This window comes from Sporotomaculum syntrophicum, from assembly GCF_009932395.1.
In the GTDB taxonomy this organism is placed as follows: domain Bacteria; phylum Bacillota; class Desulfotomaculia; order Desulfotomaculales; family Desulfallaceae; genus Sporotomaculum; species Sporotomaculum syntrophicum.
The window spans coordinates 138,185-195,855 of record NZ_LSRS01000005.1 but is presented as its reverse complement, the minus strand read 5'-3'; the positions used below and the strand labels follow the sequence as shown (position 1 = coordinate 195,855).

Here is a 57,671-nt window from a genome sequence, read left to right as displayed (position 1 = left end):
TTCAATATCTTACCCGAGCTGTTTTTGGGGAGCTCCGCTATAAATTCATATGCTCGGGGTATCTTATAAACAGACAGGTGTTCTTTCAGATACCTGGTCATTTCCTTTGCCGTACATGTTTCGCCGTCTTTGAGAACAATAAAGGCTTTTACATACTCACCTCTTAACTTATCGCCGATTCCGACCACTGCAGCCTCTTTCACCTTCGGATATCGATAAATAACTTCCTCTACTTCCCGCGGATAAACATTCAAGCCTCCAGTTATGATCAGATCCTTTTTCCTGTCTACAATATAAATATAACCGTCTTCGTCTTTCTTCGCTAAATCTCCAGTATGCAGCCAACCATGTTTTAAAGCCTCTCTTGTTGCCTCCTCCTGCTTATAGTACCCCAGCATGATATTTTCGCCCTGCGCAACCAGTTCACCGACCTCACCGACACCCAATTCCCGATCGTATTCATCAACAATCTTGCAGGCCTCAAAAGGAATCGGTAGACCTATTGATCCCTCTTTCTTAACGCCATCCAATGGATTAAAGCATACTACAGGTGAAGCTTCAGTCAAACCATAGCCTTCAACAACAGGAAGCTTCAATATATCTTTAGCCTGTCTAAGTACTTCAACCGGCAGTGCCGCTCCCCCGGAAACCGCTAATCGCAACCCAGGAAAGGTAATGTTTTTCTTGCATGCCTCCAACAATAATACATACATCGAGGGAACGCCCATAAAAACCGTGACGCCATCCTTTAATAACGACTCGATGACCTCTTTGGGCTGAAATTTTTCGATGATGGTCACGGTAGCACCGCTCAACAACGGGTTCAGCACACAGGTGGTAAAGCCAAACACATGGAACATGGGCAGCACGCACATATAATTATCCCTGGCTGTGCCCTGAAAGGCAAGCCTACACTGTTCAGCATTGGTGAGCAGGTTTTTATGAGTAAGCATGGCAGCCTTTGGTTTCCCTGTAGTTCCGGAAGTATATAAAAATGTGGATACCGCTTGCTCATCAACAAATTTCTCAACCACTTCCGGCGAGCTTGCCGCAACAGCCATATGAAACTCGTCATCCAATATAATTACCTTAACGCCCAATAGTTTTTGGAGAGAATCTTGATCATGCTTTAATTTTTGCAGAACGTCAGGATGAATCAGCATAAAACGTGCCTCAGCATCCCGTATAAAATAAGAAATTTCCTCCAGGGTTAGCTGTTGATTAACCGGTACGATAATACCTGCATTTTTTACCACACCTAAATAGGAATAAATAAATTCAGGTGCATTGGGGCAACTCAGTAACACCCGTTCTCCGGCTGTCACGCCCAGCTGATGTAATAAATTTGAGTATTGTTTAATGGTTTTGTCCAACTGTTCATAAGTGATTGTGTTTCTCTTGTATTTTATTGCGATTGCATTGGCCTGATATTCTTTTTCATAAATATTACCTAACATAATACCCCCATATTTACTAAATTGATTGATTTAATTGTTAATAATTATACTCAACAAGCAAATTATACTATACATGGTTTAGCAAAAAAACAATTAAGTGATACAAAAAAATGCGCTGGTTTGAGTATTTCTAACTTATCAACCAACGCTTTTACCTTTTGTTAGCAGATCTTATATTATTCCTTAAATATTACCATTAGTAAAAAATTTATATAAAAGATAGATTCCAAAAGCAATGGCAACCACTCCAATCAACTTATTCTTTTTCATAATTCATTCTCCTTTTATAATCATTGTTTTTCATCTTAATAACCCGAGATGTTGGGCAGCTTGCCTTTTACATATCTCGATTAACCAAACGCCGTTGAAAATATACAAATACCGGTAAGGGTATAATAATCCAACCAAAACTTTTAACCAGGTTATTCTTAGCCCTGCTAATCTGCATTTCCCTTTCCCTTAACACCAGTTCATCATATTGCTTTTTTAGTTCAGCTTCCGAGGTTTTGTCCTTATCAGTATTATTCATAAGTTTTTCATTATCAATACGTTTGAATTCCTCAAAGGTTTGATAATAAGGAACGGGCGAGATAATATCTGCCACGGCCATAAAAGCCGCAACACTCCCACCAATAGTCATCATCAGTGTAGCAAAAAGCACCAGGTAGATATAAACATTTTTAATCACGTCTTTTCCCCCTTTGTCCGCTTCTACCTTAACCCCGGCAACGATTATCACAATAAAAATAATCGCCAATATTACTCCAATTACCAGTAGTACAAAACTCATTTTTCAACCCCATCTTAGCCAAATTTTGCTTATTGCCGCCTTCTTTTCCATCATACACTATTTTTACAGTCAAGCGTTAGTTATTTTTGACGTTTCTTTCTTACCGTCCATGTAGAATCGAAGAAGGTAGAGGAACATTCCGGTTTTTGAGACGTCAATGTAAAATAGCAACCTAATCATCCCTTTCTCGATAGTGTTAAAATAATTAATCGAGGTGAAAAGCAATGAAAAAACTCCTGCTGGCGCTAATGATTACCTTGCTACTTATTTGCGGCTGTACCAAAAACATTCAGAGTAATAAAAGTGGTTCTCCTGAGGCTGAAACTCCTACTGCTAACAAAGTATATACTGCCAAGCTAACAACAATAAATACGCTGAAATACTTCTTACCCGCTGCTGTGCTGCCAGATGGTTCCTTATTTGGTATGACCGGCAATAATATAACCTTCTGGAATCCCCAAACCGGTGCATTTAAAACAAAAGGCAGCGCCTGGTCCGGAATGCTCTCTCCGGACGCAACCAAGCTGGCCTTAATAGATGAACAAGGCCTATATATGTATGACCTTAACACCGGCAAGAGCACTGCAGTAGCGCCGAACTCCTCCCTCCATGGCTCATCTTTAGCTCTCGGGTTGTGGTCCCCGGATTCTGTTGAATTTATGTATATGTATGTTGGGGAGTGGTCAGCGGATTACTTTATTTATAACAACAATACCGGGGAAAAAAATTCATATCAATTTCAGAATATCCCTAATTTCTTATCAAACCCGGTTGACTGGCTAAATAATGACTTGCTCTTTATTGTACACGCCAATAAATCAAAAACAGGGCAACAAGAATACAGGGAAAGCGGGTACCGCTCGGATTTAATGCTGGCCGACCAAACCGGAAATTTTACACCGCTAACCAGTCTCCGTGACGGCCAGTTTGTTTCTTATGGTGGTACAACCAGTGACAACCGGACTATTTTGGTACTGGTACGGGAAGGAGACGCTAGGTCTTCTGCCGGTTTACTGTCTGTTGGCAACCCCAATATTGAATTTTTGCCTGTGCATGAATATACTGTTGCAGGCAGCATCTGCCCCGATGGCAAATTCGCCCTGCTTATCACGACTGCAGAGGGCGGCCGGCTAAACGCACAGGTATTCGATCTAATAAGCAGGACCGTAATGGCTAAAGAGGAACTGGCCGGTAATGAACCTCCCCTCAAGTTCATGTGGACAAAAGACGGGCGTTCCGTTTCCTTTGGACAACTGGATGGTGATAGTAATGGCATACTCTACACTGTGCAGATAGATGAGCAATAACTGCCCCGCCCCTGCGCTAACATAAGGACAGATGGCAGGCAATAGTTATAACTAAAATTCTCGCTCAAATAAACAACCCCCTAACGTATTCACGGTAAGTAAAACACCATAAATGCGTTAGGGGATTAAATTTTAATTCCGGCAACAGCATACAGTTAAGGAGACGAACCCAATTGCCACCTTATTGAAGCACTTGACTTCCTTGGTTCGGAATGGATTAGGGTGTATCCCGGCTAGTATGGTTACCGGAAAACTTTGATTATATTATCAATTTACCACTTGGCTAACTCACAGACAACTGGTAATTAAGAACAACGACTTACTTGGTATGCCCTGTCTAGCACTAGTTGCAGCACACTGATACATGACCATCTTTTATTTTGACCAAACTCTTGCCAATATAAAATACTATTTGCTTTCCTGGAACACTAATCCTTGCGCCAAAGCAATTAGTTTCCCCTGATCATCCTCAATAGCAATGCGATAATTTGCTGTGCGCCGGCCACAATGGATTTCTTCAGCAGTGGCTAACAGTACAGTACCAGGCTTACTGGATTTAATAAAGTTTATGGTAACACTCATGGCAACTGACGCTTGGCCCCGGGCATTACTGGCAATACCAAGAGCAACATCTGCCAGTGTAAAAACTATCCCACCGTGGGTAATACCGAGTATGTTGGTCATGTAATCCTGCACCTGCAAAGATACCTTTGCGTAACCAGGTGATAATTTGATAGTTTTGATACCCAGATGCCGGGGAAAAGGATCATCTTTGATCTTTTCCGCGAGTTCATCATTAACATTAATCTCCTCCATTTGTATATCCTCCTTGAGCTTGTAATATTTATCGTTATATTTTACACTATTATATAGTGAATTTGCTATTAATAGCCGCCGCAGATACGTTATCATGGCCAATGCTAGCTATACTTTATCCGCTTCTAATTTAAATAATAATAAAAATTGTTAATTTATCTCTTTAAAAACATTATAATATAATTTAATATTATAATTACATTCATACCTTTTTGCTTAGCGGGAAAACTTGCTTTATGTAAAATATTTTTTAATATACTTGTTTTATAGAAAGGGGTTCCTAAGATATGACCATTAAAATAGGTATTAACGGTTTTGGTCGCATCGGGCGCAATGTTTTCCGAGCGGCACTCGACAACCAGGAAGTGGATATAGTAGCAGTTAATGATTTAACAGATGCCAAAACACTGGCCCACCTGCTAAAATATGATTCAGTACACGGCATCCTGAACGCTGATATAAGAGTTACGGAAGATGGTTTTACTGTTAACGGCAAAAAGGTTAAAGTACTGGCTGAAAAGGATCCCAGTGCCCTTCCTTGGGGTGCCTTAAACGTTGGTATAGTCATTGAGTCCACCGGGCGTTTCACCACGGGCGAGGCTGCAGCCAGTCACCTGCGGGCAGGGGCTCGGAAAGTAATTATTAGTGCGCCCGGTAAAAATGTTGATGCTACCATTGTGATGGGTGTAAACCACAATGATTACGACCCTGAAAAACATAATATTGTCTCCAATGCCTCCTGCACCACCAACTGCTTAGCCCCCGTGGTGAAAGTACTACACCAACAATTTCATATTAAAAACGGCATGATGACTACCGTGCATTCTTATACCAATGATCAGCAGATACTGGATCTGCCCCACAAGGATTTACGAAGGGCCAGGGCTGCCGCGGTATCCATTATACCCACGACTACAGGTGCTGCCAATGCAGTTGGGCTGGTTATCCCCGACCTCAAGGGCAAGCTGAACGGTCTGGCCATGCGAGTACCGACACCCAACGTTTCTATAGTTGACTTTGTCGCCGTTCTTGAAAAAGCCGCAACAGTTGATGAAATTAACGACGCGTTTCGCCAGGCTGCCGATGGCGAGCTTAAAGGTATTATGGCCTATAGTGATGCTCCGCTGGTTTCCAAAGATTTTTATGGGGACGCTCATTCTTCCATTGTTGACGCCCTATCCACCATGGTAATGGATGGCGGGCTTGTTAAGGTAATCGCGTGGTATGACAATGAATGGGGTTATTCCTGCCGGGTACTGGACTTAGCGCTATATATGTCCCGGCGGGAGTCGGGCAGTGTATCCACGATAAACTGGACCGGCATCAGCCGTGATAACATTTATCGCAGTGTTTCCGCTGCTTATTCAGATTAAACTAATCCCAATGATAACCATATGCTGGCCAAAAAAGTCATGAGAATAATCTCGTGACTTTTTTTATTCTATAGAATTATGCTTGCGAATGGGCGCGTTTTTCTAGTAAATCAATTACAGCGGCTTAAATTCTTTTGGTTTGTCTCAAAATGTGATAAAATTTTGGTAAATACCAAGACATCAAGACAAGGTGAAGACTATGCAAACCAGCAGCAGATATAATATCTATTCCCGCCACCTGCTCAATAAATTCAAGCAAAAAGTCTACAAAATCCCGGTCAATTTACCCGGCACCTGTCCTAACCGGGACGGCACCCTGGGCTACGGTGGTTGTATTTTCTGTGACGAATCAGGCTCCGGTTTTGACGCCTTGCCCAATAGCCTGTCAGTAACAGAACAGCTCAGGTCGGATAAAAAGTACTACCGCCAGCGGTTTAACGCTAATAAATATATCGCTTACTTTCAGTCGTTTTCCAATACCTACCTGCCGCCGGAACAATTTGCTGCCAACATCAACAGCGCGGCGGCTGAAGAGAACATCGTGGGTATTTCGGTATCCACCAGGCCGGACTGTATCAACGAAGAATACCTGGACATATTGTCCAGGGCCCAGGCCGAAAAAAACATCGATATTAACATCGAGCTCGGTCTGCAAACAGTTAACTACCATACGCTCCGCAAAATAAATCGAGGTCATACCCTGGCGGAATATATAGATGCAGTACAGCGCATACACCGCCGGCAATTTGAAATATGCACCCACATAATCTTAAATTTGCCCTGGGACAATACAGATGATGTAATTGAAAACTCCAAGCTTGTCTCTGCCCTGGGTATTAATTATGTTAAATTACACTCGCTATATATAGTCCGCGGTACTGAGCTGGGTAACATGTATGAACGCGGTGAGATTTCCTTAATATCGCTGGAACAATATATTAGACGGGTGATTACCTTTTTGGAATACCTGGACCCGGCTATTGTCATTCAGCGATTAGTAGGCAAAGGGCCCCAAGAAGAAGTGCTCTTTTGCAATTGGGATATAAGCTGGTGGAGAATAAAGCATGAAATTGAGCGGCTGCTGGAAGTAGAGGATACCTGGCAGGGTAAAAAGTTTAATTATTTAAACGGCAAGGCTTTAAGCCGGGTCTGGTCTAATAATGCCAATTAAGCATGCCATCCGGCTGCAATAATGTTAGAAATATTAAACAATTTGTATAACAATAATTACCTAACTAGCCCTATTTAAAAACTATTTCCTCATCATCTAAAAGAACTTTAACGATATCCTTAACTTTTTCATTGGCCACTTTGTAAAAAACCTCAGTACCATGACGTACCCCATCGACAATACCCTGATTGCGCAAGATGGCCAATTGCTGGGATACCGTGGACTGCGGCAGGTTTAAACATTCTTTCATTTTGTTGACATTACAGCTATCATTCAATAACCCGGCGACAATACAAAGTCTGGTGGGATGCGCAAGTGCCTTTAATAACCTGGCGGGTTCTTCATATTTTGATGCATCGTTCAATGTATATAGCCCCCAAGTAGTATTTTTTAAAAATACTATATTATAATATTATGTTTAGCACAATACTATTTTATATATTTTATTAGTCTTTTCCTGAGAGCAGCAGTTTCTTCAATATTTAACCAAATCAAAACCAGCAGGTATGCCAGGCCTGCCGAACCAATCGTCAGCGTCATGCCCAGTAGTTGTCCCCAGAGGGGTAAACCTGCCTTGCTTAGACCAACCAATCCGCCCACCCACCATAATAGGCCGGCGAAAACTAATGTGGCAAAGATTATTTTTAAGTGGTCGACACCCTGCCGGCGCCAATCAAAACCAGGTAAACGGCGGTATAAAAAAACCAGGAAAAGCACGGCAGTAACCCAAAAGCCGATAGTATTTCCCAAGGCCAGTCCGATATGGCCCATATTACCGACAAATAGGTAATCTAACAGTATATTCACAAGCAGCCCGGCTAGCCCCACCCAAAGGGGCAGCATGGCCTCCCGCAGGCTCAGATAAGTATATGTCAGAACCGAGCTTGCCGACATTGCGGCGACAGAAACAGCGTAATAACTTAATGCCGTGGCCGTGGCAGTGGTAGCAGTCACATCAAAGGCGCCCCGCTCAAAGAGCAGCCGCACCACCGGTACAGCCAGCACCAGCATTAATGCCGCGCAGGGATAGGTCAACAGTGCCACCAGGCGCAGGCCTGTGGCTGTTCTATCATGAAGCAGCTGTAAATCCTGGCGTTTGGCAGCTGCTGCCAGAGCCGGGAACAACACCGAGGAAATTACAGCGACAAATAAACCATAGGGTAGTTCCCGGATCCGGTTGGCAAAGCTGAGGGCGGCAATGCTACCTTCCACCAAATGAGAGCCAAACCAACGGTCTAAAAACATGAAGCCCCGGCTGGACAGAGCAGTTAGCATCACCGGTACAGACATTAACAATACTCTGCGCACATCAGGATCCCCAATGTCCAGCAGCGGGCGCCAGGGTATACCGAACCGCCGCATCGCAGGTAGGTTATACAGGTAAAAAACCAGTGCCCCGGCCAGGGTACACCAGGCCAGGCCGGGACCAAGATAACTACCCAGCGGGAAAATAAGGGCAATGAAAATAATATTTTGTAATACCGGTGCCATAGCCGGTACAGTAAATTCCCGGTGAGCATTAAGTACTGCTTTGGCTAAAAAGCCCATGGTGAGAAAAAACGTGGAAGGCAGCATAACCCGGGTGCAGAACAGCGCAGTTTGTCTGGCCTCACCGGTAAAACCGGGAGCAAGTAAATCCAGCACCTGGGGGGTAAAGAGCATCCCCAGTACCGTCAATACGGCCACCAGGCCGCCAACCGCATATACTACTGTAGAAGCCAAGTAAACCCGGTTGGCGTCCTGCAACCGACCTGTATACAGAGGCAGCAGGGCATTACCTGCTGAAACGCCAATAATCGTGGATAAGGTAAACGGAATGGTGGCTGCCACCACAAATGCATCAGACTGCAGAGTAGCACCTAGATACGCAGCAATCACCTGCTCCCGTACAAAGCCAAGCACCTTGCTGCCCACAAACAGAACGAGCAATATTGAGGAAGCGTGAAAAATATTTTGCTTTGACATGCTAACGCGCCTCCATAAATATACTAAACATAGGTCGCAGGTTAGTTTATACAACAATTACTATATTAGCACATTTTAGCTTAAGGGGGGAGATTACCATTTTCCCACAAACTCATGTCTTTTTTGCCGAAATGGTTCTGGGGCATACTACTGATGCTATTATCATGGGCAGCCTATTCCCCGACTTAATCATCAGTGACCAGGTTGAACACCTGACCGCACACAGTCTGGGGACGAAATTGCTGCATGTGATACAAGAAAACCACGCCCTGGCTGATTTCGCCCGCGCTATTATCACCCACGGTATAACCCCGCATGGTTTAGATTACTTTGGCGATGAAAAATACCAGGACTGCGAGCGCGGTTACTGCTTCCTTAAAGGTCGCGCGCTGGTAGAGCAAACCATTGAAGCCTGCCAGATTCCCCCCGAGATGGGTTGGTGGAAATCCCACAACATTGTTGAGATGGGCATCGAATTGCTCATCAGCAACCGCGGTAATTATGGCGCTTTAATTCGGCGGGCTTTTAATAATGAGGAATTAATTAATCAAATTACCGACCTGCTGCCCGAACAAACCAAATGCCTTAATCAGGGGCTGAAAAAAAGAATCGCTGGTTTTGGCGGTATTATTGAGATCGATAAAGCTACCCCCGAATCCCTGGCCGACAAGTACCGTTTACAAATGCACTACCGTCACCATTGTAATATTAACACCACCAAGGTAGCCCGTTTGATTGAACTGGCTGCCGAACAAGTTGAAGAAGACCTGGTTGAATTTTTCAACTTTTCCCATGCTAATGTGTTCCAAGAACTAAACAAACTGGCTAGCTTTTAAGCCCAAATAGCAAACCCGGCCTTTATATGCCGGGTTTTTTATGTGTCATAATTGCATCCCTCAAGTAATATATTCCATCAAGGGAAAATAGACATTTTACACTACAGCCAGATTTCCGGATATATTATCAAGGGTGGTAATTATGCAAAATCAAAGCCTTGATTGCTTTTTCTCGCAAGTCGATGAATTAACCCAAACCCACCTTAACCAAGATGAAGTGCCAACCGTGGTTGTGATGGGCCCCTATAATACCGGTAAATCTACCCTGATTAATTGCCTTTTAGGGCAGTACCTTTCACCAGTAGATATCATACCGACCACACCGGCCCCGGTCCGATTCAGTTACGGCGAACATTTCCTGGCACTGCTCCATTATCCCGACCGGCAGATGCATGTTTTAACTCCGGGTGAACTGACCCGCCTTTTAACCCGCAAGGAGCGACTCGGTCATGAGATAACCCATGTTGAAGTACGGTACAAGCACGAGCTGCTTAAAAAAATGCATATAGTTGATACCCCCGGACTGGATGCCTTACACGAACCGTCCTCACTGCTCAGCCGCATCCCCGTCGCCGACCATATTGTTTATTTATTGCAACAACGGGGTCTTAACGAGGCAGACCGGCAGCACATCCAAAAGCTGCTCAGCAGCTACAACCCGGGCAATATCTCCTTTTGGCTGAACTGCAACCTGGGTGACCATGACGGCACAGCCCTGGAGGAATCCCGCCAGTATTTGCGGCAAATCTGTGCCGGCGAAGTGACCGTTCACATGACCAACACCATACATCCAGATGATGTAAACAAATTTATAACATATATAGAAAACCGTGCGGCGCTGTGCAAGCTGCAAAAGATAAGCGGTAAGCTGAACAAACTGGATCTGCAAATCAACGATCAGATTACCACAGCTATGCGTGAAAATGATGATGCGGAATTCTTAGTTAAACTCTGGCCTGCCGTTGAACAAGCCCGATTAATCCTCGACGGGGAATATAAGCTGAACACCCTGCCCCCGGTGACGCAGGAAATAGCTGCCTTACTAACCAAACCGACCGGCCGGTCAGCTGACCGAAGTAACGTAACAGTGGTCTATAAAACAGCCGGTCCCCAGCGAGACCCGGCAGTAATCAAGGGAAAATTTATTTCTTTAATTAAGCAAGCCCTGGCTGACCCTTCCCTGCTGTCCGATGCTGAATGCATCAAACAACTAAAACAACTGCACAGCCAGCTGCACCAGGAGAATTTTCTGGTCACCACTGCCGGTGGGTTTTCTAGCGGTAAGTCTACATTTCTTAATGCTTTAATGGGTGAGGCCATCCTGCCCGCCCAAAATCGCCCGACCACTGCTGCGATTACCTTACTCAAACACGGCAGCCAGAAAAAAGCTACGATAAACTATGCCCGGCAAATAACTATCCCCACTCATTATTTAGAAGACAAGCAAGCAGTCCTTTGCCGGCATGAGCTTGAAGCCCTGGAACAGTGGATTTCTGACCCGATCCTGCCGGGGCAGATCAGTGCCATTGATAAGAGTAAGAACGGTAATTTAACTAAAATTACTGCGAAGGAACTACTGCAGCAGTTAGAGCTCTTAAAAAAATTCTTCGCCCGGGTGAAACGGGATTTCCCCAATAAAAAAAGACGCCCCTGGAAATCCTTATTCAAAAAAATTGCAGCGACCAAATTTCTAGCCAGTGACTTAGCCGATTACTTCGTTGTTCATTTTAAAAATGCGGCTCAACAGGAACTTGAGCTGGAAAGCGCGGCCGGCAGGGCTGAGCTGAACAAGCTGACTGCCTCGCACCTGGCTTTGCGGGTAGCGGATATCGTGATCGAGCACCCGGCGGAACCACTTCGCCTGGCTACATTTGTGGATACACCGGGACTAGATTCAGTTTACCACCACCATCGGGAAATAACCAACCGCTACCTGCCGGCATCAGATTGCTTCCTCTTTTTTTTAAATGGAAAACATATTCTCACTCAACCCGACATGAGTATCTGGACCATGCTGCGGGCAGCGATGCAAGACAAAAAACAGCCGGGTAGCAAGTTATTTGTTATCGTTAACTTCGCCGACACTCTGACCGGTAAAGAACGCAATAAGGTATACCATTACTTACAAGATAATTTAATTAAACCTTCCCAGGGAGCGGTAAACCAGGGCAGTTTATTCTTTATTTCCGCTCTGCAAGCCTTAAACGGAGCTGATCAAACTAATTTCTCCCGCTTGCTGGGAAGTTTGAAAGAACGCATCTGGGAATTACGCTGTGCCGAGCACTACCCTGAATATATTCAAGCCTTTAAACAAGCTTTACCCAGCGCCGTGCAGCCAACAGTCAAGCCGGAGGATACACGAGCCGAGCAGCAGCTGGCTTTATTAAAAATTGAAACCGGGACGTTGCTGAAGGCCATCAAAGAAAGACTGAATTACTGGCAGGCCCATATAGCAGCCTTTAGCAGCCTGGACGACTTTTATGGACTCCGTGAAGGTCAGAAATCAATGAAAGGTTGGCTCGGTTTATCCCGTAAAACTGTAACAGTGCCCTCGTGCCGGGACTTAGCCGAGAGTGTCAATGCCTTGTTGAAGGACTATCAGCGTAAATGGATAAGTCAGGCAGATAATCTGACGGTTAGTCATTTAAACTTAGCGGAGCTGCAAAAAACCATTGATCAATTAATGGCGGATTTTAATTTATCCCGTGCTCATAGTGTATTAAATAAATACCTTAAGGTCCAAGAAGCACACATCAGCTCATCCATTAAAACTCTGGCCGGCCAAATTGAGCAGCATTTAACGCTTAACATATCTATAAAGAAAAGTTATCATCTATCCCCCGCTGCATTAACAGCTGCCCAGCGCTATCTTCAACATATCAACAAGTTGGAAGCAAGTATCTACGGCACCAGTCAGCAAGGATAAGCAACAACGCTGGCCTTTATGGTTTCAACTCTTAACCCGGGAGGGAGCTAACATGCAAAACGCCAGAGCACTAGACGAAAGGCTGCGCAAAATAATTAGAGAAATCAGTGACAGTACCGGCCAGGAAATTAAACGCGATTTAATTAAAGAACTGGCCAGCGTATTAACTGAAAACCGGACCAAGGAATTAAACAGTTTCCTGGAATCATTTAACCGGGCTCTGAAAAAAATTTAAAAGGAGGAACAGGATATGTTCAGAGGTCAAGATAATGAAATGCAAGGGGTCATCACGGATATTTTAGTTGGGCTAAAGGGAAAATTTGTTCAGCCTGTTTTAGACGAAAACGGAAGGCTGTTAAACATGCTGGAGGAATTAAAAAGGCAGGACCAGGAGGGCATGGCTGAACTAAAGGAACGGGTGGCACTGCTGGAACAAAAAATTGAAGAGATTCCCCTGCTGGTGCTGTCAGCTATCCGGGATGCTATTAACGAGGCCAGCGAGGATGAGTAAAATGGCCAGGCTTTATGAAATTACCCCGGAGTCTGCCTCAGGGGAAATAACCAGTTCCTTAGCTCAATCTCTAAAGAACGGGCTCTTCGCGCCCACGGAAAAGAAATTTAGCACGCTAGAAACGGAAATTATGGCCCTCACGCAGCTTATTGAGCTGGAAACGGGCAAACTTACTTTAGAAGCCAATGAAAAGTTTTATCATTTGGAAAAAGAATTAGTCCAGGTAAGAAAATGGAATCGCTTCACCGTAATACTGTCTTTGGCCAGCCTCATGGGTATTATTGTTACTTTGATTATTCTGTTTAATTGGTACAGCTAATCTCAGCAGCGGCGCAGTCACCGAATTATTATTACCGGGCAATAACTGCGCCGCCAAAGTAGCTGCCAACAGTCAACCCCATGCCTGAAGTTAACCCTGTTCTTCGGCTCCTACACCAGAACATACTGCGGCTAAGCTTTAAGGTAACCCGCCAACTGCTTATTCCTGAGCAAGCCTTAGCCGGTTATATCAATATCAATGACATTCAAGCTCTCCTACGCCCTTCCCTCCGGCGCAGTTAACACACCAAGTAGCATCGTTATTAACTGCCCACACCCTTTTTCTAACTGGTTTAAACAGCCTGCCATTGATTAAGTTTAGATCTTGACAGGTGTATTTATAATATAATTAAAATAATGTGAAATAGACTGAACCAAAAAAGGTATAATTTGCTTAATTTTCAGCGTTAAGTGAAGAGAGGGTTAACTATGTCAAATTACCTTACATCTGTTAAAGCTCTACCCAGCCTGACCATTTACCGTAATATTATGGAAGACCCGATCGTTAAAGCGGTCACCCGACACTTAGATGCAGTTTCCGCACCCACCGGCGGGATTAACCCCATACAAAGTTACAGCGAAGTCTGCCATCTGCTGTCTAAGACCAGCAACCCTTTTACCACGGGCATTGATGCCTGGCAAAACCACCTGCTGGACCTCATTTTAAAGGACGTCAATCCGTTCAGCCAGGCGGCCTATACACCGGGAGCGGATTACTCTGTTTTCAATGAAGCCGTATGCTGGGATTTGACCATTTTACGCAGTCTATTTAACCTCAGCGTAACGGATATATACGAGTCCACGATGTCGGTGCTGCAATGCTTCTTCCACTTTACTGGGGACCCGGCGCTCCCGCCCTGGGTAGCAGCCCAGCCGGCGGCTAAGGAGCACTCTGCGATCGATGAAGGGTTCCGCCAAACCAAAGAAGAATTTGCCGCTGAACCACAATGGTACAAGCTAGTGGAAGAGCTGGCTCAGCATTATGCCTTCTTTGGCTGCGGGATCTTCGGCGGCCATATCGCCTTTAAATGGGAAAACAGCGCCTTGCATGGCATCAGCCAGCCAGACACCATCAAGCTCAGCGAGTTAATCGACTATGCGGATTTACGGGAACAAATTATCGATAATACACTACAATTCTTACACGGTTACCCGGCCAACAATCTGCTGCTTTACGGTGACAGGGGCACCGGTAAATCATCAACGATCAAGGCACTACTCAACGAATATTGGCCGCGAGGCTTGCGACTGGTGGAAGTGCCTAAAAACCAGCTGGCAGATTACCAGCTAATTATTCAGGAATTACGCCACCGCAAGCATTGCTTTATCTTGTTTGTAGACGACTTATCCTTTGAGGAAAATGAAACGGATTTTAAAGACTTGAAAGCACTATTGGAAGGAGGTATTGAAGAAAAACCTGACAATGTGCTAATCTATGCCACTTCTAATCGACGGCACCTGATCAAGGAAACCTTCTCCGACCGTAAGACAAACGATGACAACCGTGAAATCAGGAGCATGGACTCAGTGCAGGAAAAGCTTTCTCTGGCCGATCGCTTCGGAATGACCATTATCTTCCCCACACCGGACCAGGAGACTTTTATTGAAATCGTCCTTGGTCTAGCTGACCAGCGACAGCTGCAGGTTGCGCCAGAGGAACTGCGCCAGCGAGCGTTAAAGTGGTCCGTCTGGTACAACGGCCGTTCACCCCGGTCGGCCCGCCAGTTTATCGATCACCTGGAGGGACAGCTCGCCCTGGGCAAGCTATCTTAACTCCGTCACAGCTTCAACAACCACGTCGGCACCGGCAGCATCCAGCTGTTCCCGCAGGCATACTCCGGACAGTACACCGATACCGCCGGCGCCCGCATTCTTAGCCATCAGGATGTCCCGGGGCGAGTCACCGATCACCACCGCCCGGCCCGGTTCTACATTTAGTAAACGACAGACGAGTAGCGCCATATCCGGTGCTGGTTTACTATTGGCTACTAAGTCTCCGCCGATAATAACATCAAAATAATTAACCAGCTCCAGGGAAAACAATGAAAGCTTAACCCTCTCCGTATCATCAGCGCTCACCACCGCCAATTTAAAATTATTAGCCCGTAGCCTGGCCAGCAACCCCTGTAGACCTGGCAGCGGTTTGGTCAACGCCTCCCAATTTACAGCTGTTTCGGAGGCTTTATATACTTCGGTGATTAGACTATGCGCCTGTGTTTCACCCATACCGTATTCGCGCAAAACATGAACCAGGGATTTACGCAGACCACTCAGTGTCCCTCCGGCCAGTGCACCGTGAGGATCCACATGCCAGGACGTTAAATCTATTCCCATAGCCTGTTCCAGTATCACCTGCTCAATAGCATAAGGTATCGCGGTCATAATCCCACCAATCACGTACCTGCACCATTCCAACCACATTGTTTTAAAATCGAGCAAAGTACCGTCCTTGTCCAATAATATGGCATCACAATCAAACTTCCTATCACCGGCCATCAGTAAAGGCATTTAACTCTCCCCCTCTTGGCAAACTTCAACATCTTAATTTTCTACAAGACCCCGGTAATTCCTTTTGCTTCCAATAATTTTGACTGTACTGACCAGCTATAAATATACCCTGCCGCGCAAACAATAAACTTAAAAACGGAGGGTAATAATGAGCTATCAAATTGAAACAAAGGTTAATAAAGATCTTTCCATAGATCCCAGCTATATTGTACACTACCGGGTGACCAGGAATGGTACCTTCGTTGGTGACGGCATTGTCGAGTATAACCGGCAGGCCGTCAGTAACGACCTATATGTAAGCGACAATATACCACCCGAAGTCGGTAAACAGCTGCAGCAGCAAATTACCGCAGCTGTACAACACTATATTAACCAGCTTAATCAATAACTTGTGTAATAGCATAAAAAAGCCTCCCCAGCAAGGGAGGCTTAATATATAAACAAGTTTATCATCGAAAGTAAGTCTTAGCTTTATGCTATTTTAACTGCTTCGGCTGCCCGGCAGCACGTTACGGTTGTCCGCAATAACTCGTCAAAACAAAAATATGCTATTTAGCCAGGCGATAAGTATCGCGAGCGATAACAAGTTCTTCATTAGTGGGGATAACGAATATGCGTACCCTGGAATCCTCTGTTGCAACATCAACTTCTTTACCGCGCACTTTGTTCTTCTCAACGTCCATCTTGATACCTAATGCATCCAGATCTTCGCAGATGTGACGGCGGATGTCGATGCCGTTTTCACCGACACCGGCAGTGAATACAATACAATCGCAGCCATTCAACTTGGCGAAGTAGTTGCCGATGTAGCCTTTTACGTGATTGTAATATACTTCAAGGGCGATCTGTGCTCTAGCATTTCCATTGTTGGCTGCTTCTTCAATGTCGCGCATGTCATTGGATACTCCGGAAAGACCCAGCAGACCGGACTTCTTATTGAAATAGTTGTTAGCTTCAGCCGGGTTCATACCCAGTTTGTCCATTAAATAGAAAACGATACCGGGGTCAATATCACCGGAGCGGGTCCCCATTACCAGGCCTTCTAATGGCGTGAAGCCCATGCTGGTGTCGACTACTTTACCATCTTTGATGGCAGCCATGCTGGCGCCATTGCCCAGATGCAGAGTGATGATCTTGCAGTCCTCAAATTTCTTACCCAGCATATCAGCAGCCCGGTGGGAAACGTAATAATGAGATGTGCCATGGAAGCCATATCTTCTGACACGATACTCCTCATATACTTCATAAGGCAGTGCATACATGTAATTGGCAGGTTCCATAGTCTGATGGAATGCAGTGTCAAATACTCCAACGTGTTTAACATTGGGCATCAGTTTTTGGCAGGCTTCAATGCCCATCAAGTTGGGGGGATTGTGCAGCGGAGCAATGTCAATGCAGTCTCTTATGACTTTTTTAACCTCATCATCGATAACTACAGATTGAGCGAAAGCTTCACCGCCGTGAACGGTACGGTGGCCAACCGCCCCGATCTCATCCATGCTCTTCACTACGCCGTATTCGGGATTGACCAGAACTTCCAGAACCAACTCCATACCTGCAGTATGATCGGGTAGATCTTGCTTGATCACAACAGCTTCTTTGCCTGCCGGCTCATGTTTCAAGGTGCTCCCCGGGATGCCGACTCTGTCTACCAGGCCCACCGCCAGAACTGATTCGTCAGTCATATCAATTACTTGATATTTAATAGACGAGCTGCCGGCATTAACGACCAAAATCTTCATTCAAATCCTACCTCCTTGAACTCAATCATTATTCATTCGACCCCTGTGGAATTTAAAACTAAATTTCCTATGCCTTAAGGGCTGTCATGGCTACAACGTTTATAACGTCATCAATGCTGCATCCTCTGGAAAGGTCGTTAACAGGTTTATCCATGCCTTGCAGGATCGGCCCGACAGCTTCTGCTCCGGCCAGTCTTTGCACTAATTTGTAGCCGATGTTTCCTGCCTGAAGGTCAGGGAATACCAAAACGTTGCAGCTGCCGGCAATTTCACTGCCGGGAGCCTTAGAAGCGCCTACACTGGGAACAATCGCTGCATCCAACTGGAACTCGCCATCCACTTTAATTTCGGGAAATCTTTCTTTGGCAATCTGAACTGCCGATACAACTTTATCTACCAACTCGTGGCTGGCACTACCTTTAGTAGAGAAGGACAGCATGCCGACTTTGGGATCTTTAAAACCGCATACATCGACTGCGGTCTGTACGGTTGCTTTGGCAAATTCAGCCATCTGCTGAGCAGACGGATCAATAGTAACGGCACAGTCGGCAAATACAAAGATACCATCGTCACCGTAGGTCTTATCCGGGCAAATCATAATAAAAGCCCCCGACACGGCAGACATGCCCGGAGCAGTCTTGATAATCTGCAGAGCTGGGCGCAATACATTACCAGTGGTGTTTTGAGCTCCGGCAACCTCGCCGTCAGCCTTGCCCAACTTAACCATCATGGAAGCAAAGAACAACGGATCCAACATGGTAGCTTTAGCTTTATCTAAAGTTACTCCCTTTTCTTTACGTAATTCATAAAATGCCTGTACAAAATCATCCAGCAATGGTGTGGTAGCCGGATTAATAATTTCGGCGCCGGATATGTCGGCACCAAAGCTGCTTGCTGCCCCCCTGACGGCACTCTCGTCACCCAATAAAACTACTTGGGCAATTTTTTGATCCACAATTGTCTTGACAGCTTTTAAGGTTCTTTCTTCGGTACCTTCGGGAAGTACTATAGTTTTACCCTTTGCAGCTGCCTTCTCTCTAATTTGCGCTGTTAAACTCATCATGCTTTACCTCCCAATTTTTTTAATTGTTTTAGATTGTTTCAAAGTTCACATTCTGGGTAAATTTTTAAAATACAAGACAGTGTGTTAATTATTGGTATTATTGACCACAGTTCAAAGAATCAGGAAACATGTGTGTTGTCGGTATTGTTAGTAAATTCGGTTTATCCGTGAAACGTGGCAAGAGCGAGTCTCAACAGCCTTGCTGTCCACAAGTCAAACTATTCTTGAAGAAGAAATGGGGCGTAAAAGTTCCATCCCGGCAAATGGTCTGGAAATGCCTATTCTGTAAATTGAAGGCCTGGAAAACGCTTCATATCTTCTGCAAAACAGTTTGGCATACTGTCAGCAGTTCGCATGCAATAAAAAGCAAGCGCTATAAACCATATCAGTATTAACCACCTGCTCCTGTACTCTCTATTCGCTGTATCAATGAACCAAAAATGATTTCGCTAAGGTTGATCCCCGGTATTTTCGTCTCTTAGGTTTTTCGTCATTAGGTCGTGAAATCCTGCTTTGCATTACATTTTTTCCTTAAAGGTAATTTAATAGAAATAATCTTTACAAAAGGAACACAAGGCAAGGATTAAAAATCTCTGGGGATAACCAGCCAGGCGATTAAATATATGAGAATACCGGGGAAGGCTGCGGAAACTACGGAAAGTAAAACGTATCCTATACGCACCAGCGTAGCATCAACACCCAAATATTCCGCCAACCCGCCGCAAACACCACCCAGCATGCTATTCCGGCTAGAGCGATATATGCGTTTAATTTGTCTAGCCATAAACTCATCTCCTTTGCCTGCCAAACTTCAATCATACTTCTTAAAGATGGCTGGAATTTTAGGTTGCTAAGGAAGATAGTAGCCCCTGTTTACTCGCGGGGTTACTATTTTGATTAATAATACTCCCATAATAAAACCGCCCACATGGGCCCAGTAAGCCACAGTTTGAGCATCACCACCCAAAGAAGCCACACCGTTAAACAACTGTAACACAAACCAGAGAGCAATGAAAACCACCGCCGGTATTTCCATAAAGGTAAAGATAATGAATATAGGCACCAGGGCAAGGACACGTGAACGCGGGAAAAGGATAATATATGCGCCCAGTACTCCGGCTACCGCCCCGCTGGCTCCCACCACCGGCACAGTGGAAAAGGGGTTACTCAAAATATGGGCCAGGCTCGCTGCAATCCCGACGACCAGGTAAAACAATAGGTATTTAAAATGCCCGAGTCGGCCTTCCACATTATCGCCAAACACCCACAAAAAAAGCATATTACCGATCACATGAAACCAGCCACCATGAATAAATATAGCGGTGATAAAATTGACCAGTAATGGGGTAAAGGGTGCACCTGTGTAAATAGCATTGAGCACTTCAGCTGGGACCACACCAAACGCATAATAAACCTGATTTAGGAGGTATGGTTCAATGCTGATCTCCCAAAAATAAATTAAAATGTTTAAAACTATGAGCGTCACATTAACAATGGGAAAAATTGGCGACTTAGTACTATCCCTAAGTGGTATCAATAACTTCTCTCCTCTCTGATGGGGAGTGCAACGTTATAAGAATAATATACTATTTAAACATATTTTGTGCACTATTTGGTTAGACTTTTGTAGCCGCTGCTAAAATTGCTATAATTTAGACCGGCAATACCTTCTTATTGTTTGCAACCAGTGGCTATTTTAGTATATTTAAATTAAACAAAAAAAGAGGAAGGCAATCTGCAAGTATCGCCTTCCTCTGGCATTTAACTAATCTAGCCCGGTTAACCTGTGTGGCTTAGGGAATAACCTTGTTCAGTGGGTACTCAATTATATCCTGAGCTCCCCCCTGGAGCAGCGCCGGAATTAGATCCCGCACCTGTTTTTCGTCCAGTACAGCCTCAAGTGCCAACCAATCACTGTTAATCAGCTGCGAGACCGTGGGGTGTTTCATGGCCGGCAAGATAGCCAGTATATTATCCAGTTTATCCTTGGGCAAGTTCATTTTAAGACCTACCTTGGAGTCAGCACGCAGCGCGCCCTGTAGTAAAACTGCCAGGTTTTGTAATTTTTCTTTTTTAAATGGATCTTCCCAGGCTTTTGGATTGGCATGCAATCGGGTGGTAGATACCAAAATAGTGTCAATTACAGTCAGTTTGTTCGCCCGCAGCGAGCTGCCCGTTTCAGTGATATCCACAATAGCGTCTACCAGGTTTGGTACCTTTACCTCTGTGGCTCCGTAACTAAACTCAACAGAGGCGTTAACACCGTTTTTCTCCAAATATTTACGGGTCAAGAGCACCAGCTCGGTAGCGATACGTTTGCCCTCCAGATCTTTAACTGTCTTTATGCCGCTGTCTTCCGCAACGGCCAGCACCACCCGGATAGGATTGGTGGTTTGTTTGGAATAAGCCAGGTCGGCCACTTCCACCACATCGGCCTCGTTTTCCGTAATCCAGTCCAGCCCGCTTAAGCCGGCATCCAAAACCCCTTCGTTTACATACCGAGGTATTTCCTGAGCCCGCATCAGCACAACTTCAATTTCCGGGTCATCTATCGATGGAAAGTAAGAGCGGCTGCTTACGGAAATATTAAAGCCCGCTTTTTTAAACAACGCAAAAGTGGACTCCTGCAAGCTGCCCTTCGGTAATCCCAATCTCAAAATATTGCCCATTAAAATATAACCCCCTTGCTTTATCTCGTTATCTATTTAGCACATTAAAGTATCTTTGCCTAGTATATACTGGGGTATAATAACTGTCAAGATATTTATATCAAATTTCTGCTTAATCAAAAGAATTTCATATAGCTACCGTATAAAGGATTAATGAGTTGTATGAAACGCAGACAGGGGCAGGTATGTTATTATCGCTAAGCAGACCCGCCCCTTTATCATTAGCCTGTTCAACCAACCAGGTCAGCTATTACTTTACCACGATGTTCACCAATTTTCCGGGCACCGGTATAACTTTAACCACCTTTTTATCACCAATCAGTGCCTGCACTTTTTCTTGCTTTAGCACCATTTCCCGCATGGCGTCCGCACTAATGCCGGCGGGGACAAGAATCCGGTCGCGCACCTTACCGTTAAGCTGCACCACAATAGTGATTTCATCTTCAACTAAAGCCTCGGGAGAATACTGGGGCCACGGCTGAGCATGGATACTGCCCTTGTGTCCGGTTAATGCCCATAACTCCTCTGTGATATGCGGGGCAAAAGGAGCCAAAAGCAGCAGCAAAGACTCTACCGCCTCGCGCATAACACCGGCATCCCGGTCGAACTCGGGCACTTCCCGGTACTGATATATAGTATTGACCAGTTCCATAATGGCGCTCACCGCGGTATTAAAGTTAAACCGGTTGCCCACATCCTCCGTAACCTTTTTAATAGCCAGGTGGGTTATCCGGCGCATATCTTTGTTGATCCCCACCAAGCTACCAGTCCGGCCCGTATATTCACCGGCAGCCAGTAGATCCCCCAGCGGCGCCACCAGACGCCATACCCGGTTCAGGAACCGATAACTGCCCTCCACTCCCTGGTCGCTCCATTCTAAATCCCGCTCGGGAGGCGAAGCGAACAGAATAAACAGCCGGGCAGTATCAGCTCCATACTTGGCCACGATATCCTCAGGGCTGACCACATTACCCTTGGATTTGCTCATCTTAGCCCCGTCCTTGAGTACCATGCCCTGGGTAAGAAGGTTGGTGAATGGTTCATCGTTACCCACCAATTGCATATCAAAAAGCACCTTGGTAATAAAACGGCTGTACAACAGGTGCAGAATAGCATGTTCCACACCACCGATATACTGGTCCACCGGCAGCCACTGCCTTACTTTGTCCCCGTCCCAGGCACTGGTTTCGTCCCGGGGGCTGGTATAACGATAGTAATAAAAGGACGAACACATAAAGGTATCCATAGTATCGGTTTCCCTGCATGCCGGGCCACCACAGCTGGGGCAGGTAGTATGCACAAAGTCCTCATGTTCAGCCAGCGGGGAACGACCGGTAGGTTTAAAGGCCACATCCATGGGCAGCATCACAGGTAATTCTGCATCAGGTACCGGTACCGCTCCGCACTGATCACAATATATGATGGGAATGGGTGCTCCCCAGTAACGCTGCCGGGAAATAAGCCAGTCCCGCAAGCGATAATTGACCCTTCCTTCGCCTAACCCCTGTTCCTGCAAATATTTGATTACGGCACTAATACCCTGCCGGCTCGGTGTGCCATTAAACTGCCCTGAATTAACCATCAATCCTTCATCTTCGAAGGCCTCGATCATAGCGCCAGGATCTAGGGTTACTCCCTCTGGCTGAATGACCACCCGAATAGGCAGGTTATACTTGCGGGCAAACTCAAAGTCACGCTGGTCATGGGCCGGTACCGCCATGACAGCGCCGGTACCGTATTCCAACAGCACATAATTGGCCACCATAATCGGCACTTTATCGCCGTTCACCGGGTTAATGCAGTAAGCGCCGGTAAATAAACCGATTTTTTCGGCTTCAGTGGAAGTACGGGCCAGTTCGCTTAAATTACGCACCTGCTTCACAAATTCCCTGATCTGACCGGCCTGTGGCTTACCCTCAATTAATTTTTCCACCAAGGGATGTTCGGGTGCCAGCACCATATAGGTTACACCATAAATAGTATCCGGTCGAGTAGTGTAGATAGCTACGGATTCATCCATTCCTTCGATTGGAAAATTAACCTCGGCGCCTTCACTGCGCCCAATCCAGTTCTTCTGCATAATCTTAACCTTATCCGGCCAGCCGCTAAGCTTTTCCAGGTCGGCCAGCAACCGGTCGGCATAGTTGGTGATCTTTAAAAACCACTGTTCCAACTCTCTTTTTTCCACTACACTGTCGCAGCGTTCGCAGGAGCCTTCCTTGACCTGCTCGTTAGCCAGTACGGTAGCACAGGAAGGGCACCAGTTTACCGCTGATTTTTTTTTGTAAGCTAACCCATGCTGATAAAGCTGTAAAAACAGCCACTGAGTCCATTTATAATATCCGGGGTGACACGTTGCCACCTCCCGGTTCCAATCATAGCTGAGCCCCAATTGTTTGAGCTGGGCCCGCATAGTATCGATATTTTCAACAGTCCAATGGGCAGGGTGTATGGCTCCATGCTTGATGGCGGCATTCTCTGCCGGCAAGCCAAAGGCGTCCCAACCCATCGGGTGGAGCACATTATAACCCTGCATCGTCTTAAACCGGGCTACTACATCTCCGATGGAGTAGTTACGCACGTGACCCATATGTAACTTACCCGAAGGATAGGGAAACATCTCCAGACAGTAATATTTGGGCCGATCACTGAAATCGGGTACCGTATAGCTATCCTGCTCAGCCCATATTCGCTGCCATTTGGCCTCTATTTCCTTAAATTCATAGCGTTCCTGCATGTCTTCCTCCCGTTTCTTTCAAAATTAACATTTTACACCTAACTACCATGTTATCACATTTTATCGAATGAAAACAAATGAAAACCCCTCATCCCATAAGGGACGAGAGGTTAATCTCGCGATACCACCCTAATTGATAAAGTCGTTTTGGTGGAGATGAGGGGGCTCGAACCCCTGACCTCCTGAATGCCATTCAGGCGCTCTCCCAGCTGAGCTACACCCCCATGACTTTATCCACTCGGTGTGTTAACGGCACAGGCCGTCCCGGTTTACTGGTTTCAACCGGGCAACTCCGGGGCGAGTTCATTCGCTTTACCCACCGCCTCGCACCAACCGACGGCTCTCTTGAGGGTAAAAATACAATATTACTATTCCCCTTCACAGTTATTAACTATTAAACTGAAGCCTATTATAAAATAAATAATATTTTATGTCAACGATAAAAATACTTACATACTTGCCGTGTATTTGACAACCTGGGCGTCTCCCCACAAATGCTCTAAATTATAAAAATGGCGTTGTTCTTCCTGGAAGATATGGACGACAACAGAACCGTAGTCCAATAACAACCATTGTGCCGTCTTGAACCCTTCCCTGCGTGGTTGACTAGAGCCGTACTCCTGCAACTTTTCCTCAATGGCATCGGCAATAGCTCGGGCATGTACTGTCGACCTGCTGCTACAAATGATAAAGTAATCAGCCACCACAGAAACCTCACTGATATTGAGCACGGTGATATCAAAGGCCTTTTTCCCTTCCGCCGCTTCAACAGCCAACTGCACCAGAACCTCAGGTTCAATTATCAACAAGCAATCCCCCTATTAGTTAGATTTTTAATACTTCAAGTTATTCGGCTAAGGTTTAAAATCTCCTGCCTGCGGTTGAAAATATTTATTCCATTTCGCGCCTGCACAATTCTGGGATGGATTAATTCGCCCCTTCGCACAGCTAGCAGGATAGCATTGTCAAAACAATATAACAAAGCTTGGTCCAGATTCTGAGTTGCTAGTTGTCGCAACTTATCCACCCCCGGGTAATTACGCCCCGGCTCTGTCTTGTCCGCTAAAAATACAATCTTATCCAGTAAGGTCATGGCCGCATCCCCCAGGGTATGCAAGTTAATAGACTGCAGAACCGCCTGATCCAACACGCCAAACTGCCTCCTGGCCAGCAACGCGCCTACAGGTGCGTGAAGCAGCACCGGTTTGAGCTCCTCGACCTCGACAACAGGCACATGATTTTCCCTGGCCATAGCCAGTAGTTCCACGTCCGACAATTCCCTGGCGCAATCGTGCAATAGACCTGCCATTTCAGCCTGCCGACGGTCGGCACCGTATAACTCGGCCAGCCCGACTGCAGTTGCGCTGACTGCCAGTGAATGCTCAAGCCTTTTGTTACCAAGCATACCTTGCAAGCGCTCTATGTAATACTTATGCTGCATTTTTCTCCTCCATGAAAAATTATATCATAGATGCAAAATAATCCAAATTGACAACCTAAAGTATTTTAAAAATGTACTTGTAAACCCATGAGTATATACCCGTGAACATTTTCCACTAATTGATTAAGCAAAAAACAACCAAAAGACTAACCTAATTCATTGAAATATGATGTTACTTTAGCTTCCTTAAATACGGACGGAACTCTGTACCTGGATTTGAAGAAAGATCAAACGGAATATGTGCAGAAGGTTGAGGATTAGCATGAGGAAAACATTGCCACCGGTGTTTAATGAGGTGCTTGTATATTTGTAACAAACACGAAAGAAAATAGACATTGGGATTCTCAAAAGGCCGCCCGGACTAAAATCTGAATTTTTACCTGGGGGTATAGGGAGGATTTGCGGAAGGTGTACAAATAACTTTAAGGAGGAGATACTATGCGCATGCAACACGATTTTGGCGCTCATGAAATTATGGAAGCTCATGAGGTTTTAACCAGCACTATTGATAGCATCAATACTTTCTCACTGCTGCGCCGGCATGTTTCCGATCAGCAGCTGGGCGAAATAATGGACAGGCAACTAAGCTTTGCGGAAAAGGAATATAACGATATGGTTTCCTTCATGTCCAACCGCCACGGCATTAGTGCCGACACCTACCACGCCCGGAGAGTCCCTTCGATTAATTACGGCCTGCGTAGCCCACAACCCGTTTCGCCCCATGAAACAGCCGGCAGGCTAAGCGACCGGGATGTAGCCTCCATAATGCTTAATATGCATAAATGTAGTGCTTCCCGTAAAATGATGGCTTCACTGGAGTGCGCTGATTCGCAGCTCCGGCATATTATGATGCAGGGTGCTATGTCCTGCGCCGAAAAGGCTTACGAAATCTTCACCTATATGAATCAAAAGGGCATGTACCAGGTGCCAACTATGCAGGACAGAACTCAGATGAACTTTATTAATACCTTCCAGCCAGTAGGTAATACCGGGACAATGGGTATGATGAGATCAGCGGGCACTTTGGAAAACCAGGGATTTATTAGCTAAGACTGAAAACCGGGGGCGGTTTAGCTTTCCAACCAGCCCCCGGCTATTTATCCCCGACCAACACGTTATACCCTCCCTAACTTTATTTACTGATCACTTCAGTCTCGGACAGGGCCTCCCGCCTAATTTCCTCGGGGTCTGTATCAATTTTTTCCAATCCAATCTCCCTCAAGATTTGATCAATTAACTCCTTTGACACATATACCAGCCTCCTTATATTTAGCGTCATTTAATAAACATATGCGTTTAAAACATATTATATGACTAATTATATATTATAAGAGAAAAAATTCAAACAATTTTTTATTAAAACTCAATTATCTATTTTTATTATATTTCGGCAATAAGATTCCTAGATCCATATTGCAGAAGCATTTTCAGACCAGGTGGTATTTGAGTGCTGCCAGTATATTATTCACTGTCTCTCGACAAACATACCTCCAACCAAGCAACCAACTATAGTTTTATATATTTATGCAGAGGTAACAATTGTTGTGCCTGGACCACTAGATCCAATATTTCACTCCCCCCTTTATTTACCCAAATGGTTTATCATAACATTTATATTAAATAATATAAAGTTAAAATTATTATAAACAACAGATTGCCAAATAAAATTAATATACGAAAATGCCATATGATGAATTTTAGGCAAACGAACTATAATATAAGCCTTACTTCTTAAGGCTTAACTATCCACACATTAATATTTATTACGAATAATTTTCTTAATTACCCAACCAGCCAACAGTATAGACAGCAAATACCCGATCCAAGCCAACACAGGAACACCATACCAATGGGGAGGCATACCTGAAGCAAAAATGATACTGGCACCAACGATACAGGCAACACTGAGCAGGCAAACCAGCAGCTTGTTGAGCATCAGGTCAAGTCGACGCGCCGGTTCATCAGCAGTTAAATCGATATTTATTCTGGTTTGCCCTCTGATGGCCATTTGCATGACATTGGAGAATTGTTCCGGTAATGCCAGGGTATGTTTGCCAAAGCTATGGAGCAATAGCATCGTCGTTAGGAATTCCTTCTTAAAATCAATTTCCTTAAATATATTTTCTGAAGCATGATTGGCAATAATTTTCACAAAATTAACCTGCGGGCTGCAGGCCGCCAAAACACCTTCAATAGTAACAATGCCCCGGGCTAACATAGAGAGGCCCGAGGGCAAAGATATCTGGTGAAAGTTTAAGATATCTTTAACCTCTTGTATGATGGGACCCAGCTGCATATCAGCTAATTCCATATCACCATATCGGGTTAGCATACTTTCAATATCTTCATAAAGCTTGGTAAAGTTAACCTTACCTTTTATCGTATCCGCAGCTAAGAATACTTCAACCAAACCCTGAATGTCCTGCTGCACAATGGATAAGATAGTCTTTTTTAATAGCCTGCGGTCCCGGCTGTTAATACGCCCCATCATACCTAAATCCAGCCAGACAATTTGGCCATCCCGGATAAAGATATTCCCCGGGTGAGGATCAGCATGAAATAAACCATCATCGACAATTTGTTTAACATAGTTCTCGGCCAACTTAATGCCGATTTCATTAATGTCATAGCCCAGTGAGGCTAGTTTTTCCAGATCGTCTATCTGTACGCCATCGATATACTCCATAACAAGTACCCTTGGTGTCGTTAAATTACGCTCCACACGGGGGAAAGCTACGTACTTAATATCTGCGTTTAAATTGGTAATTTCCTGGATATAGTTAGATTCTATAATAAAATCCATTTCCTGTTGAGCAGCCGCCCACATTTCATCCACGATTAATTTAAAGTCAATGTTTCCTACATTAATTTTAAATACTTTAATGAAGGAAATCGCTTTTTTAAGTAATTGAATATCCCGCTCCATCATTTGATATATGCCGGGACGCTGAACTTTAATCACTACGGTTTGCCCATTATGCAAGACCGCTTTATGCACCTGGGCAATCGAAGCTGAGCCAAGGGATTCCCGGGAAATTTCCTTAAAAACCTCGTCTGTCCGCAGGCCGTACTCAGCTTCAATTACTCCGATAACCTCCTCATACGAAAGCGGTTTTACATCGGTGCGCAGTTGAACCAACACATCACAGTACTCTCTTGGGAGTATATCACTGCGCATAGACATCACCTGGCCAAACTTGACATAAGTTGGACCCAGGTCCTCCAAAATTAATTTCAATTTTTCAGGAGAAACGCCGTGGATTACTCCATGGCGTTTAAGAACACTGACCATTTCCCTTAGTCTGGCAGCCGATAATTTATTATCAATCGATAACCCTAGATGCTTCATCTTTTTTCTCCATCTCCGTGAGCTTCTCTTTTAAGACAGCCAAATCTTCTTTGCTAAGAGTGGCAAGTTTATTCAAAAGATCCTCCATGCTATCGGTAACAGTTTCTTTTTTCTTACTCTCGGCACGACTGCGTTTCAATTCTTCGTTAATGATTTTGCCCTGTTCTACAGTCAGCTCGCCTTTTTCAATTAGCGTATCAATAAACTCCCTGGTTTTTTCCGCTGTGGTAGCCATCGCCCCTATCCCGGCTAAAATTATTTTTTTCATGTCATCTCCTAAATTCATCGTTAAAACCCCCTTTATATTTATAGTATACCTAAGAATACCAAATAAAGTATATACTATTCTTACCCAAAACGCTCAATCCCATTATCTATAAAATAAATTGTGTTCTTTTATTATAATACACTTCGTCCACAACCCTGACAATTAATAAGAACAGGCTTTATATTCCTAATCGGAATGCGCCTACCCTTATCCCGAAGTAACCTCTTTTATAATTTACCAAATACACCCGCCAAAATCCGGTGCACATTGTGCGGAAAGCCGGCGCCAGGCTGGTGCAAGAAGACACATGATTTGGTATACGTTATGCCAAGCTCGTCAGCAACTTTGAGCACTGCCTTGTCGGCTGAACCTTGCTGAAACCAAACATAAACAATCCCTTTCTCCTTGCACAAAGGCAATAATGCCATACTTACCCCCGGCGGGGTAAAAAAGACAGCTGCCTCCACCTCGGGTAAAGCTTCTACCGAATCATAGCAGGCTTGGCCGGCAATCGCCTTGGCATGAGGATTAACCGGGTACAGTTCATATCCCTGGGACTGCAGAAAATCATAAGCCTGCCGGCTAAAGGACTTCGGTTTTCGTGATAAACCTAGTACTGCCAGGCTTTTGAACCTGGCAAAGAAGTCGTTCATCCAAAATCCCCCTCAATAAGTATAAGTATTACACTAGAGCATGGCACTGGGCCTTGCTTGGAGCTAACATTGGTGTGTGAGTCTCGGGTTCTGTGTTCAAGCTCACTTCCATGCCATACAAATTTGTTCCACATAAAATTGAGTATATAAATAACTTGTCTTCACATATTCACGCGCTTGTTGAGCAGTAATAACTTATTCCGACATTAGGTTGTATCTCTTTTATTAATTCTTTTATTAAACAAGGAAAAACCCACTCAATTTAACTTTCCTGCCTTTTATGCTGAAAATAATTTACCCTAATTCCACCCCGGTCTACTCAAGAAAAATAAAATCAGGAAATCCTGATTTTCTCCACAAATTTGACCACCTGCAAATTAAGTCCTTTTAAACAGCACTCAATGGTATTCCCGCAGAGGTTTTTTATAGATTTGGTAGAGCTCCAATACCTGCTCTTGATAGGCCACAGGGATTTCCAGATACCCCCACCCCATAGTCATTTGAAACAAACCGTCATAGGCATGGCTGCCGTGCTCCACGATAGCGTATGGAATTGCCTCTGCATCAAGCATATCCGTGAAAAAAATCGCATCTAATACATTATCCAGCTCTAGCCGAAAAGTCTTCACGGCTTACCACTCTCCCGTCACTTAGTTTCCAACGGAGAACATATTGCACTGGTCACGATTGCTTAGATACCCAACTCGCCCTTAAGTTTATCCAGGTTCCGCATCTACAGCAGAACTACCCTTTGAGGTATACTTTTCTTCCAGCGCCTTAGCCTCGTCAACCGGTGCCTTATTGAGTTCGGCCGCCATCACCCCGGCGGTACTGCGTTTAACTCAGCAAGGTTTTCCAGCATATCATTTAATATTGTTAGGCACCATGAACATCAGCCCACTTGCTGCTGCTTGTCCTACTAATCAACCTGTCGATTCTTAATGCATCATAGAGATATATTCAGTTTAACACAAACCCCAGACCTGTGTAACCTCATGCCGTTTATATCCATTCATCAATTATTGCTGTTTTTTAAATATACGTCATATTAAAAGAATCTTGCAACTCTAGGCCAAAAAAAGTCATGCAAGCACCCCCATTGATAGGAGTGCTGCATGCTATCTAAAAGCAAAGGAGGAATTAAATGTTACTCAATTAATAGATTAGCCGCCATAGCCCATACCATAAAATCCCATACCAAATACTAACAGTATCAGTATGAGGAAAAGTATGAAACTACCGTCAAAGCAAGGAGCGCAACCACCGCCGCCTTTTGTTCCATAGCCCATATGTTTACCCCCTTTCCTGGATATATTAACCTTCGGATTGTTTATAATATGTGGCTAATTGTCATAATGTTACATAATATGTTTTTTTGAATAAACAAAAGCTCCCCACCTTGAAAAATCAGGTGGAGAGCTGCATATATAGCTGCAGGTAATATTATTCGACGGTAGGACCGGCTGCTAGTACAACCTCAGACATTCCTTTAAACTTATTAAAGTTCTCTTTAAACAGCAGGGCAAGTTTTCGAGCCTGAATGTCATATTCACTGGGATTGGACCAGGTGTTTCTCGGATTCAGTAACTCAGCCGGCACTCCCGGGCAGCTTTGCGGAATTCCGATATTAAAAATAGGATCCGGCTGAAATTCTACGTTATCAAAACCGCCGTGCAAAGCGGCGCTGACCATCGCCCGGGTATATTTGAGGTTCATCCTTTGACCGACTCCGTAAGGACCACCGGTCCAGCCGGTATTGACCAGGTAAACCTGGGAATTATACTTTTCAATCTTTTCCCGAAGAATTTCAGCATAAACCAGGGGGCGACGGGGTAGAAACGGCCCGCCAAAGCCCGTGGAAAAGGTAGCCTTGGGTTCAGTAATGCCGCGCTCTGTTCCGGCCAGCTTGCTGGTATAACCGGAAAGGAAATGATACATCGCCTGCTCAGGTGTCAAGCGGGCAATAGGCGGCATGACACCGAATGCATCCGCAGTCAGGAAAATAATTGTTTTCGGGTGGCCGCCCACACCGGGAATTACCGCATTGGGTATAAAGTCTACCGGATATGCAGCCCGGGTGTTTTCTGTAATAGCGTCATTGTCATAATCGGGCTGTCTGGATTCCGGTTCAAGAATCACGTTCTCCACAACACTGCCGAAGCGAATAGCATTCCAAATTTGCGGCTCGTATTCCCGGGACAGGTTGATGCATTTGGCATAGCAACCGCCTTCAAAGTTAAATATGCCCTGGTCCGTCCAGCCGTGTTCATCGTCCCCAATGAGAAAACGCTCGGGGTCGGCAGAAAGAGTAGTTTTACCGGTGCCGGATAGGCCGAAGAAAATAGCGCTTTCGCCGCCGGAACCAACATTGGCCGAGCAGTGCATAGGACAAATGCCCTGTTCCGGCAACAGATAATTCATGACTGTAAAGATTGATTTTTTGATTTCACCGGCGTAAGAAGAACCACCAATGAGGATCACTCTTTTATCAAAGTTAAGGATAATAAATGCTTCCGAATTGGTTCCGTCTAATTCCGGAATAGCTTTAAAGCCAGGCGCACAAAGTACGGTAAATTTAGGTTCATGATTAATTAAATCATCGGCCTGTGGCCGGACAAAAAGCTGGTGGGCAAAGAGATTCTGCCAAGCATATTCGTTGATAACGGTAATAGGCATCCGGTATTGTGGATCGGCACCGCAGAAACCGTCAAAGACAAAAAGATCTTTGCCCTGCAGGTAAGCGGTGAGACGCAGGTAGAGCTGGTTAAACGCCTCCTCGCTAATTGGCTGATTGACACTTCCCCATTCAATATTGTCATGAGTTGATGCACTGTCCACAATAAATCTATCTTCAGGAGAACGGCCGGTATATTTGCCTGTTTCCACACGCAAGGCACCATTGGCGGCGAGGATTCCTTCACCTTTGGCCAAAGCCATCTCTACCAGTTTGGCCGGAGAGAGATTCCGATACTCATTTTTAATATTTATGATACCCAATTGATTAAGGTAATCTTTTACGCTCATCAAATCAGCCTTCCTTCTCGTTAATTAGTTATACTATTATTGTAATAAAGTTATCATATTGGAGTCAATGATTAAACAGTAAATACACAGTAATCCTCAAAATGTTATAATTTTGTTAATAATTTTTATTTTCCCTTAAACTATGTATTAACTTAAGGCTTGTCTATCTGTGTTACAGGAAATGTTAGACCCATCGCTGGCAACCAAAGGCTTATCAACCGGTTTACTCCTCCTGCACCTCTGGGCAGGGGAACTCGTCACATTCATAACAAGACCGGATATTTTTCTCCATCAGGCAGCTTAGGGTTTGGCAAAGATGAAACCGCAGCCTCCCCTTCCCCTGGACACTGCCGACTTGGGGAGTCACCACGTTTTCAGCCATTTCCGCTTTCACGATATGCATCATCGACTTAATATTGCCCAAAAGGCTGCCATCCCGGCAAGTTAAGTAGCGTCTATCTAATTCCTCGGCATCTAGTTGCTCTAAAACTGTATACCCCAAGCCCTGCAAGTATTCGCCTGCTTTTCCGGCTTCTATGCCGAATAAAATTATTTCTTCCTTTAAACCGGTATCAACCAACCCTTTACTTTGATCAACAGTTTGATAATCAAAACATAAAAGGCTGTGCAAGGCAGAATTAGCCCTTAATGCCTGCAATACAGCCCTTACCGTATCAGGCTGCAGGTAAAAGGTAACCCCTTCCCAGATAAACAAGGTTTTCAAGGCCGGATTGAAACCTTCAGCACAAAGTTTACGGATTAAGTCATCCTGTTCAAAATCAAGCGCTACATACCTGACGTTTTCATGGCTGGTTATGCCGTTGTTCTGTAAAACTGACTTCTTAAGCTCCTGAGTTGCTAAAGTGTCTACTTCATAAATCATGGTATTAGTAATATAGTTCTTAAACCGGTAAGGACGGCTATCATAACCTGCGCCTAAAATGACTATTTGAGGTATCCCTGCTTGCAGGGAAGTAACAAATAAATCATCAAAATACGCAGTCCTGGCAGTAACAAATTCATACAGGCCTTCCGGAATCATTTTTTTAATGTTTTGACGAAAATCAGCGTCCTTTAATGGCTCACTTTTCTCCTCCGGTAAGAATAAAGCTGCAAGCTCATCTTTGCCACGTACATCAGCATCGTCTTCATAACAGGCCAAAGCCCTTAGCGAAGCTGTAACCACAGCTGTTTCAGAAGCCTTTCTTGTGTGTTCCAATTTTTTCACCTTCTATTCTCTCAGGAGTGCTGAGACAGATAATACTCAATGTAGCTCCGAACCTTGACAGCGGGCTGATAAATCCCAAAGTGGCCTTCGCACAGAATGTCTGCCTTTAAGGCAATTAACTTGCCCATTGATTCCCGCCAATGTTTCATATTCGAACCCCAGGAGGAGTCAAAGGGACCGTGGATGTCCTGCCCAAATAAAATTCTGGTTCCCTTGACATCCAGGTAGGGGCTTATGCCGCCGGGTGTATGGCCAGGTGTATGCAGACAATGCAAGACCGTGTTGCCCACTAGCACCTCCTGCAGTTCGCCGGTTAACAATTTATCCACCGGCACGCCACGATAATTGACCCGGTAATACGAAGCTGCAGTAAGTTTAGAATTACCCCCGGTAACAGCGTCGCTCTCTAGTTCATGACAAATAACCTGAGCTCCCCGCTCCTGAAAATAACGCAAGCCCCCGATGTGATCAATGTGCCCGTGGGTCACAATGACATATTTCAACAGGGCAGGGTTCAGGCCAAGTTTTTCCATGTTGGTCAAAATTGTCCGGGTAGTATAACCCAGCCCTGTGTCTACCAGCGCCAGCTCGGAACCGCCGTCGACCAGGTAGACACAGCAATCACGGCCTTCCGTTATTTGAGGTCCCCCCACAATATACACTCCTTCAGCAACCCGCTCAGGTTTACCCATGCAAATGCCACCCTTTCTTTCATTGATAACCATCCGGTTATACCAATTATATCTAAAACATCGCCATCCGGCTACGCTAGCTAAGGCGATTCTTCTACCATAGTTTAGTAACTATGTAAACAGCCATTGGCTGTATCTCGGTGACAATACCAGTGACAGAAATTGTCGCTTTACTAACTATTTTGTTTAATTTGATTGATAAGTGACTAAAAAACATACACAATTGTCGCAATAAAACCTTTTGTTTTGAAATTAGCTAATTCTTGCTGTATTTAGAATTAACTTAACCTGGCATGAAAATTGCTAATAAATAGTTAGTAATAGTAAATGCAATATGGTAATCAGATACCCCCTGAATATACCAACAAACCCCTCTCTTTTATCTATACTTAGTTTTGTTCCCTCTCATCGAGGGAATTTTTTTCGGCTTGTTTACCAGGAAACACCTGCAGTTATGGCCGGCTTCATCACTTCTTGCCTAATTTGACGTTTACAATTTATTTTATAAGCCATTATATAATAGAAGTATTGTTTGAAATAAAGAACCAGGAGCGTAACCTTAATGGATAAACACCGTCTATTCAGCGAATTTGATACTCACTTACTCAACGATGACCAGCCCTCCCTCTATTTCAGAAAGCTGGCTGAGGCAGGCCTGCTTAATACTGCTTATCCCTTTACCATGCTGGATATCCTGCAGAAGATCAAACAACCGCCTGAATTCCATCCTGAAGGCAGCGTTTGGGAACATACCCTGCTGGTAGTCGACATGGCCGCGACAAGGAGGAAGAATAGCACCAACCCACGTGTTTTTATGTGGGCAGCCTTGTTGCATGATCTTGGCAAAGCCAATACCACCAAAATTCGCCGGGGTAAAATCACCGCTTACGATCATGACAAGCACGGCGCTAAATTAGCAGCAGAATTCTTAAAGGAATTTACTACCGATAAGGAATTTATTAACCAGGTAACGTGTTTGGTCAGATGGCACATGCAGATTCTTTATGTAACCAAAAAGCTGCCCTTTGCGGATATTCAAGGGATGCTCAATGAAGTACCGCTGAAAGAAATCGTCCTTTTCTGCGAGTGTGATCGCCTTGGCAGGGGTAATATGAATGATAAGATACTAGAAGCAGAACTTGCTAACGTTGATTCTTTTATGCAGCAATGTCGACCATACATGGACAAGTAACTATACTACATAAATCATCGCTATAATCAGCTGTTTTTTAGAAGAATTAATAAATAAGGTTAGGCACATTAACCTGATGATACACTTTGCAGTCCACCGGACCGCAACTAATATTGCCAAGTACATATTGCTTTAAGCTGTCTACACTTCAGTAAAGTAATAATTCATATCCAAGCCCCGGGAAGTTATACCGTCCATACTTCCTTGATCAGTGTACTGCCACATATGGTAACGGCCGCTATATGTCGGCCTGGTATTATATTCAGCAAGCCAAACGGTAACATCCTCCGGTAATTTAGCAGCCTCCAAGTGATTGGTAAGCCAGTGTTTATTGGCGTAGATGCCGGGTTTGAAGCCGGCCTGTCGGATACGGTTCAGTGCTTCTAGCGCGTAGACCGTGATTTTTTCCCGGGGCAAAGCTCCAAGGGGAGGATTAAATTTTGGGTCGGCTTCTTCAAAATCAATAAAAGCCGGGTAGGCCAATTCCTTGCCGGCCAATTGGACTAAAAAGTTATCCACCTCTTTCCGGTGTTTAACCTCATCGCCGTAGTAAAAATAGTGGTAAGCGCCAATTGGAACACCGACTCGTTTGGCTTCGGCATAATTCCGTTCCCACATTTCGTCAGTATCATGCATTCCATAACTTGCTCTAATAATAACAAAATCAACCTTACCCCTTAGTACATCCCAATCAATTAAGCCCTGATACTTGGAAACATCTATACCTTTTAAAAGCACGCGAATTCACCTTCTCCATCTACGTCTTTGGCTTGAGCAAACACTCTAATGTTAAACTATTCATTAATCAATGATTCTGCTCTTCGCAATAAGTCCGGTCTGCGGAATGCAGCAGTAAAGTTAGAAAAGCAGGCTAGCATTGCCTGCTCTTCTTCGGCGGCCATTTAACTTGTGTTTGAGTCAACTAACTTGCTGCTCCGGCAACATTAAGTATTGGTAACCGTCGCTTACTTCAGTCAAAGGTGCGGCAGCTACTTTTAGCTACCTCGGTTTTACAGACACCAGATGTACCGATGCTTTCACCTGGCCGTTGTAATCGGTTACTTTAACTTTTAGGGCATGATTACCAAGACTTGTACCACTCGTATCCCAGATATAGCTCTTGTCTGTGGTAGCCTTCTTTATAGTGCTGTCAACATAATACTCAATGTTACTTATGCCTGCATTGGATATGATAGCTGCTGTAATGGGAACCTTATCGCCTACTTTAATAGGTTTACCGTTATTGACGGTGAAATCAACCGTAATTTTCGATGGACCATATACGGTGATAGTTTGTGTAGATGCTTTCTCCTGGCCATTTTTGTCTACTACCTTTACTTTTAAGGCATGACTCCCCGGCGCTGTTCCACCTGTATCCCAGGTATAGCTCCTGGCGGTAGAAGAATGCTTAACCACGCCATCAACGTAATACACTATCTTACTTATGCCCGCCTCAGGTGCTGAGGCCACTGCTATGAGGACCTTATCGCCAACGGTAATAGTTTTACCGTTATTGACGGTGAATTGCCTGTTTATAATAACTGTCTTGGTGGTTAATTTCGCCAGGCCATTGTTATCTATTACCTTTACTTTTATATAATGACTCCCCGGAGCTGTACCACTAGTATCCCAGATATAGCTTTGAGCGGTAGAAGAATGCTTAACTACGCCATCAACGTAATACACTATCTTACTTATGCCCGCCTCAGGTGCTGAGGCCACTGCTATGGGGACCTTATCGCCAACGGTAACAGACTTACCGTTATTGACGGTGAATTCCACTGCAGATGTCGTACCGGTGGGCTCTAGAAACTTGAGCGAGACAGCGAGTCTTGCTCCGGGTTCATCAGCAGATACATAATTAGGCGTAAATAGCATGAACAAAAAATATAGTGGTAATAATAACCAGCAGGCTATCTTTTTGGTCAATACTAACACCTCACCAACATCAGGAATGTTCATTAGGCTTTTTTAACAGGCTGGCCGCCATGATTACATCTTCGCCATAACGGTCCCTGAGCTTGTCCAAAGCAGCAGTTACTTTTTCCTCTTTTACTAACTGCTCATCCCGAAACAGGGTGATTTGCCGCTCACCGGTCAGTTTACCACAGGTCACGCCAAGCAACCTGACTGGCGGCTTGCAGTGTTTAGCCAGCAATTGCCCCGCTGCCCGGTAGATTGGGCCGGGCAGATCAGTGGGTTCCGGCAAGCTTTCCGTGCGGGTGACCAGCTGGAAATCAGGGTATTTAATTTTCAGCGTCACCGACCCGGTTTTTAAGTCACCTCGGCGCAAACGGCGGGCAACTTTTTCCGCGAGTTCCTGCAAAGTACGGCGCAGCACCTCCAGATCGCAAATATCCTCGGGAAAGGTGACCTCCTTGCCCAGCGACTTTACCTCACGCATCGGCTTCACCGGCCGGTTATCCACGCCCCGGGCGAATTCGTACAGAACTCTGCCATGTTTGCCAAATTTACCTTCCAATAATTCAAGTGGCAGCTCCCTGAGCTGACCAATTGTTTTAATCCCCAAATGATTTAAGCTGGCTGCCGTCTTATCGCCAATACCCCACATTTTACTAATACGCAGCGGAGCCAAAAATTGTAGTACCTTTTCTTGTGAAATCACCGTAAAACCATTGGGTTTCTGGTAATCAGAAGCTAGTTTGGCGATAAATTTATTGGGCCCAACCCCCACAGAGGCGGATAATTGCAGTTCTTCTTGAATGCGCTTTTGGATAACTGCCCCAATAACTTCTGCCGGGCCAAACAATTTCTCGCTGCCCCGCACATCTAAAAACGCTTCATCTAGCGAAACAGGTTCGAGGATGGGGGTATAAGCACGAAAGATTTCCATCACAGCTGCGGATACCCGGCGGTATTTATGATGGTTAACCGGTAGCACCGTCAAACCAGGGCATAGCTTGAGGGCAATGGCCATGGGCATGGCTGACTTAATGCCATAACGGCGCGCCTCATACGACGCGGTTGCCACCACACCTCTGTCCTCCGGCCTGCCACCCACCACAACCGGCTTACCCTGCAGCTCTGGTTTATCTCTTTGTTCAACGGACGCGTAAAAGGCATCCATGTCGATATGAAGGATATGCATAGCTAATCACCAAGCAGCAAAAGGCTTAAGGACATTACCATCATCCCGCCGATCAGCCCGAAAATGGACAAATGATGATGACCATATTCTTCAGCAGACGGCAGCAGTTCATCAAAGGAGATAAAAACCATAATACCTGCCACAGCCGCAAATAATACACCCAGCACAGCATCGTTGAAAAACAGGGAAAATAGCATAAAACCTATTAAAGCGCCAAAGGGTTCCGCAAGGCCTGAAATAATGGACATTAAACAAGCCTTCTTTTTATTGCCGGTTGCCGCGTAAACCGGAACAGCTACGGCAATCCCTTCGGGAATATTATGGATGGCAATGGCAGCCGCTATAACAATGCCCAGTGAAGGATTGGTTACTACAGCAATAAAAGATGCAACGCCCTCGGGAAAATTATGAATGATGACGGCAATAGCAATAAGCACACCTGTCCTTAATAGCTTTCTTTCTTTAATGTTCACAACAATACCGTTCATTTCTTCAACTTTATGAATTTCATGCGGGTTTTCCGGGGAAGGAACCAACCTGTCGATAAGCCAGATTAGGAAAACACCGCTAAAAAATGCTACCGTGGTAAGCCATGCCCCCGTATGCCCGCCAAACTCCTGGGTTAGGCAGTGTTTAGCCTGGGGAAAAAATTCGATAAAGGATAAAAACACCATTACCCCTGCCGAAAGACCAAGGACAAACGAAAGAAATTTAGTATTGGTCTCTTTCCAAAACAGAGTAAGCAGTCCACCGATACCGGTACATAAACCCGCAAACAAGGTCAGTCCAAAGGCCAGTAGAACATTCTGAGTTTCCATAGGCACCAAATTCCTTCCTAAATTGCATCCATTATTACCTCAGCCATGACACAACAAATTTTAAAAATAATTTTAGCCATTCTTACACTTCCCGGCCGGTTGATTTGGAGCTATCTTTGATGATTGCTGAGCCGAATATAAACCGGCCACAACCGGGTAATTTTCCAACCGCAATTTCCTCCAGCAAGCCATCCGGCCGCTGCAGAGCTGTATCGATGGAATATTACCGGTAACCATAAAGAAGAAGCTGAGCAAGATATAGAATACGATGTGCAGTAACCTCATTAAAGGAAATTACCACAATCCCGCTAGCCCAAGTACTTACAGGTGATTATCATATATACAAATACACTTGTTTTACTATCTGATATCTAAATAAATAATTAATAAATATAATTATAGCACAATATTCTTCCATCAATAGTAATACATATAGTAGCGGTGCATTTCTTGGCACGAACAGATAAATGCTATTCCTTACCTTCATAAGTAAATAGAACGGCCACTTTTTGAAGTGTTTATCACTGAAGAATACCCCCTGCTTACCGGATGTAATATTATTTGTACTTATACCACCTGGTTGTAAATATACACGGCGGCAGGCAGCGCAAGCAGCAGCAGAGCTATCACATACAGCCCGATAGCCCCGCGCCAGTTACCCTGTCCGGCAGACCAGCGGCCATAATTGATGGTTTTTATGGCCACCGCCACCAGGAAAATTATTGTCAAAGCTATAATCATGATCATAACTCATCACGCTCCTTATTGAATACTTTCGCTGTTGCTCCTGGCAATGGGCATTAGCCGTAGTTGGGTGCCTGTACGCCTGATTTTATATTCCACATCCACGCTAACCTGGGCCTCCTCGTACAGAGCAGCCCAGTTGAGCTGCTCCCAGTCCCTTTGGGTCAGTACCAGGCGGAGGGCCTTGTTGCCAAAGCCGAATATATCGGACCGGTACTCGTGCTGGGTTTTTTCCACCAGTTCCCGGGCCTGCTGCTCGATAAGCTCTTCGAAGGCTTGCTCCAAAACCGGACGGTACCGGGGCAGGCTGTAATCAATTAAACTGTTTACCCCCAACACATTACCCTCCAGAGATAACCGGGCTTCAATAATAGGACCCTCCTCGGTTAGCTTAACTTTTATCCGGGGCTTGTCTGTCTGGGATACATCCATAATCACGAGCTTGCCGGGCTTCAAGGGATCTTTGATCGTATAAATTCTTCTGCCGTACTGCCCTCTAAACATGGAGTAAATTGAAGTTTCGTCACCGTTCAGGGTACCAACCATTTTCCCTCCCCGAAAAACCGCCGCCCCCATTGCTTCCAGGGACACGCCCCCCTTTTTAACCATCTCACCGGCCACATAGTCCCCTTCCGACCGGTAACTGCTTTGGCCGTTATGGGGCGGCAGTTTTTCATTAGACACCGCGAACAATAAAGCTACGGGATTAATACCGCCTATTTTCAGATCGTTGTAAAAATCCTGCAGTTTTTCGCCTGGAATATAGCCGGTAAACGACTGATTGCCGGCCAGTAGTTCAATGTATTTAGCAGGGTTCGTTTCTAAAAAAGGGGTCATTTTGTTTAGTATTTCCTCAGGTTTTTGGCGGGCAACAGCTATAAAAGCAGTACCCCGGGTTTCCCGGAATTGAGTTAAACCGGGGACAATTACGCCCATCGAACCATCTTTAGCCATCGCTTCAGAAAAAATGATGCCCTTAGCATGCATTAGTGAAATTCTACGGCCCACAAAGGAATTGACCATATTCATTGAAGCGTAAATACTGGGTGCTTCTATCGTTATTACATTGGCGCTCCGCTGACCTTCTCCCCCTCCTCCACCTGCACCTTCTTGTCCTCCCCCGGCAATGACCTTAGGAACAGCGATTAAATAGGATACGCGGAGCAGGTTTTGGGCGCCGTGGTCGATGCCAATGAGCAAAACATAAGATAGTGCATCCGGTTCGGAATTACTGCCGCAGCCCGCGGCAAACAGTAACACCAGCAAGATCAGCAACGCAGCAGTAAGGCGTTGCCGGCTATTTTTCAACATTATTCTTGCCCCCTTTGCCAAGTAATACCGCCAGCAAAAGCAACAACGGCGGCAGCCCAAAAATTGCGATAAAACCTATTTCATAGAAATATTCCTGGACTGTTAATACAGCGTCGGGCAGGCTTTGTGGTATAAAGGCCAGCGCAAAAATAATAATCAGCGCAGGTAAAATCAGGGGTCGGTGGTCGGGCAGCTTTAGCCAGTCCTTTAATATGTGACAGAGACCGTAAACACCAACTGAAACCCACAGGTACCCGCTGATTACCCAGAAGAGGAGAAATATAGCCTCGATACGTTGTATAAATCGCCCCAGGTAAACACTGCGGGCCATATTATACAGCGGCAAATAGGGTTCCTCCCCCACTACGGCCGGAAACACCAGCAGGTAGGCCAATACCATCGTAGTTAAGATAACCGTGGTGACAATAATACTGGTATAGCCAATTTTTTTTATCTGGTGAGCATAAAAGACCAGGGGCAGCGCATAAATAAAGCTTAATTCATAAAAAGCCGAGCTTTGTATAACGCCTTCTTTTATGGTTATCCAGGGGCCATTGCCAAATATGGGAAACAACCAGTCCGTGTCCCAATTGGAGTAACTGAACGCAACAATTAAAAGAGCGGCCCCCAGGGTAAAGGGAAACACAAGGTGGCAAGCTCTGGCGATAGTGGACAAACCAAGATAGGCAGCTAATCCCGCGCCGCAGAAAAATATTAGCATGATCAAGCCGATGCTTGTCTCCGGCAGGGCGATAATGACGATCATTTCCCCGAACCTGCGGAAGGTCATTGTCAATTCAAACAGCCAGGGCAGCAGTAAAAGCATAACCAGCAGCCCGCCAAAATACGGCCCGCTGATATATTCCGCGGTTTCAGGGAATGAACGGTCTGGAAAACGCTCGATATATTTTAGGATCAACCAGAAGAAAACCAGGGTGACCAGCCCTGAAATTATTACTATTTGCCAGGCGGCACTACCGCCATGACTAACAATAATTAGAGGGTAAGTTAAAAATAATTTTGTTGACATTACAGTGACCAGCAAGGCGATTGCTTCGGCCTGGCCGATTTTTACCTGGTTAATTATCCCCACCACCGCCTTTTAGGTCTCTTTGCTTCAATGGCACCTTAATCTCCCTCACTATTGGCCTTGTTGCCCCTGGGCTTTGCGGACTGCCTGGTAACCCAGCCCCGGCTTAGCTCAGGCTGGCGCCTGGTATCCAGGGTCTGCTGGTAATCAGGCCGGTTTTCCTGCTGCCAGGCGGGGAAGCGTATAATTAAATCATGGCTGGAGGCAGTTTTTGGGGACACCGGCGCTAAATAGGGTACCCCAAAGGATTTCATGTTTAATAACAGGCAAAGCATTATAAACAGCCCGCTGGAAATACCGAAAAAACCCAGGGCAGCCGCCAGGAAAATAAAAACAAATCGCATAAATCTAAAGCCAAAAGCAGCGGCATAATTGGGTATGGCGTAGGAAGATAAGCCTGTTACAGCGACGATAATAATGAGAATCGGGCTGACAATACTGGCCGCCACCGCAGCCTGGCCCAGAATCAGTGTGCCCACAATACCCAGGGTTGGACCGATAATGCCCGGTACACGCACCCCGGCCTCCCGTACCAGTTCAAAGGATAATTCCATAAGTAAAATTTCCACAATGGTGGGAAATGGCACCATTTCCCTGGCCGCAGCTATGGACAACAGCAGATCAGTGGGAATCATCTCCTGGTGAAAGGTGGCTATAGCCACGTAAAAAGCAGGCAGCAGAATGGTTAAAAATACAGCAAACAGCCGAATAACCCTGAGCCATATACCATTTGAAAAGCGCACATAGTGATCCTCGGAGCTGTGCAGAAAATCAAACAGCAGGCCGGGCACCAGCATAACAAAGGGTGTGTTATCCACTATTATGGCCACCTTGCCCTCCAGCAGCATGGAGGATACCCGGTCAGGCCGTTCTGTTTTGATGATCTGGGGCATCAAAGACAAGGGGTGGTCTTCAATTAATTCCTCAAGTACGCCGCTTTCTGCCAAATAGTCGGTTTTAATACCCCTAATGCGCCTTTTGACTTCCTGTACCAAAGCTGGGTTGGTCAGATCCGCCAGGTACATGATGGCTACATTGTTGTTATTGCGCGCGCCCACCTCTAAATACTCGGTAATCAGCTGTTCCGAGTGGATAATTCTACGGACTAATGCAGTATTGGAGCGCAGGTTTTCCACAAAGCCCTCCTGGGGACCCTGGACGACCTGCTCGGTTCTGGCCGTATCCACTCCCCGGAACGGGAAACCTTTGGTCTCAGCGGATATTGCGTAAGAACAGCCATCAAAAAATATTGCGGTTGCTCCTGACAGTACTTGGGTAACCACGTCTTTAAATAGAGTTAACTTTTCTACCTGGTTGCTGGGCAGGTGTCTTTGCAGCACATTGGTGCAGGTATCAGGCCTGATGCCCTGCCCCGACTCCAGGTTGGTTAGCAACATCAAGGGCTGTAGGATAGAGTTATTGATCAACTTAGTATCCGCCATGCCATCTATAAAGACTAAGAAAGCCGGCACCGGCGGTTCCGTGGACAGGGTGAATTCCCGCACTATCACATCCTTGTTGATGGGCAGGTTAAACAGCCGGGCAATAATTTTTCTATTGGTTTCCAGAGCAACCTGGATTTCCTGCGGGGCTGCACCGGGTTTTGACTGCTCCGGGTTATCGCCGGCACCGGTTCCGCCGGGTTGATTGGCTGCATCGCCGGTGCCGCCCGCGTCACCCTTATCTCCGGCCGGCCCTGTTTTCCTTGGTTTTCTAATTTTATGCTGTCTGGATTTGCTCGCCGGTACATTCTCTTCTTGCCCGGTCTGGGAGGCGCTTTGCTGCTCCTCCTCCGTCTCCGCCAGCTCAAAATCCATGGAAGCAGGCGGTCCGTTGTAGCCTAAAATTTTATTAGCCCAGTATTTAAGCTGCATTAATATACACTCCGTAAGACCTTTGTCCCAAGCTCTTGGGCAGGTTACTGGCAGATTTGTTATTAGTATATTTACCAAAGCAGGAAGATTTATAACCACTGCTTTACTTAACTCGCTGATACTAATAACTGAAAAGGATATAAGCATGCCTGTGCTTGTTTACTAATTGCATAGGATTACCATATTTAATCGGATACAAAAAAAATTCGGTGGCAGAATATATTTAAACCTTATGCTTATCTTAGCTGGTTAGGGGATGTCTATAATGAAGGTTGCCATAATGGGGGCAGGTTTAGCCGGCCTTGCTTGTTCAGTGGTATTAGAACAATATGGCATTGTACCGGATATCTATGAAGCCCAGTATAAAATTGGCGCTAGATTTACCAATGGTGAAGCCATCATGAATATCTTGGATTATCCAATAGAGGACTGCTTTAGCTACCTGGCTCACCAATATAAGGTTGAGCTTGAACCAATAAATGCTCTAAAAAGTCTTGTTATACACGGCCCCAAAGACTCGGCACTTATTACAGGAGAACTGGGCTATATTACGGCGAGAGGTAACCACCCCAAGGCTCTTGAGGTGCAACTGGGTGACATTTCTAAGGCGCCGGTGTTCAACAATAATTTTTTTACAACAGATGATTTAAAGGATAAATATGATGTCGTGGTAGTAGCTACCGGCAATAGCAATGAACCAAAAAGGCAGCAGACTTGGGAAACCGATATTGTTGCTAATATAATCGGTGCCAGCATTAGAGGGCACTTTAATCCCCACCAGGCCGAGGTATGGTTCAACGACTGCTATGCCCCACAGGGGTATTGTTTTTTATTACCCTACCATAGCCATGTAGCCAGCCTGTGTCTTGCTGTGCCCGGGACTGAAGGAGTTGACCTGGAGGTTTTATGGCAGAAGTTTTTAGCCGGCCTTGATTGGGAATTTAGTATTAAGGATACATTCACCCTGCATTCGTTTGAAATAGGCAGAAACAAATCTCTGGTTACCGAAAATCTTGTTTTTATAGGTCATGCGGGGGGCTTCGTGATGCCATTCCTGGGCTTCGGGCAGTTCACCTCAATGCTTAGCGGTTTTGAGGCAGCCATCGCGATAGCAAACAGCAACTTACAAAGCTATATTGACGCAATGCAACCATTAATAGAAAGTTACTATCCTTCTTTAAAAATGAGAAGAGTGTTGGCAGGCATGGATAATCACAAATATAACCTGGTCATTAAAATTCTACAAAATAAGTACGCCAACACTGTGTTTTCTAAATTCCCCCTACCTGTTTTAAAAGCAGCAGCTGCAGTTCTGGACCCTTTTACATCTATAAACCCCGAACTGCATTGATTGCCTTTAATTGTTTGTCTTTTTGATATGTACGGTTTTTGGTCATTGCAGTCAATCGCTATCATTATACCGGTTGTGGCAATTGTTTAAATTGGGCGCTAGAAAAATTAACTTGGACTGGCATTATTTTTGCTTATATATAATGGCAAATGTGTTTTTAAAGCCCTCCTCTTTTCAAGCATAATTTTTCTTGTTCCCTCCAATTTAAATGTGAGGGAATCTTTTTTTATGAGCATAATAATGTGGTTCAGGTGGATTACTTTACCTGCTAGCAGGAAAATAAGAATTTGATGGGAATTGTATATTAGGGATACAGCTTTGTCCCTTTGCCTATATACGCTGAAGAATAATTATGGGGGGTACCCGCACATGTCATCCCGACAACAGCTGAAAATATTTACCGGCAACGCTAACCCTGCCCTGGCGGAAGAAATTGCCCGCTACCTCGGTGTTTCCCTGGGGGCAGCTAAGGTTACTCGTTTTAGTGACGGGGAAATACAGGTAAAAATAAATGAAAGCGTGCGGGGTTCAGATGTCTTTATTATTCAACCCACCAGCGAACCGGTAAACGAGCACCTGATGGAGCTGCTGGTCATGATGGATGCCATGCGCCGGGCATCGGCTATCAGGATCACTCCGGTAATGCCTTTTTACGGGTATGCTCGGCAGGACCGTAAGGCTCGGGCGCGTGACCCCATCACTGCAAAGCTGGTGGCTAATTTAATTACTGCCAGCGGAGCCAAACGGGTCCTGACGATGGATTTACACGCAGCGCAGATTCAGGGTTTTTTTGATATACCGGTGGATCACCTGCGTGGCGTACCACTCCTGGCCCAGTATTTTATACAGCAGCAGGTAGACAATATCGTGGTGGTGAGTCCCGATATGGGCAGTGTGCAGCGAGCCCGAGAATTTGCGGAAAGGATTGGCGCTCCCCTAGCCATTATAGACAGGCGGCGTTCTGATCAAAATGAAGCTGAAATTAAGCATATTATCGGTGATATCCCCGGCAAGAACATCATCATGCTTGATGACATCATTGACACGGCCGGTACCATCACCCAGGGAGCGGTCGCTCTCAAAGAACTGGGAGCGGAGAATATCTATGCCTGCTGCACCCACCCCGTGCTCAGCGGTCCTGCCCTTGACCTGCTGATAGAAGCGCCCATACGGGAGGTAATAGTTACCAATACCATAGTCCTGCCGGAATGGAAAAGGATTTCGAAAATAAAAATACTATCTGTGGCACCCCTTATAGCAGAGGCGATTATGCGTATACATAAGAACCTGTCGGTGAGTAAACTTTTTGACTAACAACACAGCCTCCAGGAGGGCTAATCGTAATTAATCATCACTTTTCTACTACCAGCGGCCTCATCATATCATTGTCCTCGTGTTCCAGTATATGACAATGCCATACGTAATCCCCGTAGTGTTCTTTGAAGTGCATGATAATTGATGTTACTTGCCCGGGTTCTGTCCTCACCACATCTTTTGGGCCTTTTTCAAAATCCAAGGGTGGAGTTAAGCTTGCCAAATCGAACTTATAGTTTCCATGTTCGTCGAAATCTTCATCAGTAAACACTTTTCTGCCCAATATCTCAAAGTGAACTAAATGAAGATGGATTGGGTGTGGAAAATCAAAGTGGTTAACTAAGTGCCATATTTCAATCGTATCTAATTTAGGCTTTTCAGTAGCCGGTTCATCCCACATTTTATTATTAAGCAAATGCAACACTCTGCCGTAATGGTCTGTAGTTTCATCTAAATGCAAGGTTCTCTCTCGGGCAGCTGAGGCGGGGTCAATTTTATGAAAGGGCATCAGTTTCTCAGGAATGGTACTATTATCCGGGCAGGTCAGTTCACTACCCACTTTGAATTTCAATATCAGCTCAGTGCCGGGACTAGGAGGAGCCGGAGCCGTATTTAATAAGGTTATTTCCTGTCCTTTATACTTTGAAAAATCAATTATTAAATCAATTCTTTCAGCAGGTTCCAGAACAAAAGAACCAATCTCTACGGGGTGTTGTAATAGCCCTAATTCAGTTCCAATCTGATGGAATACACCACCATTACTTAATTTCAGGTCGTAAGCGCGAAGATTTGAACCGTTTAATATTCTAAATCTATATTTACGAGGCTCAACCTCAAGATAAGGCCAAATTTTCCCATTCACTACTATGGTATTGCCAAAGAAAAATGAAGGTGTAGAAGGGACAGGATAATCAACAGGCGGAGTGGCGTTATCAGGATAAAATAATGATCCGTCCTTATTAAATGATTTGTCCTGTATCATAATTGGTATTTCATAAGGACCTCTCGGCAAATTAAGTCTTTTTTCTAAATGATCTCTTATAAGGTAAAATCCGGCCAACCCTGAGTAAACATTTAATCTAGTTATTCCCAGGGCATGATCGTGATACCATAAGGTACCTCCGGCTTGATGGTTAGTATATTCATATACTTCCCTGGTATATTTGGGTCCAACATATTTATTATCGCTAGTAAACCATGCTTCAGGATGTCCATCGCTATCAGCCTCCACATTTGCGCCATGGAGGTGCACTACCGTTCTTACATCAGGGGTATCCATTGTTCCATGAAGTGTATGGTCTATTGGAAGAAAATGTGTGTCAGGTAGTTTATTTTCCCATTTAACTTTAACAGGAATATCTTTATTAACCTGTATGGTTGGGCCAGGATAGGTTCCATTATATCCAAAAATAGTAGTAAGGGGGAAGTCTCGATGAAATCTGTGTTTTGCTTTCCTCATTTGGATATGATATAGCGAAGTTTTCTCCTCTGAGGAATCATTTTTTTTGACCGGCCTCGCTATAGCCGGGATTGGCATTGGATCCACAAATTTAGGAATAGTAGCAGGATCTGAGGGATCTACTTTTATTTCCGGTTCTTTAGGTTTTGGGGGCCAATATTCTGATTCAATAACCATTGTCACAGCTCCTTTCATAAATTAACTTTTGTACAGAAAGAACATCCTTATGAATATCATATGTTCAATTTAAAATTTGGTGTTTCGTTACGGTTACAAGGCGTAAATTTGCATAGATTCTTGCTTTACTCCTTTTTTCGGGTTCTAAAGGCTTCAATCATTTCACTCGTCAGGGAAATGTTTGAAGCCGCCTCCGGAATCTCATCCCTTGGCAGCCAAACTCCGATAGCCAGTTCATCATCATCAAGATGGATCGAATCATCACCATCAAGCTCACAATAAAAACCCGCCAGGATGGTGTCGGTAAACGGCCAGGGCTGGCTTTTATAATATCGGATATTTTTAACCTTCAGCCCCACTTCCTCCATGACCTCCCTGCGCACGGTCTGCTCAAAGCTTTCCCCAATTTCTGCAAAACCGGCTATTAGTGCATAATTACGGTACTCACGATTGGCATATTTGGTCAAAAGCAACCTGTCCCCATCATGCACAGCGACAATGACACAGGGAGAAATGGTGGGATAGACAGTCATACCACAGCTTTCGCAATAAAGCAAACGCTCCCTTCCCGATCGTTTAAGGGGTTTGGTGCACCGACTGCAGAACCGGTGATTGGTGTACCAGCGATTTAGCTGCCAGCCTATCGCCCCGGCAAAGGAGCGCCAGTATTTTTTCTCTGACCGAAATCGGCTGGTGCTTACATAGGTCCAGCCAGGAACATCGTCAAGACCATCTTCTTCAACCAGATAATAATTTAGCTCATCAATGGTAAATAAAAACTGGGATTTTCGCATCAGATGCGGATGAGTATCAGAAAAATCAGCAAAGGACGGATACCAAAGCTTTTCCTTATCCTCCCGAATCAGAATGGTATCTCCCTGATAAGATAGGAACAAATCCTTCAGCCCCGCCTTTTTATTTTTAAATTCATTATTGAATACTCTTGGTTCAATATCCTGGATCATCAGCTTAACCTCTCTTTCACTTCCAGTATAGCGCACATCTTTAATCCCGTGACTCACCTTATATGCATTAATAATTTTAATTAACTTGCAAACAATACATTTATCGCCGGGAGGTACCCAAAAATTATGCCGGATAAACCATTATGTATTAAAAAGAATGTTGGCCCGATAGATCAATCCGTTCGTTTAACGCTGGGTTCTGCACTGGTGGTATTGCCTGCTCTTTACCATTGGCCGCCATGGGCTATTGCAGTTCTAGCTACAATCGGCGGGGCGCAAATTTTAGAAAGCATCATTGCCTATTGACCTCTATTAGACATTCTTGGGTGGTCTACCCTTGATAAAGTTGAAACCATGAGGTGAGCGAACAACAAGAGACAGCCAAGGCTGTCTCTTGAAACCAGTTTGCTGTTAATTATATTTAGAGTAAACGTCAATTAAAAACAAACTGCCGAGTCAATGCAAATATCGCAAAAAGGTCTATGTGCTGTAAACAAATTATTCCTAATAAATTAAATCGTGATATAATTAATTCATTACAGCACTAAACTAAGGTGATCTTTAGTGGTTAAAAAAATACTGGAAATTGTGGCTGCATTGGGCGCTGTTACCGATATTGACAATGCCCGGTTGGTTGCCCTGGAAATGATTCGCCAGGTGATATGGTTCGACCGGGGGAATTTTTTTCTTTATCACCCGTTTTTAGGAGTGCCCCAGGGACCTCCAGTATCGCTTGACTTTACTATGGACAACTACAGCTTTTATATGCAGCATTTCGCTCATGCAGATGAATTATTGCAGGCATACCGTATTTCCAACATTTTAATTGCCCGCAGCACCGACCTGATGCCTTATCATGAGTGGACCCGGAAAAGCAAATATTATAACGAAATGCTAAAACCCCTTAATATCCATTATAGTGTTATTTTTGAGATTAAAGACGGGCAAATGGTTCTGGGTGGCATGTGTTTGTTCCGCAGCATCAATAACGGTGATTTCAACCAGGAAGACATTAATATGCTGCATCTTCTTTATCCACATCTGGTAAACAGGCTGCGCTGGCATTTCTTCCTTAGTTCGGTTAACAACACCTTTCAGCCATTTGCTCAAAATAAATTAAATAATATGACCTTTTTGTTCAACCGCCTTACCGAACGAGAGCGAAACGTCGCCTGCAAGGTTGTATTGGGCTGCTCCAACCTGGAAATCGCAACCAGCCTTGGCATTTCAATCAATACCGTTAAAATGCACCTGCAAAACATATTCGCCAAACTGGATATTAAAAGACGCAGTCAGTTGATTATGCTTTACAACTTTGTAAACCAGCACCCGGTCAAGTAACGGTGATGTTTATTTTACGATCCCGTCATTTTCAAGCGCAGCGAAGAATCTTAAAACTCAGATCCTTCGCTGCGCTTTAATAAAGACAATCACTACGCTAAAGAATGGCTAAGCTTAATGCCCGGCAGGGTAGCTTACCGTAACCCGCTTGCTGGTTGGGCTGTATACCACATCACAACCCAGCGCCTCGGCGACAAACCTCAGCGGGAGCATTGTCCGGCCCGGCGGGACAGTAACCGGAGTTACCGTGGGGTTGTCAGGGTCGATCGACACTGCCCGACTGTTGATTCTGGCCCCGCTTTGGTTAAGCCAGACCTCGATAACCTGGTCTCCAAGGGTAACCGTTGCTTTTCCGGAGCCACCGTCCCAGTCGATATTTGCGCCGAGCGGGTCGGCTACATACCTGATCGGGAGCAGCGTCCGCCCACTCCGGTTAATCGGGGCGGCATCCATCTGCAGCGTTTTACCGTTCACCTCGTAACTCTTCTGCCCCAGGTACAAGCAGATCGTAGTCGATTGCCCGGTGCCGGCATTCTGCTCGGTGGTCGGGTTGACTTCCGGCGTGGCGGTGTCGTCCGTCGCTGGCGGCGGTTCCGGCAAATCGGGGATATCCGGTATAATCAGATTGGGCACCGGGTTCCGGGGCTCGATGGATATCAGATTGCCGCTTGACTGGGGTACGGTAACCAGTGCCTGGTTGCTGTATTCGGAATCGCCGCGCTCGTTGAAAGCTTTGACGCGATAAGTATAACTGGTTCCCGGTACGGTCTCGGAATCCAGACAATCCGTGGCATCCGCCTCAATAGTGGCCGCCTGGATAAAAAAGCCGTTCCCAACTTTGCGTTCTACCTTAAAGCCCGTTTCATTGTCCGCGTTGTCGGTCCAGGTCAGTTGTATGGCAGTGCCGTCAATAGTGGCGGCCAGACCGGACGGGGCAGCCGGTGGTAACATGACTTGTGGAATGACAATATCCTTGCGTGTTATCATGTCCCGCGGAATGACAATTTTATTCGACGGCTGGTCACCCAGTTCGATCTTGGTCCTGGCACTAGCCACATTAGAATACGGGGAACTGATGATATCGGGGTTGAAAGCACCCACTTTGTACTCGAAGGTTCGGCCGGAGGGCAGTCCGGTGTCCGAGTATTCAGTGGCGTCGGCTCCCAGCACCGCCACGCGAGTGTAGATGATATCCTCATCGACTTCCCTACGCCACACTACGTAGCCGGTCTCCTGCCAGGCATTGTCGGTCCAGTTTAGATCGATCCGTGAAGCGGATACCGCCTTAGCCGACAAGCCTGTCGGGGCCATCATCCCTGAAACCGGCAAGGGGCCGACGCCCGTGAATGGCGTCATTGCGCTGGCATCGCTGGTGTACTTTGAGTACCCGTATTGATTATAGGCGCCGACCCTGTATTCGTAAGGTCTGCCGCTTGAAAGACCCTGATGGCTAAACTCCGTGGTATTGGCAGGAAGCGTGGCGGCAGTACTCCATGCCCCACTATCTCCTTCCCTATACCACACTATAAAGGCTGTCTCGTTATTGGCTTTGTCTTTCCACGTCAGGTTAATCTGGTTGGGCGATACAGCGACAGCCTCGGCGAATACCGGACTAATCGGAGGGAGGAATGCACCCGTCGAAAAAACAGCTTTTTTACCTGGTATGACTATGATGTTGTTGTCACAAGCACCCTGACCATAACTACTGTAAGTGTAAACTTCCGACTGCTTTTCAACCGACCAATTGTGGCCGTCGGGAGAGCTAAGGATGGTTTCCTTGTCACCGCCGGCCACAAAGACACCTTTGCCATAGGTTACTCCCTGTAACGAGACATTCTTGGTCTTTGAATCCTGTGGAAGCCAGTGCACCAGGTCGTGAGAAGTCAGGATGGTATTCTTCCAGCCTACCGCTACATAGGTGTTTTCCCCGAAAGCGATGCCGTGCAGGTCCTCTGTGCTGCCAGAGTTGCACCGTAACCAGGTCCGGCCGTCGGTTGACGTGGCGATCGCACCCTCCAAGCCTACGGCTACAAATGTGTTGTTGACAAAAATTACGCGGTGAAGTTTTTTAATATCAATACTGTTTCTGGTCCAACTCTGACCATCGGGCGAAGTCAGAACCCCGTAGCGGTCACCAACCACTACAAAGGTGTTGTTGCCATAGGCGACATCGTATAGTTCGGTGATGTAACCCTTTAGAGGTTCGTCCGTCCTCGTCCACGTCGTTCCGTCAACGGACTTATAAAGCCGGCCGCCTTTGAGGCCGGAAAAGCCGTCATAGAATCCCGCTATAACGTAAGTACCATTACCGTAAGCCAGGCCATTCAGTTTGAGCCAGAATTCGCCATCGGGTCCGGGAGGCGTATCAACTTGCGTTTGGTTCCACACCTTTCCATTTGTCGAGGTATAGAAATACCCGCCACCTACTCCCATAAATGACCCATTGATAAACTTAATGCTGTCGCCGCCAAAGCTATCGGCATCCTGCCATTTTTCGGCCCAACCCATAGAAGGCAATGCCAGAACAGCCAGGATAATGATCATAATTAACCAACTGCGTTTCACAATCTAACCCCTTTCTCTGTACAGAGCCATTTCCCGTAACTTCTCATTAGCTTTGTTATCTATACGCCGGAAGCAACCCCTGGTACACGCTTGTGGCCCCGGGGGCTGTTGTACACTTAGCTGGAGGGGTAGCTTACCGTAACCTGCTTGGTGACTGGATTGTATTCTACATCACAGCCCAGCGCCTCGGCGATAAACCACAGCTATTAATCAAATTAATTTACATTTTGAAGAACAGCATCAAATTCTTTTATCTTATATTCCAGGCGGCTTTTCCTGAGGTTCTCCCTCCTTTCTTCACGTTTTTCCAGCGTGCCGGAGTACCCGTTGCCATATAGTTCACCAATTAACCCGATAATGTTCCCATCCAGATTGGCGTACCCGACATCTGTTATGCTATCGATTTCATCCTGGTGATTTAAAGAAGCGTGTATTTGAAGGTTTACCCATGCTTCATTAATTTCAGCCCCAAGTTTTTTATACTGTTCGTCGGAATAATCCTTGGCTATATCTTCCCTTAACAAAGGCTTTGTTTTCTCCCATAGATCAGTTATATGTTGTTTGTATGAAACGTCATCTTCATTGCTTCTATCAAAGGATATCCTTTTCTCCTGGTTGTTTGGGGTAGATGATTCTTCTTTTGCAACAGTATTATTATTACTGTTTGTTGCCGATTGATTACTTTGACCACATGCCGCAAACAAAACAGCGGTAGATATGATCAACAGAATCAAAAACATTTTTTTCATGAGCACAACCCTCCGTAAAGTTTTTTTAAGAAGTTTTTCCGTTATTGATAGTCACTTATGATGAGTCACGTTAGAAATCAGAAATTTCAGTTGTTTTATGTTAAATTTTCACGCTCCCCCCCATCTAATACCGAGAGTCTTTAATTCTATTTGGGATATAAATATCAATCTAGCAAAATATCCGTATTTAAGTACACCCAAAAGTATTACTCAGCCTATTTTTTCATTAAACCTGTCTTTGCAAAGAAATACTCCTTATAATAGGAATATAGGTAGTCCTGCCGAAATCCCTAAATTAAGGAGACTCAAATAAATTTACTACGCAAAAACTAGTTGAGCTTACAGCTCATGCCAAACTGAAACAACAAAATATTAGCAACAGCTTAAATAAGCGCTTACTCCTTTTTCTGTGTCCTAAAGGCTTCAATCATTTCAAAGGTTAGAGCAATGTTAGAATCTACCTCAGGAATCTCATCCCTGGGCAGCCATATTCCGATAGCAAGCTCATCCTCATCGAGACGAATCGAATCATTACCATCAAGTTCGGCAAAAAACCCCGCCAGGATGATATCGGTAAACGGCCAGGGTTGGCTTTTATAATAACGGATATTCTTAACCTTCAGCCCTACTTCCTCCATGACCTCCCTGCGTACTGTCTGCTCAAGGCTTTCGCCAATTTCTGAGAAACCGGCAATAAGCGCATAGTTACGGTATTCACGATTGGCATATTTGGTCAAAAGCAGCTTATCCCCATCATACACAGCGACAATGACACAGGGAGAAATGTTGGGATACACTATCAAACCACAACTTTCGCAATAAAGCAGGCGTTCCTTTTCCGAGCGTTTAAGGGGTTTGGTGCAACGGCTGCAGAACCGGTGGTTGCAGTACCAGCGATTTAGCTGCCAGCCGATAACTCCGGCAAAGGAGCGCCAGTATTTTTTCTCCGACAGAAATCGATTGGTACTCACATAAGTCCAGCCAGGAATATCGTCAAGTCCATCTTCTTCAACTAGATAATAATTTAGTTCATCAATAGCAAATAAAACTGTGCATCCCGCATCAGATGCGGATGACTAACTAAAAAATCAGTAAAGGACGGATACCAAAGCTTATCCTTATCCTCCCGAACCAGTACGTTATCGCCCCGATACGCCAGAAACAAATCTTCCGGACAAGCCTTTTTATTTTTAAATTCATTATGCAATACTCTTGGTTCAATATCCTGGATCATCAAGCTATACCTCCCTTTCCATCAGCGTAACCCTGACAACATCACCGGGCTGCTTGCCGATTTTTGCCCGAATATCCTTGCGGATACCGATGATGTGGCAGGGTGTACCCATTTTTACCACGCTGCCGTCGTATGGCTCCCCGTCAAAGGTGGCGTGGACAGGGACGCGGCCCTTGCCAACTCCTTCTTTACGTCAAAAGGAATTTCCACATATGCACCATCAATATCAGGAACTTTTTGGATTATAGCTTCAAAGGTGTATTTTTTCTTACTGCTACCGCCTTTGGCTTTTTCTGCGTTTTCCTGAACCCTAAACCGGGTAATTTCCGCAATCAATTCATACGGTATCGGTTCAGAAAACGAAAATTGTATCGCGCCCTTGGTAGTTTTAAATCCCTTCAGCCTGTCCGCAAAAACACTAACACCGCTTTCGCCGGGATAAACCCCGAGGTGATTTTTCGCCGCCGCAAAATGAATGAGATTTCCATTCTGCCAGAACGTCGGCATTTGCCAGCTTATCTTTTCTATAACGTCAGTGCAGCCTGGCGAATTATTTGCCGGACTTGCTCGAGTATCTCCCGCACATCATCGGGAAATAGTGCTATGTATTCGTCATAAAGGTAAAGCCACTTGGCACGGACGCCGGAAAATACCGTTTTCGCCATGTTAATTACTCTTAATGATTTCTCATTTCCATGCTTCCAGTATAACTCAATTCTGCTATATTGTGTCTCACTATATGAAGAATATAATAGAAAGTGTACAAGGAATTTCTTAGAACCGGTCGAATATAAATATAAAGGCACTGCTATCTAGCATTTGTTACATTTGCATTAATTATAGATTTTTAGCGTTAGGATGAGGATTAATGGACATGTTCGCCATTTTAGCTGAAAATAAAATTCGTGAGGCTATGCTGAAGGGAGAATTTGAGGACCTACCGGGCCAGGGCAAGCCTATAAAAATTGATGATCTCTCCAATGTTCCTGATGACCTAAGAGCCAGCTATATTTTGTTAAAAAACGCCGGCGTGCTGCCGGAGGAAATGGAATTACACAAAGAAATTGTTAATCTGCAGACGTTGATTAACCGCTGCTATGATGAGAACGCCGATGATGGTGAAATCATCTCGCTAAGGAAAAAGCTAACAGAAAAAATGCTGCGCTATGATATGATGATGGAAAAAAGAAAAGCCGGCTCAAGCAACGCTATGATCTCCTATCAAAATAAAATTAGCAGAAAATTAGGTAGGTATAAGTAAATTGTATATTAGATGCGCATAACAACAGTAACCCCAAAAACCTTGGAGTTGTCTTCATTCTTTCGTTTAGCTTTTAAGGGCTTTGGCTAATTCCTCTATTTCCTTTTTTGCCAAATCTTCTTGGCCGGCCAGCGACTCCAGGTGGTGTTGTATTTCATGCAGCACCGTATCTATAATCTCCGCTTTCCAGCAGTCAACAGACTCGTCTTCTAGCAATGCCACAAATGAACCATAATAAAACACGATAAAGCAACCCAGCATACTATCCTCAAT

55 protein-coding genes, 1 tRNA gene and 2 pseudogenes (1 of these 58 cut by a window edge) are annotated in these 57,671 nt (G+C 45.1%); 17 read left to right on the top strand and 41 right to left on the bottom strand.

Annotated features, from left to right (window positions below; translation table 11 throughout):
• Both SPSYN_RS11130 and SPSYN_RS11125 read right to left on the bottom strand, forming a co-directional pair.
• Positions 1–1,457, bottom strand: partial view of a long-chain-fatty-acid--CoA ligase gene (locus SPSYN_RS11130; RefSeq protein ID WP_161822565.1) — the 5' portion only. 19 nt of this gene lie to the left of the window's left edge; only the first 1,457 of its 1,476 coding nucleotides appear in the window; the start codon lies at positions 1,455–1,457; its stop codon lies off the left edge, out of view.
• Between the two features lie 337 nt (positions 1,458–1,794).
• Positions 1,795–2,247 carry a hypothetical protein gene (locus tag SPSYN_RS11125; protein WP_161822564.1) on the bottom strand — a complete coding sequence of 151 codons (453 nt, stop codon included), beginning with the start codon at positions 2,245–2,247 and terminating at the stop codon, positions 1,795–1,797.
• A 224-nt stretch (positions 2,248–2,471) separates the two neighbouring features.
• Here SPSYN_RS11125 and SPSYN_RS11120 point away from each other — a divergent pair, with 224 nt between their 5' ends.
• Entirely contained in the window at positions 2,472–3,554 is a 1,083-nt protein-coding gene (locus tag SPSYN_RS11120) for a hypothetical protein (protein WP_161822563.1), read from the top strand.
• Between the two features lie 408 nt (positions 3,555–3,962).
• Here the strand turns inward: SPSYN_RS11120 and SPSYN_RS11115 are convergent, their stop codons facing one another.
• Complete coding sequence (locus SPSYN_RS11115) at positions 3,963–4,370, bottom strand: PaaI family thioesterase (RefSeq protein ID WP_161822562.1); 408 nt, start codon at positions 4,368–4,370, stop codon at positions 3,963–3,965.
• Between the two features lie 287 nt (positions 4,371–4,657).
• Between SPSYN_RS11115 and gap the strand changes: the two genes are divergently transcribed.
• Both gap and mnmL read left to right on the top strand, forming a co-directional pair.
• Positions 4,658–5,743: a type I glyceraldehyde-3-phosphate dehydrogenase gene (gene gap, locus SPSYN_RS11110; RefSeq protein ID WP_161822561.1), complete on the top strand. Its 1,086-nt coding sequence runs from the start codon at positions 4,658–4,660 to the stop codon at positions 5,741–5,743.
• A gap of 199 nt (positions 5,744–5,942) precedes the next feature.
• Entirely contained in the window at positions 5,943–6,914 is a 972-nt protein-coding gene (gene mnmL, locus SPSYN_RS11105; RefSeq protein WP_161822560.1) for a tRNA modification radical SAM protein MnmL/YtqA, read from the top strand.
• Positions 6,915–6,984: 70 nt separating this feature from the next.
• Here mnmL and SPSYN_RS11100 read toward each other — a convergent pair whose 3' ends face one another.
• Both SPSYN_RS11100 and murJ read right to left on the bottom strand, forming a co-directional pair.
• Positions 6,985–7,278, bottom strand: a complete 294-nt coding sequence (locus tag SPSYN_RS11100) for an ArsR/SmtB family transcription factor (RefSeq protein ID WP_161822559.1) — start codon at positions 7,276–7,278, stop codon at positions 6,985–6,987.
• Between the two features lie 65 nt (positions 7,279–7,343).
• Positions 7,344–8,879, bottom strand: coding sequence for a murein biosynthesis integral membrane protein MurJ (gene murJ / locus SPSYN_RS11095; protein WP_161822558.1), 1,536 nt, complete (start codon positions 8,877–8,879; stop codon positions 7,344–7,346).
• Between the two features lie 164 nt (positions 8,880–9,043).
• On the opposite strand from murJ, the gene SPSYN_RS11090 reads away from it, so the two are divergent.
• The 6 genes from SPSYN_RS11090 to SPSYN_RS11065 all read left to right on the top strand — a co-directional run bounded on the left by SPSYN_RS11090 (position 9,044) and on the right by SPSYN_RS11065 (position 15,243).
• Positions 9,044–9,715, top strand: coding sequence for a hypothetical protein (locus tag SPSYN_RS11090; protein ID WP_243153025.1), 672 nt, complete (start codon positions 9,044–9,046; stop codon positions 9,713–9,715).
• A gap of 142 nt (positions 9,716–9,857) precedes the next feature.
• Positions 9,858–12,641 carry a dynamin family protein gene (locus SPSYN_RS11085; protein WP_161822556.1) on the top strand — a complete coding sequence of 928 codons (2,784 nt, stop codon included), beginning with the start codon at positions 9,858–9,860 and terminating at the stop codon, positions 12,639–12,641.
• Positions 12,642–12,693: 52 nt separating this feature from the next.
• Entirely contained in the window at positions 12,694–12,876 is a 183-nt protein-coding gene (locus SPSYN_RS11080) for a hypothetical protein (protein ID WP_161822555.1), read from the top strand.
• A gap of 15 nt (positions 12,877–12,891) precedes the next feature.
• Positions 12,892–13,152: a hypothetical protein gene (locus tag SPSYN_RS11075; RefSeq protein ID WP_161822554.1), complete on the top strand. Its 261-nt coding sequence runs from the start codon at positions 12,892–12,894 to the stop codon at positions 13,150–13,152.
• Position 13,153: 1 nt separating this feature from the next.
• Positions 13,154–13,471 (top strand): hypothetical protein, encoded by a 318-nt coding sequence (locus SPSYN_RS11070; RefSeq protein ID WP_161822553.1) that lies wholly within the window; start codon positions 13,154–13,156, stop codon positions 13,469–13,471.
• Positions 13,472–13,899: 428 nt separating this feature from the next.
• Positions 13,900–15,243, top strand: coding sequence for an ATP-binding protein (locus tag SPSYN_RS11065; protein ID WP_161822552.1), 1,344 nt, complete (start codon positions 13,900–13,902; stop codon positions 15,241–15,243).
• Here SPSYN_RS11065 and SPSYN_RS11060 read toward each other — a convergent pair.
• A complete protein-coding gene (locus tag SPSYN_RS11060; RefSeq protein WP_161822551.1) occupies positions 15,235–15,978 on the bottom strand; it encodes an HAD family hydrolase in 744 nt (247 codons plus the stop codon). The two genes, SPSYN_RS11065 and SPSYN_RS11060, sit on opposite strands and share 9 nt — an antisense overlap.
• A 148-nt stretch (positions 15,979–16,126) precedes the next feature.
• Between SPSYN_RS11060 and SPSYN_RS11055 the strand changes: the two genes are divergently transcribed.
• Positions 16,127–16,366: a hypothetical protein gene (locus tag SPSYN_RS11055; protein ID WP_161822550.1), complete on the top strand. Its 240-nt coding sequence runs from the start codon at positions 16,127–16,129 to the stop codon at positions 16,364–16,366.
• 160 nt (positions 16,367–16,526) lie between these two features.
• On the opposite strand, the gene SPSYN_RS11050 is transcribed toward SPSYN_RS11055, so the two are convergent.
• The 9 genes from SPSYN_RS11050 to yqeK all read right to left on the bottom strand — a co-directional run bounded on the left by SPSYN_RS11050 (position 16,527) and on the right by yqeK (position 25,630).
• Positions 16,527–17,720: an acetate/propionate family kinase gene (locus tag SPSYN_RS11050; protein ID WP_161822549.1), complete on the bottom strand. Its 1,194-nt coding sequence runs from the start codon at positions 17,718–17,720 to the stop codon at positions 16,527–16,529.
• 67 nt (positions 17,721–17,787) lie between these two features.
• Entirely contained in the window at positions 17,788–18,780 is a 993-nt protein-coding gene (gene pta, locus SPSYN_RS11045) for a phosphate acetyltransferase (RefSeq protein ID WP_161822807.1), read from the bottom strand.
• A gap of 586 nt (positions 18,781–19,366) precedes the next feature.
• Positions 19,367–19,567 carry a PspC domain-containing protein gene (locus SPSYN_RS11040; protein ID WP_161822548.1) on the bottom strand — a complete coding sequence of 67 codons (201 nt, stop codon included), beginning with the start codon at positions 19,565–19,567 and terminating at the stop codon, positions 19,367–19,369.
• Between the two features lie 66 nt (positions 19,568–19,633).
• Positions 19,634–20,320 carry a rhomboid family intramembrane serine protease gene (locus SPSYN_RS11035; RefSeq protein WP_161822547.1) on the bottom strand — a complete coding sequence of 229 codons (687 nt, stop codon included), beginning with the start codon at positions 20,318–20,320 and terminating at the stop codon, positions 19,634–19,636.
• A gap of 256 nt (positions 20,321–20,576) precedes the next feature.
• On the bottom strand, positions 20,577–21,452 hold the full coding sequence (hisG, locus tag SPSYN_RS11030; RefSeq protein ID WP_161822546.1) for an ATP phosphoribosyltransferase: 876 nt from the start codon (positions 21,450–21,452) through the stop codon (positions 20,577–20,579).
• Positions 21,453–21,702: 250 nt separating this feature from the next.
• Positions 21,703–24,189, bottom strand: coding sequence for a leucine--tRNA ligase (gene leuS / locus SPSYN_RS11025; protein ID WP_161822544.1), 2,487 nt, complete (start codon positions 24,187–24,189; stop codon positions 21,703–21,705).
• A 148-nt stretch (positions 24,190–24,337) separates the two neighbouring features.
• Positions 24,338–24,413: transfer RNA gene (locus SPSYN_RS11020), tRNA-Ala, on the bottom strand.
• 225 nt (positions 24,414–24,638) lie between these two features.
• Complete coding sequence (gene rsfS, locus SPSYN_RS11015) at positions 24,639–24,995, bottom strand: ribosome silencing factor (RefSeq protein WP_161822542.1); 357 nt, start codon at positions 24,993–24,995, stop codon at positions 24,639–24,641.
• A gap of 35 nt (positions 24,996–25,030) precedes the next feature.
• Entirely contained in the window at positions 25,031–25,630 is a 600-nt protein-coding gene (gene yqeK / locus SPSYN_RS11010; RefSeq protein WP_161822541.1) for a bis(5'-nucleosyl)-tetraphosphatase (symmetrical) YqeK, read from the bottom strand.
• A gap of 438 nt (positions 25,631–26,068) precedes the next feature.
• On the opposite strand from yqeK, the gene SPSYN_RS11005 reads away from it, so the two are divergent.
• On the top strand, positions 26,069–26,680 hold the full coding sequence (locus SPSYN_RS11005) for a spore coat protein (RefSeq protein ID WP_202623819.1): 612 nt from the start codon (positions 26,069–26,071) through the stop codon (positions 26,678–26,680).
• A 703-nt stretch (positions 26,681–27,383) separates the two neighbouring features.
• Here the strand turns inward: SPSYN_RS11005 and SPSYN_RS11000 are convergent.
• The 8 genes from SPSYN_RS11000 to SPSYN_RS10965 form a co-directional block, all read right to left on the bottom strand.
• Complete coding sequence (locus tag SPSYN_RS11000) at positions 27,384–28,979, bottom strand: ABC1 kinase family protein (protein WP_161822540.1); 1,596 nt, start codon at positions 28,977–28,979, stop codon at positions 27,384–27,386.
• The gene (locus SPSYN_RS10995; protein ID WP_161822539.1) at positions 28,954–29,265 is read right to left on the bottom strand and encodes a phasin family protein; all 312 of its coding nucleotides are present in this window, start codon (positions 29,263–29,265) and stop codon (positions 28,954–28,956) included. Before SPSYN_RS10995 ends, SPSYN_RS11000 begins: the two co-directional genes overlap by 26 nt.
• A gap of 209 nt (positions 29,266–29,474) precedes the next feature.
• Entirely contained in the window at positions 29,475–29,900 is a 426-nt protein-coding gene (locus SPSYN_RS10990; protein ID WP_161822537.1) for a CoA-binding protein, read from the bottom strand.
• 398 nt (positions 29,901–30,298) lie between these two features.
• Positions 30,299–30,529: a hypothetical protein gene (locus SPSYN_RS10985; protein ID WP_161822536.1), complete on the bottom strand. Its 231-nt coding sequence runs from the start codon at positions 30,527–30,529 to the stop codon at positions 30,299–30,301.
• A gap of 534 nt (positions 30,530–31,063) precedes the next feature.
• Positions 31,064–31,189, bottom strand: a complete 126-nt coding sequence (locus SPSYN_RS16250; RefSeq protein WP_279279284.1) for a hypothetical protein — start codon at positions 31,187–31,189, stop codon at positions 31,064–31,066.
• A gap of 154 nt (positions 31,190–31,343) precedes the next feature.
• Positions 31,344–32,924 (bottom strand): phosphoenolpyruvate carboxykinase (ATP), encoded by a 1,581-nt coding sequence (pckA, locus tag SPSYN_RS10975; RefSeq protein WP_161822535.1) that lies wholly within the window; start codon positions 32,922–32,924, stop codon positions 31,344–31,346.
• Between the two features lie 223 nt (positions 32,925–33,147).
• The gene (locus SPSYN_RS10970; protein WP_161822534.1) at positions 33,148–34,143 is read right to left on the bottom strand and encodes an SAM-dependent methyltransferase; all 996 of its coding nucleotides are present in this window, start codon (positions 34,141–34,143) and stop codon (positions 33,148–33,150) included.
• Positions 34,144–34,163: 20 nt separating this feature from the next.
• Positions 34,164–34,844: an MBL fold metallo-hydrolase gene (locus SPSYN_RS10965; RefSeq protein ID WP_161822533.1), complete on the bottom strand. Its 681-nt coding sequence runs from the start codon at positions 34,842–34,844 to the stop codon at positions 34,164–34,166.
• Between the two features lie 562 nt (positions 34,845–35,406).
• Here SPSYN_RS10965 and SPSYN_RS10960 point away from each other — a divergent pair.
• Positions 35,407–36,036, top strand: coding sequence for an HDIG domain-containing metalloprotein (locus SPSYN_RS10960; RefSeq protein WP_161822532.1), 630 nt, complete (start codon positions 35,407–35,409; stop codon positions 36,034–36,036).
• 141 nt (positions 36,037–36,177) lie between these two features.
• Here SPSYN_RS10960 and SPSYN_RS10955 read toward each other — a convergent pair whose 3' ends face one another.
• From SPSYN_RS10955 to SPSYN_RS10920, 8 genes are all read right to left on the bottom strand, one after another.
• Positions 36,178–36,774, bottom strand: coding sequence for a GH25 family lysozyme (locus SPSYN_RS10955; RefSeq protein WP_161822530.1), 597 nt, complete (start codon positions 36,772–36,774; stop codon positions 36,178–36,180).
• Positions 36,775–37,035: 261 nt separating this feature from the next.
• Complete coding sequence (locus tag SPSYN_RS10950) at positions 37,036–37,965, bottom strand: Ig-like domain-containing protein (RefSeq protein ID WP_161822529.1); 930 nt, start codon at positions 37,963–37,965, stop codon at positions 37,036–37,038.
• Positions 37,966–37,984: 19 nt separating this feature from the next.
• The gene (gene dinB / locus SPSYN_RS10945; protein ID WP_161822528.1) at positions 37,985–39,145 is read right to left on the bottom strand and encodes a DNA polymerase IV; all 1,161 of its coding nucleotides are present in this window, start codon (positions 39,143–39,145) and stop codon (positions 37,985–37,987) included.
• A 2-nt stretch (positions 39,146–39,147) separates the two neighbouring features.
• A complete protein-coding gene (gene zupT, locus SPSYN_RS10940) occupies positions 39,148–39,963 on the bottom strand; it encodes a zinc transporter ZupT (RefSeq protein ID WP_161822805.1) in 816 nt (271 codons plus the stop codon).
• Positions 39,964–40,530: 567 nt separating this feature from the next.
• The gene (locus tag SPSYN_RS10935; protein ID WP_161822526.1) at positions 40,531–40,710 is read right to left on the bottom strand and encodes a hypothetical protein; all 180 of its coding nucleotides are present in this window, start codon (positions 40,708–40,710) and stop codon (positions 40,531–40,533) included.
• A 15-nt stretch (positions 40,711–40,725) separates the two neighbouring features.
• Entirely contained in the window at positions 40,726–42,018 is a 1,293-nt protein-coding gene (locus tag SPSYN_RS10930; protein ID WP_161822524.1) for a Ger(x)C family spore germination protein, read from the bottom strand.
• Positions 42,005–43,114, bottom strand: coding sequence for a GerAB/ArcD/ProY family transporter (locus tag SPSYN_RS10925; RefSeq protein ID WP_207708558.1), 1,110 nt, complete (start codon positions 43,112–43,114; stop codon positions 42,005–42,007). Before SPSYN_RS10925 ends, SPSYN_RS10930 begins: the two co-directional genes overlap by 14 nt.
• Before the next feature lie 32 nt (positions 43,115–43,146).
• Positions 43,147–44,982: a spore germination protein gene (locus tag SPSYN_RS10920; RefSeq protein WP_161822522.1), complete on the bottom strand. Its 1,836-nt coding sequence runs from the start codon at positions 44,980–44,982 to the stop codon at positions 43,147–43,149.
• A 265-nt stretch (positions 44,983–45,247) separates the two neighbouring features.
• On the opposite strand from SPSYN_RS10920, the gene SPSYN_RS10915 reads away from it, so the two are divergent.
• The gene (locus SPSYN_RS10915) at positions 45,248–46,333 is read left to right on the top strand and encodes an NAD(P)/FAD-dependent oxidoreductase (RefSeq protein ID WP_161822521.1); all 1,086 of its coding nucleotides are present in this window, start codon (positions 45,248–45,250) and stop codon (positions 46,331–46,333) included.
• 369 nt (positions 46,334–46,702) lie between these two features.
• Positions 46,703–47,647, top strand: a complete 945-nt coding sequence (locus tag SPSYN_RS10910) for a ribose-phosphate diphosphokinase (RefSeq protein WP_161822519.1) — start codon at positions 46,703–46,705, stop codon at positions 47,645–47,647.
• Between the two features lie 37 nt (positions 47,648–47,684).
• On the opposite strand, the gene SPSYN_RS10905 is transcribed toward SPSYN_RS10910, so the two are convergent.
• On the bottom strand, positions 47,685–49,283 hold the full coding sequence (locus tag SPSYN_RS10905) for a multicopper oxidase family protein (protein ID WP_161822518.1): 1,599 nt from the start codon (positions 49,281–49,283) through the stop codon (positions 47,685–47,687).
• A 125-nt stretch (positions 49,284–49,408) separates the two neighbouring features.
• On the bottom strand, positions 49,409–50,284 hold the full coding sequence (gene nudC / locus SPSYN_RS10900; RefSeq protein ID WP_243153024.1) for an NAD(+) diphosphatase: 876 nt from the start codon (positions 50,282–50,284) through the stop codon (positions 49,409–49,411).
• A 90-nt stretch (positions 50,285–50,374) separates the two neighbouring features.
• Here nudC (SPSYN_RS10900) and SPSYN_RS10895 point away from each other — a divergent pair, with 90 nt between their 5' ends.
• Positions 50,375–50,554: a YgaP family membrane protein gene (locus SPSYN_RS10895; RefSeq protein WP_161822516.1), complete on the top strand. Its 180-nt coding sequence runs from the start codon at positions 50,375–50,377 to the stop codon at positions 50,552–50,554.
• A 258-nt stretch (positions 50,555–50,812) separates the two neighbouring features.
• Positions 50,813–51,589, top strand: a complete 777-nt coding sequence (locus SPSYN_RS16245) for a helix-turn-helix domain-containing protein (RefSeq protein WP_161822515.1) — start codon at positions 50,813–50,815, stop codon at positions 51,587–51,589.
• 114 nt (positions 51,590–51,703) lie between these two features.
• On the opposite strand, the gene SPSYN_RS10885 is transcribed toward SPSYN_RS16245, so the two are convergent.
• From SPSYN_RS10885 to SPSYN_RS16010, 7 genes and pseudogenes are all read right to left on the bottom strand, one after another.
• A complete protein-coding gene (locus SPSYN_RS10885; protein WP_161822514.1) occupies positions 51,704–54,154 on the bottom strand; it encodes a stalk domain-containing protein in 2,451 nt (816 codons plus the stop codon).
• A 215-nt stretch (positions 54,155–54,369) separates the two neighbouring features.
• Complete coding sequence (locus tag SPSYN_RS10880; protein WP_161822512.1) at positions 54,370–54,903, bottom strand: hypothetical protein; 534 nt, start codon at positions 54,901–54,903, stop codon at positions 54,370–54,372.
• A 395-nt stretch (positions 54,904–55,298) separates the two neighbouring features.
• Complete coding sequence (gene nudC, locus SPSYN_RS10875; protein WP_161822511.1) at positions 55,299–55,874, bottom strand: NAD(+) diphosphatase; 576 nt, start codon at positions 55,872–55,874, stop codon at positions 55,299–55,301.
• Positions 55,875–55,927: 53 nt separating this feature from the next.
• A complete protein-coding gene (locus SPSYN_RS10870; RefSeq protein ID WP_161822510.1) occupies positions 55,928–56,137 on the bottom strand; it encodes a hypothetical protein in 210 nt (69 codons plus the stop codon).
• Between the two features lie 4 nt (positions 56,138–56,141).
• Positions 56,142–56,461: pseudogene (locus SPSYN_RS15775) on the bottom strand (DUF1905 domain-containing protein).
• A 42-nt stretch (positions 56,462–56,503) separates the two neighbouring features.
• Positions 56,504–56,644 (bottom strand): annotated as a pseudogene (locus SPSYN_RS16015) (iron chaperone); the annotation flags it as partial.
• Between the two features lie 17 nt (positions 56,645–56,661).
• Positions 56,662–56,802 carry a hypothetical protein gene (locus tag SPSYN_RS16010; protein WP_243153023.1) on the bottom strand — a complete coding sequence of 47 codons (141 nt, stop codon included), beginning with the start codon at positions 56,800–56,802 and terminating at the stop codon, positions 56,662–56,664.
• Positions 56,803–57,005: 203 nt separating this feature from the next.
• Between SPSYN_RS16010 and SPSYN_RS10860 the strand changes: the two genes are divergently transcribed.
• Positions 57,006–57,398: a DnaJ family domain-containing protein gene (locus SPSYN_RS10860; RefSeq protein ID WP_161822509.1), complete on the top strand. Its 393-nt coding sequence runs from the start codon at positions 57,006–57,008 to the stop codon at positions 57,396–57,398.
• A gap of 66 nt (positions 57,399–57,464) precedes the next feature.
• Here the strand turns inward: SPSYN_RS10860 and SPSYN_RS10855 are convergent.
• On the bottom strand, positions 57,465–57,671 hold a 207-nt coding region (locus SPSYN_RS10855; protein ID WP_202623818.1), incomplete at its 5' end, for a metallopeptidase family protein.

Coding starts and splice junctions, on each gene's coding strand:
- SPSYN_RS11125 (WP_161822564.1), bottom strand. CDS start 2,247: ATGAGTTTTGTACTACTGGTAATTGGAGTAATATTGGCGATTATTTTT.
- SPSYN_RS11120 (WP_161822563.1), top strand. CDS start 2,472: ATGAAAAAACTCCTGCTGGCGCTAATGATTACCTTGCTACTTATTTGC.
- SPSYN_RS11115 (WP_161822562.1), bottom strand. CDS start 4,370: ATGGAGGAGATTAATGTTAATGATGAACTCGCGGAAAAGATCAAAGAT.
- gap (WP_161822561.1), top strand. CDS start 4,658: ATGACCATTAAAATAGGTATTAACGGTTTTGGTCGCATCGGGCGCAAT.
- mnmL (WP_161822560.1), top strand. CDS start 5,943: ATGCAAACCAGCAGCAGATATAATATCTATTCCCGCCACCTGCTCAAT.
- murJ (WP_161822558.1), bottom strand. CDS start 8,879: ATGTCAAAGCAAAATATTTTTCACGCTTCCTCAATATTGCTCGTTCTG.
- SPSYN_RS11090 (WP_243153025.1), top strand. CDS start 9,044: ATGGGCAGCCTATTCCCCGACTTAATCATCAGTGACCAGGTTGAACAC.
- SPSYN_RS11085 (WP_161822556.1), top strand. CDS start 9,858: ATGCAAAATCAAAGCCTTGATTGCTTTTTCTCGCAAGTCGATGAATTA.
- SPSYN_RS11080 (WP_161822555.1), top strand. CDS start 12,694: ATGCAAAACGCCAGAGCACTAGACGAAAGGCTGCGCAAAATAATTAGA.
- SPSYN_RS11075 (WP_161822554.1), top strand. CDS start 12,892: ATGTTCAGAGGTCAAGATAATGAAATGCAAGGGGTCATCACGGATATT.
- SPSYN_RS11070 (WP_161822553.1), top strand. CDS start 13,154: ATGGCCAGGCTTTATGAAATTACCCCGGAGTCTGCCTCAGGGGAAATA.
- SPSYN_RS11065 (WP_161822552.1), top strand. CDS start 13,900: ATGTCAAATTACCTTACATCTGTTAAAGCTCTACCCAGCCTGACCATT.
- SPSYN_RS11060 (WP_161822551.1), bottom strand. CDS start 15,978: ATGCCTTTACTGATGGCCGGTGATAGGAAGTTTGATTGTGATGCCATA.
- SPSYN_RS11055 (WP_161822550.1), top strand. CDS start 16,127: ATGAGCTATCAAATTGAAACAAAGGTTAATAAAGATCTTTCCATAGAT.
- SPSYN_RS11050 (WP_161822549.1), bottom strand. CDS start 17,720: ATGAAGATTTTGGTCGTTAATGCCGGCAGCTCGTCTATTAAATATCAA.
- pta (WP_161822807.1), bottom strand. CDS start 18,780: ATGAGTTTAACAGCGCAAATTAGAGAGAAGGCAGCTGCAAAGGGTAAA.
- SPSYN_RS11040 (WP_161822548.1), bottom strand. CDS start 19,567: ATGGCTAGACAAATTAAACGCATATATCGCTCTAGCCGGAATAGCATG.
- hisG (WP_161822546.1), bottom strand. CDS start 21,452: ATGGGCAATATTTTGAGATTGGGATTACCGAAGGGCAGCTTGCAGGAG.
- leuS (WP_161822544.1), bottom strand. CDS start 24,189: ATGCAGGAACGCTATGAATTTAAGGAAATAGAGGCCAAATGGCAGCGA.
- yqeK (WP_161822541.1), bottom strand. CDS start 25,630: ATGCAGCATAAGTATTACATAGAGCGCTTGCAAGGTATGCTTGGTAAC.
- SPSYN_RS11005 (WP_202623819.1), top strand. CDS start 26,069: ATGCGCATGCAACACGATTTTGGCGCTCATGAAATTATGGAAGCTCAT.
- SPSYN_RS11000 (WP_161822540.1), bottom strand. CDS start 28,979: ATGAAGCATCTAGGGTTATCGATTGATAATAAATTATCGGCTGCCAGA.
- SPSYN_RS10995 (WP_161822539.1), bottom strand. CDS start 29,265: ATGAATTTAGGAGATGACATGAAAAAAATAATTTTAGCCGGGATAGGG.
- SPSYN_RS10990 (WP_161822537.1), bottom strand. CDS start 29,900: ATGAACGACTTCTTTGCCAGGTTCAAAAGCCTGGCAGTACTAGGTTTA.
- SPSYN_RS16250 (WP_279279284.1), bottom strand. CDS start 31,189: ATGGGCTATGGAACAAAAGGCGGCGGTGGTTGCGCTCCTTGCTTTGAC.
- pckA (WP_161822535.1), bottom strand. CDS start 32,924: ATGAGCGTAAAAGATTACCTTAATCAATTGGGTATCATAAATATTAAA.
- SPSYN_RS10965 (WP_161822533.1), bottom strand. CDS start 34,844: ATGGGTAAACCTGAGCGGGTTGCTGAAGGAGTGTATATTGTGGGGGGA.
- SPSYN_RS10960 (WP_161822532.1), top strand. CDS start 35,407: ATGGATAAACACCGTCTATTCAGCGAATTTGATACTCACTTACTCAAC.
- dinB (WP_161822528.1), bottom strand. CDS start 39,145: ATGCATATCCTTCATATCGACATGGATGCCTTTTACGCGTCCGTTGAA.
- zupT (WP_161822805.1), bottom strand. CDS start 39,963: ATGGAAACTCAGAATGTTCTACTGGCCTTTGGACTGACCTTGTTTGCG.
- SPSYN_RS10935 (WP_161822526.1), bottom strand. CDS start 40,710: ATGATCATGATTATAGCTTTGACAATAATTTTCCTGGTGGCGGTGGCC.
- SPSYN_RS10930 (WP_161822524.1), bottom strand. CDS start 42,018: ATGTTGAAAAATAGCCGGCAACGCCTTACTGCTGCGTTGCTGATCTTG.
- SPSYN_RS10920 (WP_161822522.1), bottom strand. CDS start 44,982: ATGCAGCTTAAATACTGGGCTAATAAAATTTTAGGCTACAACGGACCG.
- SPSYN_RS10915 (WP_161822521.1), top strand. CDS start 45,248: ATGAAGGTTGCCATAATGGGGGCAGGTTTAGCCGGCCTTGCTTGTTCA.
- SPSYN_RS10910 (WP_161822519.1), top strand. CDS start 46,703: ATGTCATCCCGACAACAGCTGAAAATATTTACCGGCAACGCTAACCCT.
- SPSYN_RS10905 (WP_161822518.1), bottom strand. CDS start 49,283: ATGGTTATTGAATCAGAATATTGGCCCCCAAAACCTAAAGAACCGGAA.
- SPSYN_RS10895 (WP_161822516.1), top strand. CDS start 50,375: ATGCCGGATAAACCATTATGTATTAAAAAGAATGTTGGCCCGATAGAT.
- SPSYN_RS10880 (WP_161822512.1), bottom strand. CDS start 54,903: ATGAAAAAAATGTTTTTGATTCTGTTGATCATATCTACCGCTGTTTTG.
- SPSYN_RS10870 (WP_161822510.1), bottom strand. CDS start 56,137: ATGATCCAGGATATTGAACCAAGAGTATTGCATAATGAATTTAAAAAT.
- SPSYN_RS16010 (WP_243153023.1), bottom strand. CDS start 56,802: ATGGCGAAAACGGTATTTTCCGGCGTCCGTGCCAAGTGGCTTTACCTT.
- SPSYN_RS10860 (WP_161822509.1), top strand. CDS start 57,006: ATGGACATGTTCGCCATTTTAGCTGAAAATAAAATTCGTGAGGCTATG.